Genomic DNA, 56,533 nt, shown 5'->3' with positions numbered 1-56,533 from the left:
GCAGTTCGTGGGTGGGTTGACGTTGGGGTCCACCAAGGGCTGACTTCGGGTTCACGGTTGCGCCCCCTGGCCTTTTGGGTTGGGGGGCGCTGTTTGTGCGGGTCGGCTTGGGGTGCTGTCGCGTCGCCGTCATCCTCACTGCCGTCCTCGCCGTCGCCCTCGTGCTCGCCCCCGCCATCGCCGTCCCATCTGCCGGGCGCATGCCCTACCTTCCCGGGAAACGCCAAAGGGGCGAGGCCGTGTTGGCCTCGCCCCTTTGCTGCGTCTCTGCCTACCGGCCTACTTGCCGCCGGTCTGCGGGTTGTAGTCCGAGATCGAGCCCCACCGGCCCACCGGGATCACGATCACCCGCGCCTTGCCCACCACGTTCGAGATCGGGATCGCGCCGTCCGCCGGAGTCGGGTCGCCGTGCTTGCGCGAGTCCGACGAGTTGTTGCGGTTGTCGCCCATCACCCAGAGCTTGCCCGCGGGGACGGTGACCTTCTCGAAGGAGTCCTGCTGGCGGGGACCGCCGCCGAAGTTCAGGTACGGCTCGTCCAGCGGCTTGCCGTCGACGAGGACGCGGCCCTGGTCGTCGCAGCACTCGACGGTTTGACCGCCTACCGCGATGACGCGCTTGATGAAGTCCGTGCCGCTGGGCTCGGAGAGGTTCACCATCGAGCCGAGGTCCTGCAGCGTGCCCACCATGAAGTTCGGGGGCTCCTTGCCGCCCGTCCAGTTCGGAGGGCCGCGGAAGACGATCACGTCGCCTGGCTGGGGGTCGCGGAACAGGTACGTGATCTTTTCGACCAGCACCTTGTCGTTCACGCAGCCCGTGCAGCCGTGCAGGGTCGTTTCCATCGAGGCCGACGGGATGACGAACACGCGCGCGACGAACGTCTGGATGACCACGGTCAGCAGCAGCGCGACGCTGAAGATGACCAGCAGCTCTTTCCAGAACGGCTGCTTCTTCTTCGCCTTCTTCTTGGAGAACCGCGCCACCGGGTCGTCCTCGCGCGACGACGAGCGCGAGGAGGAGGACGGCTTCGACGTGGAGAAGCGCGTGGTGCGCTCAGGGCCGTCTCCGGTGGGAGGCGTTGTCTCCCAGGTCGACGAAGAATCGTCGTTCACGCGATGACTCACACGCCCCACCTTACGGACGTCCGGGTAGGCGCAACGTGAACAGGGCACCGCCCTCGGGCGCTCTGCCCGCGGTGGCCGTGCCGCCGTGCCGTTGTGCCACCTGCTTCACGATGGCGAGTCCCAGGCCCGAACCCGGGAGGGTCCTCGCCTCGGACGAACGGTAGAACCGCTCGAAAACGTGAGGTAGATCGGCGTCCGCGATGCCTGGGCCCGCGTCCGCCACCTCCACCACGGCGCTGCCGTCGCCCACCTGACGGAGGTTCAGCCGCACCGCAGAGCCCGAAGGGCTGAACTTCACCGCGTTGTCGAGGAGGTTCAGCACCGCGCGCTCGAGAGCACTGGAATCACCCAGAAGTGTCCACGGTTGCAGGTGCACGTCGAACGTGACGTCGTTCGAGGCACGCCGGCGCGCGCGGTCCAAAGACCGTTCTACCACCTCGACCAGGTCGACGGGCTCGTGGATCACCTGAGGAGCGTCCTCACGGGCCAGTTCGACCAGGTCACCGATCAGCGTGGTCAGTTCGTCGAGCTGTGCGCGGACGTCGGACTGGATCTCCCGCTTGTCCTCTTCGGACAACGTGGGCGAATCCGGACGTTCCGATGCCAACAGGAGTTCCAGGTTGGTGCGCATGGAGGTCAGCGGTGTGCGCAGTTCGTGGCCCGCGTCGGCGACCAGGCGGCGTTGTCGTTCCTGCGACTCCGCGACGGCGCCGAGCATCGCGTTGAAGCTGTGGGTCAGCCGCGCCAGCTCGTCGTCGCCCGACACCGGGATCGGTGTCAGGTCACCGGTGTTCGCGACGCGTTCGGTCGCCTCTGTCAGACGTTGAACGGGCCGCAGACCGGTGCGGGCGACCGCCGTGCCCGCGATGGCCGCGAGCAGCACGCCGGCACCGCCGATGAGCAGGAGGACGACGCTGAGCTTGGCCAGCGTCGTGCGTTGCGGCGCGAGCGACTGGGCGATCACGATCGCGGTGTTGTTCTGGTACTGCACGGCGATCGCGCGCGTGTCGCTGCGGTAGTCCGTCCACAGGTAGTCGTCGCGCAGGCCCTGCGCGACCTCGCGCGCCTTCGGGTCGTTCGGCGGCTCCTTGGAGTTCTCCGGGTACCGCAACGACCCGGTGGCGCCGTTGAGCAGGCCCATCCGCACGTCGCCGGCCGCGAGGAAGGCCGCCGGGTAGTTCTGCACCTGGTCCGAGCTGAACTGTGCGCCGTTGACCACCGCGATCGCCCGCTCGCGCAGGCTCTCGTCGAGTGCGTCGTAGACGTTCTTGCGCACGATCATGTACGCGCCGAACGACACCAGCGCGACGGCTCCGGCGACGCAGAACGCCGCGAGCCAGGTGACCCGAGCCCGCAGCGACGCCCTCTGCAGCCGTCCCTGGGGTTCGAAGATCACGGAGGGGTCTCCCGCAGGACGTAGCCCACCCCACGCACCGTGTGGATCAGCCGCGGCTCCCCCTCCGCCTCCGTCTTGCGGCGCAGGTACCCCACGTAGACCTCGAGTGCGTTGCCCGAGGTCGGGAAGTCGTATCCCCACACGTCCTCCAGGATGCGGCTGCGCGTGAGCACCTGGCGCGGGTGCGCCAGCAGGAGCTCGAGCAGCGCGAACTCGGTGCGGGTCAGGCTGATCGGACGGTCGCCGCGGCGGACGTCCCTGGTGGACGGGTCCAGCTCCAGGTCGGCGAACTTGAGCACGGCGGCGGACTGCTGGGTGGCGGCGTCGATGTCCTGGGCGGCACGGCGCAGCAGCGCGCGCAGCCTGGCCAGCAGCTCCTCCAGCGCGAACGGTTTGGGCAGGTAGTCGTCGGCTCCGGCGTCCAGTCCCGACACGCGATCGCTCACGGCGTCACGCGCGGTGAGCACGAGGATCGGCAGGTCGTCTCCGGTGCTGCGCAACCTGCGGCACACCTCGAGACCGTCCAGCCGCGGCATCATCACGTCGAGCACCATGGCGTCCGGCCTGGCGGCGTTCACCGACTCCAGGGCCTGCATGCCGTCTCCGGCAGTCTCGACCTGGTAGCCGTTGAACTGGAGCGAGCGGCGGAGTGACTCCCTGACCGCCCGATCGTCGTCGACAACGAGGATGCGCATGGGGGCAGTCTTGCCGAGGGATCTGAGAGCCGCCTGAGAAGGGCCCTAACTGCGGGTGTGAGTTCGGCGTTAGCCTTCGAGGCCCCGCGCGACGGGTGCGTTCCACTTCCGCCACAGCGCGATCAGCCTGATGGTGATGATCAGCACCGCACCGGTCAGCGCGACCAGGCCTTTCGGGAATTTCGCCCATTCACCCACAGCGACGACGACCGCACCGCACAGCGCCGCCACGGCGTAGATCTCTCTCCTCAGGACCAACGGGATCTCTCGGAGGAGGAGATCACGAAGTGCGCCACCACCGATGCCCGTGGTCATACCGATCAGACACGCCGCGTAGGGAGTCGCGCCGAGAGCGAGCGCGGTGGTGGTGCCGGACGTGACGAACAGACCGAGCCCCACGGCGTCCAGCAGCAGCACGGAACGACGGAGCTTCGCGACCTGCGGGTGGAACCAGAAGACGATCAGGCCGGTGCCACCGGCGACCAGCAGGTACGGCCAGTTCCGCAGACTCGTCGGCGGGTGCACGCCGAGCAGCACGTCGCGGACGATGCCGCCGCCCAGCGCGGTGGTGAGCGCCAGGATGATCACGCCGAACACGTCCAGGCGAGCGCGGACCGCGGCCACCGCACCGGAGGCGGCGAACACGGCGATCCCGATCAGCTCCAGGACGGTGAGCAGCACGAACGGAGAGGGTAGTTGGTCATCGGTGGGACGCGTCCCGGCGGTAACCGGCCTCCAGACGACCGCCCGCGGAGGTCAGGACGTGCTCCACGACCTCGATGAACCACTCCGCACCCTCGCCCCGCACCAGCGCGCGGTAGGCGTCCACGAGCTCTTCCGCCTTGGCGTCGCGGAGCCGCCGCAGCAGCCACTTCCCGTGGCCGAGCCACTTGTTCTGCACGACCAGCGCGAGTTCGCCCGCGCAGGTCAGCAACCGTGCCGCGACGAACAGACGCTCGTCCTCGTCCCGTGCGCCGATCAGGTCCTCGAGCAGGTCCGTGGTCCCGTACCGGCGGTCTTCCAGCTCCAGGGCCGTGGGGATCGGAGGGCCGATGTCCAGCAGAGCGCGCGCCTCGGCTCGTATGCGCTGACCGGTGCCGTCGGCGTCGAGCATGAGGAACCCCTCGGCGCACATGTGCAGCAACGGAGGGCGCCGGTCCTGGATGTCACGTGCGACGAAGTCCTGGAACGACTCGATCGTGTGACAGAACAGCTCGACCGGCCAGCCGCGGTGCTCCAGCGTCTCCCGGAACGCGCAGGGCAGGTCGTCGACGATCACGATCATGTCCAGGTCGGAGTTCGCGGTGTAGTTCCCCGCCGCGACGCTGCCGCCGAGGAACGCCGCCGTCGCCAGCGGATACCGCTCGTCGAGCAGGTCCCGTGCGACCTGCACCGGGTCCTTGTCCCAGTCGAGCGGGTGCCCGGTGACGTAGTAGTCCTGCTCCGGGTCCAGCGGGCCGAGCACCTGCTCCACGCGGGACCGGATCTCGGGGACGACCTCGTTCAGGTCCACGAGCCACGGGTTGTCCTCGGCGTCGAAGAGCGGCCGTATCTCCAGGAACTGTTCACGCGAGATGTCCCGCACGGTCGATGGTGGTCCGCTGTCCCGCTTCGGGTAGCCCTTCAGGCGCCAACCCATGTTGTCGCCGTAGGCGTGCCTTGCGTCGTCCGCCGACATGACGTTCATTGTTACTTGACGAACCCGTTCGGACGAATCAGAAAGGTCATCGGCTCAGAAGAAGTCCGCCAGCCGCGGCACACCGGACGCGCCGGCGAGCTGGTCCAGCACCACGGCGTCGGCGGGGTCGCCCTCCAGCAAACCCGCACGTCGCAGGGCATGCGTGTTCTGCGCACCGGAGAACCACGGCCCGAGCGCCCGAGCGTGCAACCGGACGGCGCCGGTGCCACCGGATTCGACCCGCACCACACCGTCCTCGACGACGATCCGCTGAAGACCCGCGTGCCACGGCGCGTGCTCGTCGACGATCTCCAGGTCCACCGCGGCGTTCGCCAGGCGCGGCCAGCCCCTGGCGGCCACGGCGGCGGGCAGGTCGACGACGCGCAGCATCCACGTCGAGGTCCACACCGAGTACCGCATGGGCGTCGCGCCGAGCAGGTTGAGCGTCGCGGGGTCGGTGATCCGCAGGTCGATCGCGTCGAGCGTGCCCGCCCACGACTTGAGCGACGCGAGCAGGTTCAGCTGGGCCTCGACGTCGACGCCGACGAGGTCGAACACCTTGAGCCGGCCCATGTCACCGCCGCCGGGCTCGCGGTTCGCGGTCAGGTAGCCGCGCAGGCCGTTCGGGCCGGGGAGCACGCTCACCAGGTCCAGCTCGAGCACCTTCGCCACGTCGATCCTCGGCGGACGGCGGTCGGCCATGCCGTCGACCGTCCGCGCCACCTCCAGGTAGCACTCGTGCAGCGCGGGGAGATCGATCTCCTCCGCCGGGCGCGAGGGGATCAGCTCGGTGGGCCGCGGAGCCGTGAGCAGCCTGTCCATCGGCAGTTCGACCCACTCGAAGAGCCCGGCGCGCTCCCACCCCCGGCCCCGGTAGAGGGGCGGCACGGTCGCGTAGAGGACCGAGAGCGACTGGCCGTGGTCGCGCATGGCGGCCAACGCTGCGTCGAGCAACGCGTTCGCCACACCCCTGCCGCGGTAGGCACCGTCAACGGCGACGCCGCCGATCCCGCCCATCGGGACCGCGGCGCCACCGTAGAACTGCGCGTACTCGCCGATGCCGAGCACACCGGCCACCCGGCCGTCGATCTCCGCGACGAGTCCGCGCGTACCCGGCTTCACCAGCCGTTCCGGCCGCTCCGACGCGTTGAACGCGAGCTTGCGGAGCCGGAACACCGCCTCGATGTCGTCGTCGGTGTACTCACGGATGTGCACGATCAACTGTCTACCAGGTGAAGAAGCCCTGGCCCGACTTCTTTCCCAGCTCGCCGCGGGCGACCTTGTCCCGCAACAGTTGCGGAGGATCGAACCTCGGCCCGAGCTGCTTCGCGAGGTGTTCGGCGATGGCCAGCCGGACGTCGAGGCCGACCAGGTCGGTCAGCTCCAGCGGGCCCATCGGCCAGCGGTAGCCGAGCTTCATGCCGGTGTCGATGTCCGCGGCGCTCGCGACACCTTCCTCCAGCATGCGAATCGCTTCCATGCCAACGGCGACGCCGAGCCGTGAGGTCGCGAACCCAGGTGCGTCGCGCACCTCGATCACGGTCTTGCCCCACTGCTCGGCCCAGGCACGTGCCTTCGCCACGTTCGCGGGGTCGACGCCGTCGTGGTGCACGAGCTCGACGAGCTGCTGCACGGGCACGGGGTTGAAGAAGTGCATGCCCAGCACGCGTTCGCCGGGCAAACCCGCGGCGATCTCGGAGATCGACAGCGAGGACGTGTTGGTCGCGAGGACCGCGTTCGGGCACTTCGCCGCCGCGTCGCCGAGCACCTTCTGCTTGAGCGGCACGTTCTCCGGCACGGCCTCGACGACCAGCTCGGCGTCCGCGGGCAGCTCGCCGGTGCTCAGGTTCGCGAACACCGCGTCGGCGTCGGCGAGCTTGCCCTTCTCCTGCGCCTTGTCGAGCGAACGCCTGACCGCTGCCCTGCCCTGCTCGGCGCGGTCGGCGTCGGCCTCCGACAACGTGACCTCGTGGCCGTGCGCGAGCAGCACGTGCACGATGCCCGCGCCCATCGTGCCGCCACCGATGACCACGGCCTTCACGACACGACCTCGGCGCTGAACATCGCCACGAGCTCCATGCCGCCGATCTCGGTCAGGTTCGCGCCCGACGAGGCCCACTCGGGCGTCTTGAAGGCGGCCTTCATCGACTCGGCGGAGTCGAAGTACAGCTCGGCGATCAGGTACGGCTCGGTGTCACCGAGAAAACCGGCCAGGAAGACCCGCTGCACCTTGGCGACCTCGGCGCGCACGAGTCCCGGCACCGAGTCGGCGATCGGCATGTGCGTGCCGAAGTACTTCTCGTCGAAGTCCTCGGGGTTCGCGGGCTTCTTGTACAGCGCGATGTACTTGATCATGTGACGGTTTCCTCCTCGACTCGCCCAGCACTGTAACGCCCGAACAGGGTGCCCAGCTGAGGCACGATGGAGACGTGCGGATCATCCTGTTGCGTCACGGCCAGAGCCTCGGCAACGTCGACGAGCTCGCCTACTGCCGCATCCCCGACCACGCACTGCCGCTCACCGCGACCGGCGAGCAGCAGGCCCGCACCGCCGGTCCGGTGATCAGGGACCTGATCGGCGACGGCCCGGTCGCGGCCTACGTGTCGCCGTACCGGAGGACGAAGCGGACGTTCGAGCTGCTGGGCCTGGACGCCGAGCGGATCGTCACCGAGCCGAGGGTGCGCGAGCAGGACTGGGGCAACCTCCAGGACCCGGTGCAGCAGGAGGTGCTCAAGCACCAGCGGCACGCGTTCGGGCACTTCTTCTTCCGGCTGCCCAACGGCGAGTCCGGCGCGGACGTCGACGACCGGGTCGCGGCGTTCCTCGACGGCCTGACCGTGCGGATGCACGAGGACGAGGCCCACCCGAAGACGGTGCTGGTCGTGTCGCACGGCCTGACGATCAGGTTGTTGTGCCGCAGGCTGTTCGACTGGAGCATCGACCTGTTCGAGTCGCTGTCCAATCCGGACACCTGCGAGAACCGCGTGCTGGACCACGACGGCACGGGGTGGAAGCTGGACCGCCCCTTCGACCAGTGGCGCGACTCACCGGACGGGACGGTCCAGCTCCCTTTCTAGAGGAGGCCGCGCTGGTAAGCGGCGACCAGGCGGCGTGGCACGAGAAGCTCCTTGCCGTCCAACGTCCTGACCTTCACGAGGTCCGGCGCGGTGGCCTTCCACTGCGACCGGCGGTGACGCGTGTTGGACCTGGACGTCTTGCGCTTGGGAACGGCCATCAGCGCACTCGCTTTCCGTAGCGGCGGTTGAACTTCTCGACCCGGCCGGCGGTGTCCACGAGCCGTTGCGTGCCCGTCCAGAACGGGTGCGAGTCGGCGGTGATGTCGACGATGAGCAACGGGTAGGAGTTGCCGTCCTCCCACTCGATCGTGCGCTGCGACGTCGCGGTGGAACGGGTCAGGAACGTCTTGCCGGTGGACGCGTCCTGGAAGACCACCGGGTGGTAGTCGGGGTGGATACCGGGCTTCATATCGCCATCTTTCGGATCGAGTCCACGAAGGACAGTTCGTCGTCGGTCAGCAGCGCGTCGGTGAACGCCGCCGTGATCTGGTCCGGCTCCCCGAGCGTGATCGCCACGATCTGGGTGGTCTTCCCGTCGCGCGGCCCGCCCTCGCCGACGTGCAGGCCGCCGCCCGCGGATTCCAGGTGCAGCGCCACGTCCGGTTCGTCGGCGACCCACAACCGGCCGCGCGACCGCACCACCGTGCCGTCGAGCAGCGAGTCGAGCGCGTCGTGCAGCCGTGCCGGGTGGAACGGCCGGTCAGCCGTGAAAACCGCTGTGGAGACACCGCATTCGGGCGTGAGCGGCACCATGCGAGGCTTCTTGCCCCTGCGCACGACGACCGTCTCCGGCGTGCAGCGGTGTGCGCCGGGAGCCAGCCGGTCGAGCACGGCCAACGTCCGTTCGTCCGCATCGCCTTGCAGCACCAGCACATCCGCGGCTTCGGCCTGAGCGACGACGACCTGCGCCACCGTGCGCTCGTCGCTGACCATCGAGGCGTCGCCCAGCGCGTCCTCCAGCCACGTCCCGGCGTCGAGCACGGTGATCACGCACTCGACGTCGACATCGAGGTTGCGGCGCACCACGTCCGGTTCGAGCAACGGGTCCAGGTGCAGCACGACCGTGTGCCCGCGGAAGGCCCCGAGCAGCTCTCGCAGGTCCTCGCGCACCGTGCAGGAGACGCAGTTGTGCAGGAGCTCCACATCGGTCGCGACGCCGTCGACCCAGCGCCGCACACACGTCTCGGTCGCAACGTGCCTGACCAGCACCGAACCGGGCCGGTCACGCCACACCCGCACGGCGACGCCGTGGTCCACCAGCCCCGCCACCATGACGACAACGGATTCCATGTGAGGTACCGTAGTTGAAAACGAATGTCGTTTCAATCTGTGTTTGACCTCGAGGAGGACCTCACACCATGCGCTGCCAGCTGACCGGCCGCGAGCCGGGCTTCGGCAACCGCGTCTCGCACTCACAACGCAAGACGCGCCGCCGGTGGAACCCGAACGTCCAGCGCAAGCGGTACTGGGTGCCGTCGCTGAACCGGTTCGTGACGATGACGTTGTCCGCCAAGGGCATCAAGACCGTCGACAAGCTCGGCGTCGAGGCCGCCGTGGCCCGCCTTCGCGCGCAGGGGGTGAAGGTCTGATGGCCAGGAGCACGGACGTCCGGCCGATCATCAAGATGAGGTCGACCGCAGGCACCGGGTACACCTACGTGACCCGCAAGAACCGCCGCAACGACCCGGACCGGCTGGTGCTGCGCAAGTACGACCCCGTGGCGCGCAAGCACGTCGACTTCAAAGAGGAGCGCTGACGTGGCGAAGAAGTCGAAGATCGCCGCGGACAAGCGCCGCCGCGAGGTCGTGGCGCGCCACGCGGAACGGCGCGCGGAGCTCAAGGAGATGCTGCGGCACCCCGAGACGCGCGAGGAAGCGTTGCGGGGCCTGCAGAAGCTGCCGCGTGACGCGTCGCCGACGCGGCTGCGCAACCGTGACGTCGTGGACGGACGCCCGCGCGCGTACAACCGCGCGTTCGGACTGTCGCGCATCCGTTTGAGGGAAATGGCCCACAGGGGCGAACTTCCCGGTGTGTCGAAGGCGAGCTGGTGATGCGCGACCGCAAACCGCAGCCCAAGCGCAGGCAGAACCTGCTCACGAAGGAGGGCGTGACCGTCGTCGACTGGAAGGACGTCACGCTCCTGCGCAAGTTCATCTCGGACCGGGGCAAGATCCGGTCCCGCCGGGTGACCGGCCTGACGCCGCAGCAGCAGCGTCAGGTCGCGACGGCCATCAAGAACGCACGGGAGATGGCCCTGCTGCCGTACCCGTCACAAGGGCGATGACCCGCACCGCCGTGCTGGCCAGGAAGGCCAGCACGGCGAGCTGCACCAGCAACGCGAGCGCCCAGGTCGTGTGTTCGTCGACCGTCAGATCGCCACGAACACCGACCAAGAAGGTCGCGTAGAGGCCCCAGCACTGCAGTGCGGCCAACCCCGCGCCGATGATCGTCGTGCGCAGGGACACGATCACGACGACGGCGGCGAGCAGGACGAGGGCGATCAGCGGCCAGGCACCGGTGAACGTGGTGACACCGACTCCGCCGCCGAATCCGAGCGCGGAGCCGTAACCACCTTTCATTCTTCGCATCCGATCGGTCTATCGCCTCAGATGAGATCAGCGCCACCTCTCCAGCGTGAAGTTGGTGCTTTCGAGTGAGGCACGATCGCACGAATGAACCTGTACGAAGTAGTGCACCGGCGCAGGGACACGCGTGCCGAGTTCACCGGCGAGGAAATCGCACCCGAGGTGCTGCGTCGCGTGCTCACCGCAGCTCACGCCGCTCCGAGCGTCGGCCTTTCCCAGCCGTGGGACTTCGTGCTCGTGCGTGATGAATCGATTCGGCGCGCGTTCCGCGATCACGTTCAGGCTGAACGCAGCGTGTTCTCCGCACAGCTCGACGAGGAACGCGCGGAGGTGTTCTCGCGCATCAAGGTCGAGGGCGTCATGGAGTCCTCTCTCGGCATCGTCGTCACCTACGACCCGGACCGCGGCTCGCCGGCGGTGCTCGGCAGGCACGCGATCGCGGACGCGGGTCTGTACTCGGTGTGTCTGGCCATCCAGAACCTGTGGCTGGCGGCGACCGAGGAGGGCCTCGGGGTCGGCTGGGTGAGCTTCTACCGGGAGGACGTGCTGCGCCGCCTGCTGGACATCCCCTCGAAGGTCCGTCCCGTGGCGTGGCTCTGCGTCGGCCCCGTGCGGTCCCTTCCCGACACTCCGGACCTCGAGCGGCACGGGTGGCGCACCCGGCTTCCGCTCGACGACGTCCTGCACCACGACCGCTACCGCCGTCCTGTGTGACCGGACTCGTGCAGCGTTGCGCCAACCGCCTGTTCCGCACGCTCCCCTCCACCCCCTACGGTTGCGCCGACGGGTGGAACCGGGGAGCGAACGAAGATCGTCGAACGTCACGGTTGGCGCAACCTGCTACCCCTTGGTGACGTCCTGCACCACGATCGGCACGGGGCGCGACCGTCCCGGTAGTGTGTGCAGGCCGCTCGGCGAGTCGGAACGGAGTCGATGAACGAGTGGAGCAGCGCGATCCGCTGGTAGCGGGCCAGATTCCGCGGCTGGACCGAGAGGTCCGCGCGTTGCTCAACGCTGGCCGCCTGCCGGAGGCGAACAGTCTCTTCGACGAGGTGGTCACCAAGGTGTCCCCCGGCGCAGACCGCTGGGTTCGTTCGGCGGTGCTGGTGAACCGGGCCGTGATGGCGTGGCGCCTAGGTCGCATTCCCCTCGCCCTGGAATTGGCCGCCGAGGGGTGGACCGATCTCGACGCCGACCGTTCGGACAGTCCTGCCGTGGCCCAGACGATGGGCTCGCTCGGCTATCTCATGGAGGGCATCGGAAACCGCCGTGCCGCACTGGACATGCTGCGACTGTCCGTTCAGGTCGCGCGCCGTGCGGGCAACACGGACACGTTGGCGCACTGCCTGCAGCGCCTCGGCGGTTCGCTGAACTTCCGCGCCTGCTCCGGACCTCCCGCGGCCGCACCGGCGATCTTCGAGGAAGCGCTGGCGTACCTCGACGAGGGTCTGTCGCTCGCCAAGGACGAGGTCATGCGCCGGGCGTTGATGGGCGCGCTCGGCCGTTCCCTCGCCGGTGTCGGGCAGCTCGACAAGGCGGAGGAGCTCGGCGCGGAGACGTTGCGGCTCTCATCGGACGCCACTGACCTCTGGGGCATCTCGGTCGGCAACTGGGTTCTTGCCGTCGTGCGTCGCGAACAGGGTGCTCTGGACGAAGCGCGCACACTCGCGGCGCGCGCGGTGTGCAACGCCGAACGCATCAACGACATCTCTCTGCTGCTGCGGTTCTCCACGGAGCTGGCGGACATCTGCCACGCGCTGGGTGACTCGGTGGGCGAGGCCGAGGCGTTGCGCCGGTCGATGGCCGCCTCGCGCACGGCCACGGAAACGTTGCAGGAAGGCCTCGGCCAGGCGCTGGAGCAGCGCCGGGTGGCCGTGCAGGCGCAACGACTCGCGGTGGCCGCTCAGGAGGCCGCGGCGCGCGACCCGTTGACGGGCCTCGCGAACCGGCTCGGGCTCGAACGCGCGGCTCAGGCGTTGCTGGAGTCGACGGCGGCGCGCGGCAGGGTGCCGTGGCTGGTGCTGGTCGACGTGGACTGGTTCAAGGGCGTGAACGACGACGCCGGGCACGCGGCCGGTGATGCGGCGCTGCGCGAGATCGCGGCGTTGCTGCGGCGCGAGTGCCGGTCGGACGACCTGGTGGCGCGCTGGGCCGGTGACGAGTTCGTGGTGCTGCTCGGTGACACCGGGCCGAACATGGACGTCGGCCCGAACGTGGCCGAGCGGATCCGCGCGGCCGTCGACGGCCACGACTGGACGATGGTGCTCGGCGCGGTCCGCCGCCCGACGGTGAGCATCGGTGTCGCGGCGGGACCGGCCAAACTGGACCAGCTGTTCGCGGCCGCGGACATGGCGCTGTACCGCGCCAAGCGCCACGGCCGCAACCGCGTCGAGGTAGAACCCTCCGCCGAGGAGATCCCGGAGATCGTCTCGGGCAACTAGCTCTCGATGAACGGCGCTTTGGTCCACGTGAGGTGGACGAAAGCGCCGTTCATCGTCAGGCGATCAGGCCGCCGCGGTAGGCCACCAGCGCGGCCTGCACGCGGTTGACCGCGCCGATCTTGCCGAGAACCGACGAGACGTAGCCCTTCACCGTCGCCTCCGACAGGTGCAGGGTGCCGCCGATCTCGGCGTTGGACATGCCCTGGCCGATGAGCACGAGGACCTCGCGCTCCCGTTCGGACAGGCTTTGGAGGAGTCTCCGTGCCGGCTCGGCCATCCGCTCGCCGTCCGCGACGGCGGCGAGAACCCGTGCCGCGACTCCCGGGTCGAGAACCGCACCTCCGCGCGCAAGATCGCGCACGGCCTTGACGAGCTGTTCCGGTTCGGTGTCCTTGAGCAGGAAGCCCGCGGCACCCAGCCGCAGCGCCTCCGAGACGTACTCGTCCACGTCGAACGTGGTCAGGATGCAGACCCTCGGTGGGTCGGGCAGGGTCCGCAGCCTCCGCAGTGCCACGAGCCCGTCCGAGGTGCGCATCCGGATGTCGAGCAGGACCACGTGAGGACGGTGCTGGCGGGCCAGGTCGGCCACCAGGTGCCCGTCGTCGCATTCGGCAACGACCTCGATGTCCCCGACGCTGCTCAGGATCATGCGAAGGCCGGAACGGACGAGGTCCTCGTCGTCGGCCAGCAGAACCTTGATCACGACGCCTCCCGCATTGGCGTTCCGTGCTCCCTCATGTGCGTGATCTTCGCGTACGCACGTCGAAGGTCACGTTAATTCTCAGTTATCTCATCATGTGGTAACGGTTTTTCGAGATCACCGGCAACGTTCACAGTTACCGGAATTGGCCGCCGACTTCGCTGCGTAGGCATGCCACCAGGTCTTAAGGGGCACCATCGGAACACTGAGTGACCAAACACGGAAATCCCACTGACTGGAATGTCGTACCAGAAACACAGATGCGGCCCAGGTAATCCGATTCTCAACTTCTTGGCGGATGTCGTTTTGACCCATATGCCTTCTGGATCGATGCAGCCGCAACGTGACCGTTCCGTAAACGCGAAGGTCTTTCGCAATAGGGCTACCGGAAAGTAACCTGCGTCACAAGCACCCCTGCCCTGCACGGAGAGGAGCTTCGCGCGATGCGGAGAGCCAATCCGGTGACGTCCCTGCTGGCGACTGCCGCCGTCACCGCCTCCCTCATGATCGTCCCGTCGGCGCACGCCGCGGAGCCGGTCCCGGCCGCGTTCGCCGCGGACGACTACTGCCTCGGCCAGTGCGGCGACATCCTGCCGCCCGGCAACAACGGCAACGCGACCCTGGCCGAGATCCTCGGCCACAAGGCGTTCGGCACCAGGCCCGCACACTCGGCCGACCAGCTCGGCAAGTACGACGGCCTGGTCTCGGGCTACAGCGGGCTGACCAACGCCCAGCTGACGAACTTCTTCAACGACGCCTCGTTCGGCGTGCCGTCCGACCAGGTCGAGAGCACGGTGAAGCCGCGCTCGGACGTGACGATCGTGCGCGACAAGAAGATCGGCATGCCCCACATCACCGGCACCACGCGGTCCGGCACGATGTTCGGCGCCGGTTTCGCGGCCGCGCAGGACCGCCTGTGGCTGATGGACCTGTTCCGCCACCTCGGCCGCGGCCAGCTGTCCGGTTTCGCCGGCGGCGCGCCGTCGAACCGGGTGCTGGAGCAGAGCTTCTACAACCAGATCCCGTACACCGAGGCCGACCTGCAGAAGCAGATCGACACCGCGGCCGCGAAGAACGGTGAGCGCGGACGTCAGGCGGTGGCCGACGTCAACGACTACATCTCGGGCATCAACTCGTACATCACGCAGTCGGTGAACGCGCGGAACTTCCCCGGCGAGTACGTGCTGACCGGGCACGCCGACTCGATCACGAACTGGAACGACATCCAGCCGTTCAAGGCGACCGACATGGTCGCGATCGCGTCGGTCGTCGGTGGCCTCTTCGGCGCGGGCGGTGGCGGCGAGGTCCAGTCCGCGCTGGTGAAGCTGGCCGCGCAGAACAAGTACGGTGCCGCCGTCGGTGAGCAGGTGTGGAACGCGTTCCGGGCGCAGAACGACCCGGAGGCCGTGCTCACCCTCCACAACGGACAGTCGTTCCCGTACGGCGCCTCTCCTGCCTCACCCCAGGGCGTGGCCATGCCCGACGCCGGCAGCATCACGCCGGAGCGCATGATCTACGACGAGACGGGCGGCACGGGTGCTGCCGTGTCGGTCGCCACTTCTTCGGACGTGGCGAAGGCTCGCGGGATCTTCGAGGACGGTGTCCTGCCCGCCGACCTGCTGAACAAGAAGCACGGCATGTCGAACGCCTTGGCGGTGTCCGGTGCTTACACGGATTCCGGAAACCCGATCGCCGTGTGGGGCCCGCAGACCGGGTACTTCGCGCCGCAGCTGCTGATGCTGCAGGAGCTCAACGGTCCCGGCGTCCGCTCGCGCGGCGTCTCGTTCGCGGGCGTCTCGATGTACGTGCAGCTCGGCCGCGGCGTCGACTACTCGTGGAGCGCGACCTCGTCGGCGCAGGACATCATCGACACCTACGCCGTGGAACTGTGCAACGCGGACGGTTCGCCTGCCACGAAGGCTTCTACGTCGTACCTGTTCCACGGTTCGTGCCTGCCGATGGAGCGCCTGGAGCGCAAGAACGCCTGGAAGCCCACGGTCGCCGACGGCACGCCGGCGGGCTCGTACACGTTGGTGATGTGGCGGACCAAGTACGGGCTGGTCACCAGTCGTGCTTCGGTTGGCGGCAAGGTCGTGGCGTACACGACGTTGCGTTCGACCTACATGCACGAGGTCGACTCGATCATCGGGTTCCAGGAGCTCAACGACCCGTCCGCGATCCGTTCGGCGTCCGACTTCCAGCGCGCGGCGAACAAGATCGGGTACGCGTTCAACTGGTTCTACGCGGACTCGAAGGACGTCGCGTACTTCAACTCGGGCCTGAACCCGGTGCGCAAGTCCACTGTGGACCCGAACCTGCCGGTGTGGGGCCGCCCCGACTACGAGTGGGTCGGCTGGGACGGCAACGAGAACGTCGCGTCCTACATGCCGTTCGAGGGGCACCCGAACTCGATCAACCAGGACTACTACATCTCCTGGAACAACAAGCAGGCGAAGGACTTCACGTTCGGCGGCTTCGGCCACAGCGCCGTGCACCGCGGCGACCTGCTGGACGTCCGGGTCCGCGCACTGATCTCGTCGGGCCAGAAGGTCACACGGGCATCGCTGACCCGGGCGATGGGCGAGGCGGCGGTCGCGGACCTGCGCGCCGAGCAGGTGCTGCCCGAGCTGCTGCGGGTCGTGGAGTCCGCTCCGGTCGACGCCGCGCTGGCGCCGGTCGTGCAGAAGCTCAAGGACTGGCAGCGCTCGGGTTCGTTGCGCAAGGAGACCGCGAAGGGCAGCAAGACCTACGCCCACGCCGACGCGATTCGGATTCTCGATGCGTGGTGGCCCCTCCTGGTGCAGGCCGAGTTCAAGCCGTCACTGGGTGACGCCCTGTACGACGCCATCGCGAGCGCCCAGCAGGTGGACGAGTCACCGTCCGACGCGCACGGCGCCGCGCCGCACAAGGGTTCCTCGTTCCAGTACGGCTGGTGGGGCTACGTCGACAAGGACCTGCGCAAGGTCCTCGGCGACCCGGTCCAGGGCGCGTTCCCGCAGACCTACTGCGGCGGCGGCACGCTGGCCGGCTGCCGAACCGCCCTGGTGGACTCGCTGAACGCGGCCGTCGCCAAGCCCGCCAACCAGGTCTACCCCGGTGACGCGGACTGCGCGGCAGGTGACCAGTGGTGCGCGGACACGATCGTCCACCGCGCCATGGGCGGCATCACCCAGGACAAGATCCACTGGCAGAACCGCCCGACCTACCAGCAGGTCGTGCAGTTCCCGTCCCGGCGAGGCCAGAACATCGCCAACCTGGCCGTGAAGGCAACGGCGACCGCGTCGTCCCACGAGACGGGATGGAACAACCTCCCGCCGTCGAACGTGCTGGACGGCAACCTGTCGTCGCGCTGGGCCAGCGACTGGAGCGACAACCAGTGGATCCAGGTCGACCTCGGCTCCGTGCAACGGATCGGTCGCGCTGTGTTGCACTGGGAGTCGGCGTTCGGCAGCGGCTACCGCATCGAACTTTCCAATGACGGCACGAACTGGCGGAACGTTTTCTCCACAAGTGCTGGCGATGGCGGCGATGATGTCGTAGCGTTCACGCCACAGGACGCGAGATACCTCCGAATGACGGGTACCCAACGGGCCACTCGTTACGGATACTCCCTGTACGAGCTTGAGGTCTACAGCTTGTAGACCTTCGAGATGAGGACGCCGATCCACCCCCAGGGGTCGGCGTCCTCTACTTTTTCAGGCCCTGAACAGGTAGTTCCTCGTCCGGTCGCCGATGCCGCCCGCCGGCACCCACCCGTTGCCGTCCCACGTGCTCATCCGGTACCCGCGCGTGGTGAGGAAGTCGGCGACGTCGCGGGCCTTGTACCCGAACCGCTCGACGTGCCGTTCCTCGATCTCCAGCAGGAACGCGGGCTTGAAGCGCTCGATGCTCTGCTCGGCCCCTTCGAGCACCCGCAGCTCGGCCCCCTCGACGTCGGCCTTCACGAAATCCAGCCGCGTGATCCCGTTGGCCGTGACGAAGTTGTCCAGCGTGTCGGTCTTGACCAGCACGTCGAGGTGCTCGTCGAACTCCTCGTTGGACCCCAGCCCGTTGGCCCCCGCCGTCAGGAACGACCGCCCGGTGACAGGACTCCCGTGCCGCACCGGCACGCTCATGACCTCGCGCCCCCGCCCGTTCCCGAGCGCCACCGAGTGCCTCTTGATGTTGCGCCCCTCCCGCGGCCGCAACACGTACGACAGCGCGGGATGCGCGAACACCAGCGGCTCGACGCTGTGCACAGTCCCTTGTGGACCGACCAGTCTGGACAGGGTCACCGTGTAGAGCCCCAGCGCAGCCCCGACGTCGACACAGACGTCCCCAGGCTTGACGATCTTGCGGAGCCCGATCAGCTCCGCCTCGGCATAGGGCGTGAGCCGGGCGAGGGCCCGCAGCCCAGCAACCACCGCGGCACTGCGAAGTTCGGTGAACACCCGAACCAGCCTAGACGTGCCCGTTCGTGTGCTGTCCGTTCGAGTGCGGTTCGCCGGCGGGCAACCCGATCTGGTCCGCGAACTCGGCAGCCACCCGCGACCCGCCGTAAACGCTCAACGCCTTGGCCAGGTGCTGCCTGAGGTCGTTGCGGTGCCGGTCCTCGAGTTCCGGCAACGCCCGCTCGACACTGGTGACGAGCGACTCGGCCCAGTGCTGCGAAGGCTCGAGCTGGGCGATCTTGACCAGCTCGGCGAGGTGGCCCGAAAGCTTCACGGCCTCCTCGACCTGATACCCGTTGCGCTGCAACCACCAGATCGTTGCCGTACCCACGTCCGTCAGCACCTCGTCCCGCAGGTACCGGATCTCGGCGCGCTCGACGTCCCGCTCAGCCAGCTTGAACGTGGAGTTCCTCAACAGCTCGATGTGCTTGCGAGCCATCTCGAGATCCTCGTCGTCCACCGAGATCTTGACGAGCTCGGCCCGAGCCCAAACATGCGTCCCAGGCACCTGCCGCTCGGTGGCGAGCTCGTCCCCCAACTGCACCTGCAGGGCCGCGTGGTGCACCAACATGGCCTTGCCGCTGATCTCCTTGGCCCGCTGCAAGACGTGGTGAATGGCCGCACTCTTGGGCGAGTTGTGCCTGAGCCCCGTGGCCAGATCAAGCCGCCAGACCACAGTCAGCTTGAGGTGGAAGTCCAGCCCGTAAACAGCACTGGGCAGGGGCGTCTCGAACTCCTGCTGGTGACTGCTGGCAGGCGGCACGAACGTGAAGTCGTCGGCGCGGCTGGGCACCCGCCGCCGCCACCAAGCCTTGAGGGCACCAAGCGGGCCAGGACGGAAGTCGGGCCAGGGTCTGCTCACGCCCCCTGCGTACCTGACGTTTCTCCACGAAAGAAGGTGGCCTGCCTCACTTCCCTCCAACGGCCGCAGGGATCTCGACTGGCCCCTTACGGTGCGTGAGCATTTGTGCCTGGCTCGCGGTGGGCCGCGAGGTCGTTCGCGGTAGGTGGGGGCGCTGGTCAACTCGATGGACGCACCCCGCTAGACTGCTGTCGCCAGCCCTAGTAGCTCAGGGGATAGAGCATCGGTTTCCTAAACCGTGTGTCGCAGGTTCGAATCCTGCCTGGGGCACCACCTTTCGCCGGGTGAAATCAAGCCTTGACCAGCAGCAATGCGGTCAAGGCTTGATCTTTTCCACCCGTTAAGGCCTCACCTGCGACCGCACCCAGCTGATGTGCGGCTCATAAGCCGATAGATCACGCCCCGGCTCATACGTGCTCAAGTAGTAGTAATCCGCCACGATGTTCGCCTGCTGCTCAGAGTTGAAGTCGGTGAACGCCTTCCCCCGCAGCCCCTCCACACCGCCGTAGTCGTACAGCCCCTTCACGAAGAACCCGGCGATGGCGGTGGGCAGCAGGCTGAGGACGCTGCGCCCGTGCTGGTACTGGAAGGCGTGGGTCAGCTCGTGCACCAGCCAGCGCTCGTAGCGGGCCTGGTTCTGCGGCGTGGTCAGGACGCCCTTCGGGAAGGTGACGAGGCGAGGCAGTGTGCGGGCCACGCCGAAGCTGCCCAGCAGGCCGCCTTCGCCGAGGCGGAGAAAGCTGGTGTCAAGGGCGTCGCCGAACACCTGGCGGGCTATGTCGGCCTCGCGCGGCTCCATGCTGCGGCGAAACACCACGGCTGCCTCCCCTGGTCCACGTACGAGAAGTGTCGCACCGGCAGAAGTACTGGCAGAAGGGGTTGATGTGCCCTATCGATCCGGCTGCACACCGACCATGAAGTGCTACAAGAAAAGCGCGACCTCCAACGACACGAACGTCTCGTGGTCACGCCTGCGCTACGGCATCACGGCCGTCGACATCGCCCGAAGTCGATGAGGATCCGCGTGCTCGACGAGGACGGAGTGCTGGTCGACGAGATCACGCTGCAACGCCCTTGGTGCGGCGGTAGCGGAGTTCCTTCAACTCGGCCGGACCGGCGGTCTGCGTCTTCGTGACCCCGTCGGTCTGGAACCCGATGCGCTCGTAGAAGGCTCGGGCCCGCGGGTTCTCCTCCAGCACCCAGACGACCACGTCGGGCTCGTCGCCGAGCGCGGCCTTCGCCAGCTCGAAACCGAGGCCCGTGCCCCACGCGGAGGACAGCACGTAGATCGCGTAGAGCTCGAACGGCGCGTCGTCGTCGCGGGACGGGCCCGCGGAGGCGAAACCGACGATCTCGTCGTCGGCGAGCGCCACCCACACACCGCCGGACGGGATCGCGCCTTCCCACATCGTCGTGCGTGCCTCGACGGAGAGGTTGTCGAGCACGGAGTTCGGGATCACGCCGCGGTAGGCGACCTGCCACGACCGCACGTGCACCGAGGCGACGGCGGGAGCGTCGGAAACAACGGCGAGACGGACTGTCATGGCATCCCCCAACGGCATCGACGACGCCTTTGTACTACCCGCGCGCGCAGCCCGACACCGAAATACCAGCTGAGGCGCGCTGTGACACAACCATGACGAACCACCGACGGGATCCGGACAAACAGCCGGGACCGTCGAAGACATGAACGTCCACCTGAAACGATGGCTCGCGGTCTCGGGGGCCGCCGTGGTCATCACGGCGGGCGTCGTGGTCGGGGGTTCCTACTGGCGGCTCGAGAGCAATCTCAAGACCGTCGATCTCGCTGAGGAGATCACCCACCCCAGGCCTCCTTCGACGCCTGGCAGGCCCCTCAACATCCTCCTGATCGGCAAGGACGACGGGCGGTCCGACACCGCCATGGTCGTCCAGCTCAACGCCGCCGGCGACCAGGCGCGCGTGGTCAGCATCCCGCGCGACACGATGGTGCCGAGGCCCCGGTGCGGGAACAGCCCGCCCGCCGCCGTCGCCATGTTCAACAGCGCCTTCTCCACGGGCGGCGCCGCGTGCACGGTGGCGACGGTCGAGCAGATGAGCGGCATCCGGATCGACCACTTCGTGCAGATCGACTTCAACGGTTTCCGCGACGTCATCGACCGGCTCGGCGGCATCGACGTGACAATGCCCGAGCCGATCGACGACGAGAAGAGCGGGCTGCACGTGCCGGCCGGACCGGTGAAGCTCGACGGAACGCAGGCGCTCGCATTCGTCCGCACCCGCTACAGCATCGGTGACGGCAGCGACCTCAACCGCATCAAGAACCAGCAGCTCTTCATGCGCGCGTTGAGCGAGAAACTGTCGAACGAGAACTGGCTCGCGAGCCCGCAGAAAACACTCGAACTCGCGGACGTCCTGACGAAGTCGATCGTGACCGACACCGAGATCGGCTCGATTCCGAAATTGGCGGACCTCGCGGGAAAGCTCACCGCGTTGAAACCGGGCAACATCACCTACGTGACGCTGCCGACGGAAACGTACCTGCCCGACCCGAACCGGGTTCAGCCGAAGCAACCGGAGGCGGACGAGCTCTGGAAAGCCGCCTGACCTAGCAGGCAGCACCCTGCCATTCGCTCGGGCGAGGCCACGGCTGAGGAGACCCCCAGCACTCCTCAGCCGTGGAAGTTTTGCCCCAGTCAGCCACTACCACTGTGACGGTCTCCCGGTCTCGTGAAAGGACGTGGGGTCGAGGTTGTCAGACCACCTCGTTAGGGTGGGCTTCTGACGGCCTGTCCGGAGCTTGCGCTGCAGCTCAGACGGGCGGTCCACGTTTTCCGGTCCGGACGAGGTGGAGGCCGCTTGGGACCCCGTGGCGTCTTCGCGGAGCGCTTCGCGCTGCTCTACGCGGAGGCAGGCGACCCACCCCTGAAGCGGGTCACCGAGTCGGTCGCTCGTGCCCGCCGAACGGACGAGCAGGGCCGACCGGTTCGCGTGCCGGCACAGCGCGTCAGCGACTGGCGGCGCGGCCGGAACGTGCCCGCGAAGTTCAGCGGGCTGAGCGCCGTGCTCGAGGTCCTCATCGGCGAGGCGCGCAAGCGCAAGCCGCAGCCCGCGGTCGACGGCCTGTACGACGCCGACGCGTGGCGCGCGCTCTGGGAGGAGGCGCTCGCCAGCCCGGTCGGTGAGGCGGACACACCCCCTCAGGACGGCACCGCAGTCTGCCCGTACATGGGTTTGAGCGCATTCGGCCCGGAGGACGCGAGTTGGTTCTTCGGCAGGGAACGTTCGACGAACGCATTGCTCGCGCGAATCAACGAAAACGGCATCACGATGCTCGTCGGCGCGTCCGGCGCCGGAAAGTCGAGCCTGATGAAAGCAGGCGTTCTCCCGCGCCTGAACAAAGACGCCATCATCATTTCTCCCGGCACCGACCCGTTGAAGGAGTTCGCGCTCCAGGTGCCGGAACTGATTGTCACGCTGGAATCGGCGGCAGGCTCGGAACTGCTGTCCGACTTCGCGCAGGAGGTGCAGCTCGCGGTCGGCGACCGGGTGGTGATCGTCGACCAGTTCGAGGAGGCGTTCACCCTCGGCGGCGACGAGGACCGGCTGCGCGTGTTCGTCCAGGCACTGCACGCGGCGGCGGAGAAGACCGCGGTCGTGCTGGGCGTGCGGGCCGACTTCTACGCCCGCTGCCTGGACTTCCCCGAGCTCTCCGAGGCGCTGCAGAACCGGCAGATGGTGCTCGGCGCGATGTCCGCGGCCGAGGTGCGCGACGCCGTGACGAACCCGGCCAAGGCCGCGGGCCTGCAGCTGGAGGCCGGTCTGGTCGACCTGATGCTCCGTGATCTCGGCGCACACAACCGCCGCGGCAAGGACGCCTACGACGCGGGCGCGCTCCCGCTGCTCAGCCACGCCCTGCTGGTCACCTGGCAGCGACGGCAGGCAGGCCGGCTCACCATCGCGGGCTACCGGGCGGCGGGCGGCATCCAGGGCGCCGTCGCCACCACGGCCGAACGCGCCTGGGCCGATCTCGACGAGCCCGGCAAGGCGGCGGGCAAGCAGCTGCTCCTGCGCCTGGTCCGGGTCGGCGACGACACCCAGGACACCCGCCGCAGGTCGAGCCGCCACGCCCTGCTCGAGGCCAGCACGAACCTCGCCGCCACCGAACGAGCGCTCGAAGTGCTCACCCGTGCCCGCCTGATCACCGTCGACTCCGGCAGCGTGGAGATCACGCACGAGGCGCTGCTGCACGCGTGGCCGCGGCTGCGCAGCTGGATCGACGAGGACCGCGCGGGCAACCTCGCCCGGCAGCGGCTGGAGGAGGACGCGGCGGTGTGGGCCACGAGCGAGCGCGACTCGTCGTTGCTCTACCGCGGCGCACGGCTGGAGGGCGCGCGGCAGCAGCAGGTCACCGCGCAAGCGAGAGAGTTCGTGCAGGCCTCGGAACGCCAGCACCGCAAGAGCGTCTGGCTGCGGCGCAGCGCCGTCTCCCTCGTGGTGGTGTTCGCGCTGATCGCGGCCAGCGCCGCGGTGATCGCAGTGCGGCAGCGCAACGACGCGGTGTTCCGCCAGGTCGTCGCCGAGGCGGACCGGCTCGCCGACACCGACCCGTCGCTGGCCGCCCAGATGCTGCTCGCCGCGCACCGGATGCGGCCGGACGACCAGAACGTGACCTCCAAGCTGCTCGCGGACCAGCAGACACCGCTGGCCGTACCGCTGCACGGCCACACCGGCGCGGTGTACCTGACGTCGTTCACCAGGGACGGCACGGTCCTCGCGACGGCGAGCTACGACCGCACCGCACGCCTGTGGGACGTGCGGGACAAGTCCAACCCGCAGCCGCTCGCGGTGATCACCGGTCACACCGACTGGCTGACGTCCGCGGTGTTCTCCCCGGACGACAAGGTGCTCGCCACCACCGGCAACGACAAGACGATCCGGTTGTGGGACATCACCGACCGGGCGCACCCGCAGCACCTCAAGACCATCGAGACCGGCAACGGCACGAGCTACCTGCTGGAGTTCAGTCCCGACGGCAAGACCCTCGCCGCGGCGAACGAGGACAAGACCGCGCGGTTGTGGAACGTGAGCGACCCGTCGAACCCGGTGCCGCTCGGCGAACCGCTGCGCGGCGCCACCGCCGCGGTCAGGACGCTCGCCTTCAGCCCGGACGGCAGGACGCTCGCGGCCTCCGGCGACGACAGGACGGTCCGGCTCTGGGACGTCGCCTCCCACGCCGTGATCGGCAAACCGATGACCGGCCACACCGACGGCGTGCACTCGGTGGCGTTCAGCCCGGACGGCAAGCTCCTCGCGTCCGGCAGCGACGACAGCACGGTGCGGCTGTGGGACCCCGCGAAACAGGAGCCGATGGGAGACGCGCTGGTCGGCCACACCGCCGGCGTGTGGTCGGTGAAGTTCAGCCCCGACGGCCGAGTGCTCGCCTCGGGTGCGTCGGACGGCACCGCCCGGTTGTGGAACCTCAGCGACCCGGCGGCGGTGAGCCAGATCGGCAAACCGCTCGCGGCGTCCAGCGGTGGCCTGTTCGCGGTCGGCTGGAGCCCGGACGGGCGCACCCTCGCGACCGGTGCCCTGGAGAACTCCGTGCGGCTGTGGTCGTTGCCGCAGAACATGGTGCTGCTCGCGCCCTCCGACGTGACGGGTCCGATCTTCAGCGGTGACGGCAGGCTGCTCGTGTCCGGCTCCGGCCCGAGGACCCTGCGCCTGTGGGACACCACGGACCCGACCGTGCCGAAGCCGGTCGGCTCAGCCCTGGTCGGCGAGGAACGCGGGCTCACCAAGCCGAAGCTCTCGCCGGACGGCAAGGTCCTCGTCACCATCACCAACGCCAGGACGCTGCGCCTGTGGGACAGCAGCGACCCGGCGCACGTCGTGCCGCTCGGGCAGCCGATCCCGCTCGCCACCCGGTTCTCCTACCCGACCGGGTTCACGCCCGACGGGAAGACCCTGGTCATCGGCAACGACGACAAGTCGGTGCAGCTGTGGAACATCAGTGATCCCGCGCAGCCCGTCAAGCTGGGCGACCCGCTGACCGGGCACGACGGGTACGTCAACGACGTGGCGTTCAGCCCGGACGGCAGGACGCTGGTGACCGTGAGCAGCGACCGCACGTTCCGGCTGTGGGACGTGACCGACCCGGCGAAACCGAGGCTGCTCGGCACCCCGGTGACGGACCACCACGAGCCCGTCCAGCGGGTCGTCTTCACCCCGGACGGGCAGACCCTTATTACGGGAGGCGTCGACAAGGCGGTCCGGCTGTTCGACGTGCGGAACCGGGAGAAGCCGGTCGCGATCGGCGTGCTCACCGGCCACACCCAGCAGATCAGCTCGCTGTCGGTGTCGGGAGACGGCAAGATCCTCGCGAGCGCCAGCTCGGACAAGACGTTCCGGTTGTGGGACATCAGCAATCCCGCCCAGGCGGTGCCACTCGGCCAGCAGATGGCGCTCACGTCGGGCGCGGAGATGACCGTCCACTTCAGACCGGGAAGCCAGGTGCTGCTGACCGGTGGCGCTGACGGCGTGATGCGGCTGTGGGACCTCGACGTGACGCACGAGGCCGCCCGCATCTGCGCCTCGACGCGGGGTGCGCTCACCGAGGAGCTCTGGCAGGACCGCCTGCCGCAGGCGGAGTTCCAGGCGCCCTGCTGAGCCCGTCCGGCGGGTGGGAGACAGCACGAACCGGTCTCACGGACCGCGCTCCATCGGTTACTGTCCGCGCCATGCGTCTTCTTGCTCGGGTCGGCAGCTTGCGCGCGGTCGTCGCGGTGACCGTCGGGTTCATCGCGCTCAACATGCTTCTCGTGGTGCTCGGCAACGTCACGGACTACGGCACGAACGAAGCGTTCGTGAAGCACGTCCTCGCCATGGACACCACCTTCGGTCAGGGACTGAAGTGGCGGGCGATCACCAGCCCCGCGGTCGTCACCGTCGTCTACCTCGCGATCATCCTGTGGGAGGCGATCTCGGCGGTCCTGCTGACCGCCGGCACGATCGCCTACATCCGCGACAAGGAGGACAGCGCGCGCAAGTTCGCGTCCGCCGGTCTGCTGATGATCGTGGCGCTGTTCCTCGGCGGGTTCATCACGATCGGCGGTGAGTGGTTCGCGATGTGGCAGTCGAAGGACTGGAACGGCATCACGGCCGCCCTGCGCATGGTGACCATCGCGGGCTTCGCGCTGATCCTCGTGCACCTCAGCCCGCGTCGGGCCACTCCGTAGTCGGTTCGACGCAGAACACCGGCCCGACGCCCGCGTCGGCGCCGAGCTCACCCCACCAGTCCCTCTGCTCAGCGTCCTCGATCGAGTCGATGACCACGAGACCACCGGCCTCGTGCACGAACCCGACGAGGTCGCTGAGCACGTGCGACACCAGCTCGTCGGGCTTCTGACTGCGCCCCTCCACTCGCACGGCCCTCACGCCGAGTGAGCGCACGAGCTCGATCTCCGCGGTGGATCCTTTGAAGTCGCGGGCGCCGATGTGCAGTCCCATGTCGGAGAGCAGGTCGAGGTTGTCGGCGGCCTCGCTGTCCTCGGCCGCGAGCACGTGCACCGGGAACCCCAGCAACAACCGCCCGGCGTGCAACCCGGTGTCCGCGAGCACCCGCCGCACGTCCCGCACCAGGTCAGGGCTGTTGGCCATGCTCTCGGTCAGGCACACCGCGAGCACCTCGTCGTACCGGCACGCCGTCTCAGCGGCCCTGCGTAACATCCACTCACCGAGCGGCAGCATCAACCCGGTGTGCTCGGCCATCGACACGCACTTCTCGTGCCCGATCAGCCCGACGTCCCGGTGCCGCCAGTTCAGCTCGGCCTCGACGCACACCCGTCCGGTCCCGTCGAGCTTCATGACGGGGTTGAACACGACCTCGATCTCGCCGCTCTCCCACGCCCCCGGCATGACCGCGGCGAGCGCGAACTCCTCCTGCTCCCGCTTGTCCTGCGTGGCGTCGTGCAGCCCCCACTGCCGCCGCCCACTGCGCTTGGCCCGCCGCAACGTCATGTCCGACGCCCGCAACACCTCAGCAGGATGATCACCGGGATGCAGCCGCGGCAACACCCCGATCGTCGCCGACACGGCCACCCCGTGATCCCCGAAGTAGACGGGCTCGGCCAGCTCGTGCTCGATCATCCGAATAGTCGTGTCGACGTCCGGCGTCTCCGGCCCGTTCTCCACGAGCACGGCGAACTCGTCCCCTTCGAGCCGCGCGACCATGGCCTTCTCACTGGCGAAAACAGCCGACAACCGCTCCGCCACGAGCTTGAGCACCTTGTCACCGATCTCGCGCCCGAGCCCGTCCGTGATCACGGCGAACGCGTCGAGATCGAGGTGGTACAACGTCACCCCGAACTCGATGTCGCTGTGCAACAACGACTCCAGCCGAGTGGTCAGGTACTGCCGGTTCGGCAACCCGGTCAACGCGTCGTGCAGCGACTGGTACTGCAACCGCCCACCGAGCAACGTGAGCTGGCTGTCGTCGTCGATCATCAGAACGAAGTGCCGAGGATTGTCCTCAGCGTCCTTCTGCACGGTCGCCGCGAGCAACACCCGGAAGTGCTCCCCGTCGCGATCGATCAACCGAGGCCGTTCCTCGACCCGCCGCATCCGCCCGTACTTCAAACTGGCCAACGCGTCGTGAACCAACGGCAGATCAGCCGGCGCGATCAGATCCGACAGCGTCATCCCCGCAACGTCCTCGCGCCGAAGGATGTTGCACAACGCCTCGTTGGCCCGCTCCAGCTCACCGTCCAGACTCACCATGGCAATGCCGGTGGACGAGTGGGCAAAAATGTCCTCGAACCGCTCTTCGCTGGCCTGCAAGTCCAACTGCACGGCCCGGTTCGCCCTCAACAACGCCTGACTGATGCTCTCCTGCTGCTCGAGCACAAAGGCCTGAATGGCCGCGGTGTAAGCAGCAGCCACGGCCCCGACCACCAACGCGGCCCGACGCGGATCAGCCCCCTCAGCCACCACGAACTCGGCGAGAACCTCAACCGAAACCCGCAGACTGTCGGCCCCAACGCAGTGGATCTCCACCAGACGAGTACCGACGGACGCAGCAGCAGCGGGATCCCCAGCCAGCGCCTCAGCCACGACGTTCAACAACTCGTGGAGCTCGTCAGTCAGCTTCGCGGCAGAAAAGGGAATGTAGGCAGTCCGACTGACCTTGATCGCCCAGTCGCGCGCCAGCGAGTCACGCCCCGTCGGGCGCGACGATCTCGCGTCGTCCTGGCTCGGCAAATCGATCCACCTGACCTGCTCGGCGAGCAACCGGTGCAGAAGCCTACAACCAGCAAAGCACAGGTCCCAGCACGCCGGGCCGCATCGCCCCAACGGGCCACAGCGATCCAGCGAGCCAACAACCTTTACTAGCTCGATCGGAGCAACTTTCCCACGAACAGGCGCAATCCAGGGACCCTCGTTCGGGCGACACGCGCCCACCGGCGTGTGGGCAGCGGTGAGTGGGCAACGGTCAGTGGGCAACGGTCAGTGGGCAACGGCGAGTGGGCAACGGCGGGCAGGCAGCACACGCTGACGCAGAGGTCCCCTCGAGTTGAGAGTCCCCCGCAACCCAACGTACCGAGCGGGTCTGACACTCAGCCGATGCCGAAAGCGAGGCAACTCAAGCCGAGGCCGAAGGCGAGGCGACGCGAAGGCGCAGCCGAGCAGTCTTGGCTTGAAACCGCAAGGTTCCGGCGGTGTGGTCCCGTCACGAGTCGTGCCACAGCTCTTGTCGCGCCCGAGGGGAGAGGTCAAGTCGCACGCTCTTCGCGACTTGACCTCTCCCCTCGGGTGTGACCAGCTCCTGGTACGGCTCGTGACGGGACCACACCGCCCGAACCGCACCACCCACGCAACAGCAAGCCGCCGTAAGCACCAGGCGTGCCATCAACCCGCCCACGGCGCTGGCCGGTCTTTGATCAGATTGGCGGGGTAAGGGCAGAGCCCCAATCTTGAAACCGGCACCGAACACGGCGACGCAACCACCGCCGGCCCGAAACAGAAACCCGACACGGCGAGGCGACCACCGCAACCACCGCAACCACCGACGGAACCCGCCACACCCCAACCTACGCCCCAGCCACCCCAACAATGTGCCGCAACTGAGCCAACAAATCGGACCGAGAAGTAGACCCCAGCCTCTGCCTCATCCGAGCCATGTGGTGCTCAACAGTCTTGGCAGAGATGAACAACCGATCCCCAACCTGCTTGTACGTCATCCCTTCCAGAACCAGCTGAGCCACCTCCCGCTCCCGATCACTCAGCTTCCCGGCATCCTCAACCACAGCAGCAACATCAGAATCCGAGCGGCGAGCAGAAACCGGCCGCCCCTGCAACAACCGAGCACAGTCCAGCAACCGAACCATCGCCTGCCGGTCCGAAGTCCGAATGGCCGCCTGCCCAGCCAACCGCGAAGCGTCCCACCACAGCCCAACGGCATGCAGCGAACGAGCGGCAACCTCAACCCGGTCCGGATCGACCTTCCCTGCCACCACGTCCAGCCAACACTCAGCCGCACCGGAAACCACCGAGCAGTACCGGTTCCGCTCCCGCTGCCCAGCCAGCGCCGCAGCGTGCTCCTCAGCAGCAGCGAGGTTCTCGTCGATGATCGCCGCGTGCAACAGACTCCAGTGCAGTTGCGTGGCCCACAACGGCGGATTCCCCAACGCTCGCAACAAACCCGAAGCCTGCGCCAGGTGCGGCGCCAACCGCTCCTGGTCCCGCAACCGAGCGGCGGCAGCAGCGAACTCCCCCAACGGCAGCAGGCTGAAGAGGTCCACCGGGTGCCGTAGCACCGCCTCACACGCCTGCTCCCACGTCCGCCGCAACGTGGCCAGATCGCTGTTCCGCCGAGCCACCCCGACTTCCAGCGCCACGGCGAAGATCCAGTCACGCGGTTCGAACGCACCCCGCACCCCGCGCACGGACATCAACGTCTCGCGCGCCACGGCCAGGTTCCCGCGCAACATGTGCAGCCAGGCCTGCAACAACCGGTGCCGCGCCGACATCAGCACCCCGCCGGTACCGGTCTCCACGGCCCGGTCCAGCACCGACTCAGCCACGTTCGGCTCACCGCAGTGAACGGCGACAAGTGCAGCCAGCGCGGCCGGGCTGTCCGGGAGCAGCACGGCGCCACCGGCGGGTTCCAGCATCGACGACGCACGGACCAAAGTGGACAGAGCTGCCGTCTCCGCGCCGGACACCGACTGCCGGACACCTTGCAGCATCAACGAAGCAGCTCCACCGAGCATGGTCGGCGGCTGCGGCGGCATCTCCTCGAACAGGTGCCCGGTGCCGATCAACCCGATCCCGGCGAAGGCGGCCGCATATGGAGTGGCAGCCCACCGGAACAGCTCGGTGCTCCTGGCCAGCTGACCGCGGTGCGCCAACGCCACGGCCGCGACTTCGGCGGCCGTGCGGCGGTGCGGGGTCTCGGGAGCGCTGATCACCTTGTCGGCGAGCCGCAGCGCGCCGTCCAGGTCGCCGGCCATCGCCGCGGCCGTCGCCCACGAGGCCGCGGTCTCGGCGGACGGTGCGCCACCGCCGGTGGAAGCCTTGAACAACCGGGCGGCGAGGGCGGGATCGGACGGCAGGGCCTCACGGGCGGCGGCGGCGAACACCGGTCCGCCGATGCCCGTGTCCAGCAGAGGCCGCACCAGGTCCAAGACCGGGCCACCGCGGTCGAGCTGGAGCTGGGCGAGCTTCTGGCGGACCGCGATGCGACGCTCGGCGCGGGTCAGCGCACCGACGGCGCGGTGGGCGAGGGGCAGCAACGTGCCGTCCTCGGCCAGCAGACCGGTGGCCCTGGCGGCCTCGATGATGTCGCTGACCTCGTCGAAGTCCTTGTCCAGCAACGCTGACAGCAGATCGAGCCGCTGGGCCGCACCGGCCTCGGCGGCCAGCAGGAACTTCTGCAGATCAGCATCCAGCCAGTCGAGCTCCGAACGAAAAGTCCCGAGCACGTCAGCGGAGACCTCGGAGACAGCACCGAGCCGCTCGACCAGCCCCGGCACACCGCCGGTCTGGGCGAAGACGAAGTCCACCACCGGCTTGGGCGCGTGCAGAACCTCACGCACCTGCTCACGGGTGAACGGCGCCAACGGCACGACCACGGCACCACGGGTCAGCTCGGCCAGCACCGCCCGGCGCGGCCACGGCCGATAAGCCACGACCAGCAGAGGCTCGGCCGCCAGCTCGCGCAGCGACGCGTCGTCCAGCAGGTGCGCGTCGTCCACCACGCGCACCGCGGAGTTGGTGATCTCCGAAAGCAGCGCTGTCTTGCCGTAACCACCAGGCGCCGCAACGACAACGCGCAGGCGTGTGCCCTCGGCGGCGTCGTTGATCCGGTCGAGGACACCTCGCACGGAGGAGTCCAGCACCAACCTGACTCGCATGGTCACGCTCAACGGCCGTCCTCATCATCTCGGGAGCGGGAGCTGGACCTGCGTCCAACGGGGTTCAGCGCGCTGGCCACGCGCTTCACCCGGCGCGGCGGCAGGTCCAGCGGGGACACGTCCACCGGCGGGCGGGGCGGTGGCGCGGTGAACTCTTCGTCGTCAGGGCTCGCGATCTCGCCGACGGGGAACCGCAGCGACGCCTCGCGGGTGTGCACCAGGACCGAGGTCTCGAGCGGCTCCGGCTCGGCCTCCGGTCCCACGACGACCAGCCGGGCGGCGACCGCCAGGCCCTTGGCGACCGAGTGCTCGGGGGCGACCTCGGCCAGCACGCGGCAGTCGACGGCGGCCGACAGCGCGTCGCCGATCGCCGGCATGCGGCAACCACCGCCGACGAGCAGCACCGCGTCGGGCTGCACGGTCCCCAACGCGCGCACGAACGTGCTGACCAGGTGGTCGACCGACGGACGGATCTCCTCGACGAACTCGTCTCGGCCGATCTCGACCCCGCTGATCACCACCGACGGACCGAACGCCCGCTTCGCCGCCTCGCACTCGGCGACCGACACGAACCCGTCGCTGCCGAGCCGGCCGCGCACCAGCGCCGCCAGCAGGTCGTCGAAGTCGGCACCGGTGTGGTGGTCGACGCCGTCGACGTGGTTGACCAGCTCGAACGTCCGGTGCTGCGACCGCTTCACGACCGCCGCGGAGAACGCGTGGCTGCCCAGCGAGAACACCGCCAACGACGAGTCCGGCACCACACGGGAGCGCACGGCGTGGTTCTCGGCGGCCGCCAACGGCTCTGGAACGAGCGTCACGTCGTGCACGCCGACAGCCCGCAACGCCGCGTAGAGCTGCCCCCGGCGATAGGGGCCCCACCCGGCTGGGTGACTCACGGCCACGTGACGAGGCTGTTCACCCTCTCGGGCGACGACCTCACCGATGATCCACATGATCAGCAACGCGGTGAGCTCCTCGGCCGGGCACGTCTCGGGCCCCAGCGAGAACGGCACCGCGTCGCCCACGCGTCTGGCGAAGCCGGTGGCCGTCCAGCCGACCGCGCCGAACTCACCGACCGAGAACGTCCCCGCGTCCGTGAGCTGCAAAGACGACGGCACGACCAGTGCGATCTCGGCATCCCGGGCGCCGTCGAGGCGGCACACGGCAGCAGTCGTGCGGGTGGTCCCGACATCGACTCCGAGTACGTACGGCAAGTCTCTCCCTCACCTGTTCGCAGGAGCGACCAGTACCTACACGGGTGAACGAGAGGCGCTCAAGCAGTGCCCCTAATCCCCTAGGGGGTCAACGAGCGTCACCCCATTGGGGAACGGGGATTCACTGGGAGTGATCCCCGATGTTGGGGGCGGCCCCGCTCTCATAGCTTCTGCGCCACACCCCAATGCCACGTCCCGCAACAGGAGTTCCTTCAGATGATTCAGCCCAGCACGCTCCACGACTTCGTGCTCAACCTGCTCAGCGACCCGTCGCTCAAGGCCGCGTTCGCCGCCGACGCTCAGGGCACGCTGGAGCAGGCTGGCCTGGCAGACATCACGGCCGTGGACGTGCAGGAGGTCATCCCGCTGGTCCTCGACCTGGTCCCCGCCGTCGACGGCCTGCCCGCCGTCAACGACCTCGACCTGTCGCTGCCGACGGACGACCTGCTCGCGGAGGGCCCGCTCGGCGCCATCAGCCAGCTGCAGGCGGTCACGTCGCAGCTGACCTCGTCGGGCCTGAACCTCAGCGAGCTCCACACCTCGTCGGCCGGCGTTCTCGCCGCTGACGAGCACGGACTCAACCTGATCGCGGCGAACAAGACCCTCGGTCAGTTCACCTCGACCAACCTGGGCCTCGGCGGCGACTTCTCCGTCATCGGCGACGTGACGTCGGTCCTCGACCAGACCGCGTCCCCGGTCACCGGCACCGCGCTCGACGTGGCCGACACCGCGACCTCGACCGTCGACTCGACCCTGTCGACCGCCACGAGCGTCGTCCCCGGCACCGACGGCATCCTCGGCCACCTCGGCGGCGTGGGCGACCTGACCCACGACACGCTGGGCGTTCTCGGCGGCACCGACGCCTCCCTGGGCGGCGCTCTCAACGTGAGCGGCCTGACCGACCTCTCCACCGGCAACGTCAACCTGTCGTCGCACGACACCATCGGCCAGGTCACCCACGCCGCCACCGGCGTGGTCGACACCGCCACCGGCGTCACCCACAGCGCGACCAGCGTGGTCGGCGACACCGCCGGCGTCGGCAACGTGGTCGGCAACGTCACCCACGTGGCGAGCGACCTGCCGGTCGTGCACGACCTCGACCTGGGCGGCCTGCTCGGCTGAGCCACCCTCCCGCGGACCGGCCCTGTCGCACCTGACAGGGCCGGTTCGGTGTCTCAACAGGAAAAACGTGAACGCGGTGAGAAACGTCACCGCCCCTCCGAACAGCCCGGTCTCCCCTGAACGGAACCGGTTCTGCGTTCGAGACTTTCACCCAAGGGGGTGAACACGGCACTATGAGTCAGGTGATGGCACCGCCCTGGCTCGACGTGCTCGACGAGACGATCGGGGCCTGCGTCACGCACCGGAGGCCCGATCTGGAGGCCCGGCTGCGCGAAAAGCGGGCACAGCAACTCGACCCCAAGTTGCGCGTACTCGTCGTCGGCGAGTCCAAACAAGGCAAGAGTCAGCTCGTCAACGCGTTGCTCAACGCGCCCGTCTGCGCGGTCGGCGACGACATCACGACGACCGTCCCGACCTTCGTGCAGCACGCCGACACCCCGTCGGCCGCGCTGGTCCGCAACTCGTCCGCACGCGGCTCGATCTTCCACACGCCGACCGAACGCATCGCCGTGCCGATCGACCAGGTCACCAAGCAGGTCTCCACGGCGCACGCGCAGCACGTCGTGCGCGCCGAGATCGGCATCCCCCGCGCGCTGCTCGACAACGGCCTGGTCCTGATCGACACCCCCGGCGTCGGCGACACCCGGTCCGCGCACACCGCCAGCACGTTCGCGACGCTGATGCAGGCCGACGCGGTGCTGATGGTGTCCGACGCGACCGGCGAGCTGACGTCCGCGGAGATGACGCTGCTCAAGAAGGTCATGCAGGCCTGCCCGAACGTCACGGTGGTCGTCACCAAGATCGACCTCGTGCCGAGCTGGCGGGCCGTCGTGGAACGCAACAGGGCGCTGCTCGCCCGCGCCGGCGTTCCGGCCAAGCTCATCCCCGTCTCGTCGGCCCTGCGGCTGCGTGCGGCGAAGACCGGTGACCAGCGGCTCAACACCGAGTCCGGCTTCCCCGAACTGCTGGCGTGCGTGCAGCGCGACATCGTGGCGAGCGCCGACCTGCTGGCCCGCCGCGCCGTCGCCGTCGTCGCGTCCAGCGCGCTCACCCAGCTCGTCACGCCGTTGCGCGAGGAGCTGACGGCCCACGACTCGTCGCGCACGGCCGCCACGATCTCGACGTTGCAGGAGGCCCAGCGGCGCGTCGACGAACTCCGCCGCCGGTCCGCGCGCTGGCAGAACGTGCTCAACGACGAGATGGCCGACCTGATCTCCGACGTCGAGTACGACCTGCGCGACCGCACCCGCAAGATCCTGCGCGAGGTCGACAAGACCTACGACGAGGCCGACCCCGCGATCGGCTGGGACCAGTTCGAGCAATGGCTGGAGGACAACCTCAACGAGGCCGCCACCACGAACTTCGCCTGGCTGATGGAACGTGCGGAGTGGGTCGCGGCGAAGGTCGCGAAGAACTTCCCCGTCTACCGGGAGGACCTCATCCCCGGTTCGGTGCTGCCCGACGACCTGCTGGAGCCCGCGAGCAAGCTGGAGAAGCCGAAGATCGAGCCGTTCTCCGTGCCGCAGAAGCTCTTCACCGGCCTGCGCGGTTCCTACGGCGGCGTGCTGATGTTCGGTCTGGTCACCTCCCTCGCCGGCATGCCGCTGATCAACGTGATCTCGCTCGGCGCCGGCGCGTTGTTCGGCGGCAAGTCGATCCTCGACGAGAGCGACCAGCGGCTCAAGCGCCGCCAGGCCGCCGCGAAGGCCGCCGCGCAACGGCACGTCGACGACTTCTTCATGAAGTTCTCCAAGGACGTCCGCGACGCCGGCCGCCACATCCAGCGCTCCCTGCGCAACCACTTCAGCACGCTCGCGGAAGAGCTGCAGGAGACGTTGCTGGAGTCGGCCCGCAGCGCCAAGCGCGCTGTGCAGGACGACCAGACCGAACGCGAGCGCCGGATGCGGGAAGGCCGCAAGGAACTGGACAAGCTGGTCACGCTCTACAAGCGCGTCCAGGCGCTCGGGGGTCCCGCGATGGAGCTCTCCGCGTGACTTTGGACCGCGTCGTCTGGTCGATGCTGCAGGAGGCGCTCGCCGTCTACCGCGACAGCCCGCGCGCCACGGCCTGGCTGCGTTCGCACGTCGAGCGCTACACCGAGCCCGTGCGCATCGCGGTGGCCGGCCGGTCGCGCATCGGCAAGTCCACTGTGGTCAGTGCGCTCGTCGGTGACGAGTTCACGCCGCAGAGCTCGTTCGTCTGGTACCGCGGCGGAACCGAGCCGCGGGCGCACGTGTTCTCCGGACCCGGCAGGCCGCACGAGGTGACGATCGGCAGGCGCGGCAGCAGGCACCACGTCGAGACCGGTCACGTCGACCGTGCGGACCGCGTCGTCGTCGAGTGGCCCGCACGGACGTTGCGGGACATCGTGCTGATCGACACCCCCGCCGAGGCGACGCCGGAGCAGGTGCTCGGTGAGGCGGACGCCCTGCTCTACCTGATGCGGCACGTCCAGGACGACGACCTGAAGTTCCTCCAGTCCGCCAACGACCACCCGATCGCCCGCGTCGCCGCGGTGCACACGGTCGCGGTGCTCGCCCGTGCCGACGAGATCGGTGCCGGACGGATCGACGCGCTGTCGTCGGCCAAGCAGATCGCGCGCCGCTACCGCCGGGACGTGGCGGTGCAACCGTTGTGCCAGAACGTGGTCTCGGTCGCCGGGCTGCTCGCGGTGGCCGCGAAGACGTTGCGGGAGGACGAGTTCCAGGCGTTGCGGATCCTCGCCTCCCTCGGCCGCGAGGAGCTGGAGGACCACCTGCTGTCGGCGGACAGGTTCGTCGGCGAGCAGTTCCCGGTGCCGATGGAACCGGCGGTGCGGCAGGCGTTGCTCGAACGGTTCGGGATCTTCGGCGTCCGGCTGATCACCGCGTTGATCCGGCAGGGCTTCGACTCCCAGGTGAAGCTCACCGGTCAGCTGGTGCAGCGCAGCGGGCTCGGCGAGCTGCGCGACTCGATCGCGATCCACTTCACCGAGCGCCGCGAGATCCTCAAGGCGCGCTCGGCCCTGCTGGCGCTGGACGTGCTGTTCCGGATGGAGCCGCGGCAGAACGCCCGCAAGCTGATGGCCGACCTCGAACGGGTCGTCGCCTCCGCCCACGACTTCCGCGAGCTGCGGCTCGTCGCCGCGTTGCAGTCCGGACGCACGAAGCTGCCGGCCGAGCTCCAGGCCGAGGCGTTGCGGCTGGTCGGCGCCGAGGGCACGAGTCCGTTGGCGCGCCTGGGTTTCGAGTACGAGGCCGATCACGGCGAGCTGCGGGAGGCGTTGCTCGACGCGCTGCTGCGGTGGCAGGCGCAGGCCGCCGACGTGCACGCGCCGAACGACCACCGCAAGGCCGCCCAGATCGTCGTCCGCACCTGTGAAGGACTTCTCCCCCAGTTCCGCTGAGGCACGATGAGTGTCATGGAGCTGGTGCGGTGGGGAGACGAGCACTTCGAACACTTGCGGCGCTGGGCGACCGACCCGCGGATGACCACGTACGTCGCCGACGGGAAGCCCTGGACGCAGGACTACGTGATCGAACGCCACGAGCAGGCGTTGCGGCACTGAGAGGACCACGGTTTCGGTCTGCACGCGGTCGTCGAGGACGGGGAGGTCGTCGGGATCGGGCAGATGCTGCACGGCGGTCCCGGCGAGATCGAGATCGGCTATTGGGTGGATCCGGACCATTGGGGCCGCGGTGTCGCGACGCGGATCGCCGAGCAGCTGCGGGACAAGGCGCTCACGTTCGCCGACCGGGTCGTCGCCGGCCACCAGGACGGCAACGTCGCTTCCGGCCGCGTGCTGGAGAAGGCCGGGCTGACGTACTTCACCAGCAGGTACGTGGGCGGAAGACTTCAGCACTGCTACGTGTTGCAGCGAAGTATGAGTGGGGTACTGCGCTACAGCGCGTTCACGAAGGATCCGGCAGGCGGCAACCCGGCGGGTGTGGTGCTGGACGCGACCGGCCTGTCCGACGACGAGATGCTCGCGATCGCGGCCGAGGTGAACTACTCCGAGACGGCGTTCGTGCTGCCGGGTTCGGGTGAGCGGGAGTTCGACGTCCGGTACTTCAGTCCCAAGGCGGAAGTGCCGTTCTGCGGCCACGCCACCATCGCCACGGCCGTCGCGCTGGCCGAACGCATCGGCGACGGCCTGCTGACGTTCCACACGCCCGCCGGTGAGATCACCATCGAGACCGCGGCCGGCACCGCGACCCTGACGAGCGTGCCGACCAGCACGTCCGAGGCAGAACCCGAGCTGGTGAAGCAGGCCCTGGAGGCGCTGGGATACGCCGAGATCGGCGACGCGCCGGTGCACGTCGGCTTCGGCGGCGCCCGCCACCTGCTCATCCCGCTGAAGGACCGCGAGCAACTGCGCACGCTCGACTACGACTTCGACGCGTTGCGCGACCTGATGCTGGCGCACGACCTGACGACCGTGCACCTGTGGTGGCGCGACGACGCGGGCCTGGTGCACGCCCGCGACCCGTTCCCGGTCGGCGGCGTGGTGGAGGACGCGGCGACGGGGGCTGCCGCCGCGGCGTTCGGCGGGTACCTGCGTGACCTCGAAGGGCCGCAACGGTTCGTCATCAGCCAGGGCGAGGACATGGGGAGGCCGTCACGGCTGGAGGTCGACGCGACCCGTGAAGATCGTCGGGTCAGCGTCACCGGGGCCGCGGTGGTCATCGGTGTTTGATTGCCGCTGCTCCGCAGACGGCGGCGAGTTCGCCTTTCAGTCGGCCGCCCGGCCGACTCGCCCGCACCGAAATGGGCTCCGCCGATTTCGGCACGAGCGGGTGACCGGGCGACCGACGCGAACTCGCTGAAACCGGCCACAGCCGGTCCCGCGCGCCCGGGACCGGCTGTGAGTGGGAGCGCACCGGTCCTCGGTACCTCGACCACCCAAGGTCCGCCGTGAGGTTGACCAGGCCGGGTGCGCTGCGGCGATGCCATGGGTTCGACGCCGCCGCCGCGGAGCGCAGGGTGCGCGGCGGCGGCGTCGAACCGCGGGGGTGCACCCTCCCGCACCGGACCCGAGTAACGCTGCCGCAAGCGCCGGGCCGGAAGATCTTGCCCCTCACTATGGCCCGATCGAAGGGTGGCGGTGCATTCAGAACGGGGATACAAGGTCTTTATGCCCGAGCTGGAGCTCCGCCACCTCCGTGCGGTTCGCACCATCGCCGAGGAAGGCAGCGTGACGAGAGCCGCGACGCGGCTCGGACTGACCCAACCCGCGCTGTCGGCGCAGCTGCGCACGGTCGAGAGACTGGTCGGCGGGCAGCTGTTCGACCGCACGCGCAACGGTTGCGTGCCAACGGACCTGGGCCGGCGCGTGCTCGGCACGGCGAGACTCGTGCTCGACGAGATGGCCCAGCTGATGAGCACGACCAAGGAGACGGACCGGCGCGGGCCGCTGTTCTTCGGCTGCATCCCGATCCTGTACTTCGCGAAGCTCGTGGAGGGGCTGCGCGAACTCAACCACGACGTGCGCGCGGAGGTGCGGCCGTCGTCGGCGGAGATCGTGGACATGCTGGAGGCCGGGCAGGTGCACGTGGCGCTGTTCGAGTTCTTCGACGGCATGCACGCGCGTGACCTGGCGGGCATCGAGCTGCGCAAGCTCGTCACCGAACCGGCGTTCGTCGCGCTGCCGGAGACCGACCCGCTCGTCGAGCAGGACGAGGTCGACCTGGCCCAGCTCTCCGACCGTGACTGGGTGACCCCGCCCAAGCAGCACATCGGCAGCCGGACGCAGATGTTCCAGGCCTGTGCCGACGCGGGGTTCGTGCCGCGGCTGACGCATCACACGGGCGAGGCGAGCATGGCCCGCGGACTGGTGGCGGGCGGCTGCGTGTCGTTCGCCGCGGCACCGTCGCGCACGGGCGAGGGCATCGTGATCAGGCGGTTGCGCGGGATGCCGCTGATGACCGACATCTTCGTGGCCACGCGCCGGGACTCCCCGGTGGCGGGGCGGGCGCACGAGGTGTTCGCGTGCGCCGCCGACGCCTACCGGTCGGTGCTCGACCGCAACCCGGAGTACCGCAAGTGGTGGGACGCGCACCCGGAGGCGCATCCCGAGTTCACCTAGACCGCGATGGGGCGGGTCGGGCGGCCGATCAGCTTCTCCAGGTCCGGGCGCACCTCGGCGTACACGCCGTCGCGGATCTCCTTGAAGAAGCCGACGACGAACGGCGGCAGGCCGGCCGCGATCAGGTCCTCGTCGCTGACGTCCTGGAACCGGTCGCCGGCGACCTCCGGGAACGACCAGGACGTCGAGCCGGTGAGCTCGTAGGTCTGGTTCTCGTGGCCTTCGGTGGTCAGCGCGACGGCCGCGCCGAGGGCGTAGTCGTCACGGGCGGCGCTCGCGACGCGGCCGTCCTTGGTGGAGACCGCGACCACGTCGCCGGCCAGCGCACCCAGGTAGTTCTCGTGGTACATGCTGTTGCGCAGGAACGTGAACGTGACGCCGGTGGCGCGGATGGCCTCTTCGGTGGCCTTGTGCACGACCGCGACGCCCGCGGGCGAGGTGTCCGCGTCGACGAGGCTCGTGTAGAAGATGTGGCCCACGCCGTGCTCCACCGCCTTGGCGATGGCGTTCTTGTGCTGCTGGATGCGGACGGCGGGATCGTGCGCGTCGGCGGACACGATCAGCAGCTTGTCCGCGCCGCGGAAGTCGAGGGTCTCGGGCTTGTCGAAGTCGCCCTGACGGACCTCGACGCCGTCCACGTCGAACTTCTCCGGGCTGCGCACGGACACGATGACTTGCTCGTCCGTGCGGTCGAGGACGTAGCGGACGACTGCGTTGCCGAACTGGCCGGTTGCTCCGGTGATGAGGATCGTCATAGCCACGAAACTAGGGTTAGCGCTAACCTGTGGAAAGTACCCACTTTGAAGTTTGGTACTTACGTGGAGGTGAGCATGCAGGTCACGATGTGTCCGGAGCGGGCGATCATGGAGCACGTCACAAGCCGGTGGGCAGTTCTGGTGCTCCAACTGCTGTCGAACGGCGAGGCGTGGCGGTTCAGCGAGCTGCGCCGCGAGCTGGAGATCGTCAGCGAGAAGATGCTCACCCAGACGTTGCGGACGCTGGAGCGCGACGGGTTCGTGCACCGCGAGGTGAGGCCGGTCATCCCGCCGCACGTCGAGTACACGCTGACGCCCCTCGGCAAGGGTGCGGCGAACCACCTCGTGGCGCTCGCGCACTGGATCAAGGCGAACCACCCGGAGGTCGCTCAGGCGCAACGGAGCTATGACGCCCCCTGAGTCACGCCGGAGTGTCGACACATAGACATCGGGTTACTCACTCGAATGCGCAGTGAAGGTTCTCACTAAACCGTGCGATCTTGGGATTTAACATCGGATGGGTCACGATTAGGGGGCGCGATCTGGCCCCTTGCCCTGGCACAATGGACCAATGGCCCAACCGTTTACCGACGAAAGCCATCCGGCGGAGCCCTATCCGGGCACACGTCCAGACCACTGTTTCGTTCACGTGGACGAAACAGGCTGGCCAGTGCGACCGGACCTCACGATGGAGTCGGGATGGCGAGTTGAGCCGGAGAACATCGATCTAGACCAATGGCTCGCAAACCACGGCGAGCCCCCGTTGGCGGCCCGAATGCCGGTGCTCGGCTACGGCTCCAACGCCAATCCCAGCAAGGTCACCTGGCTCCGCGAGGAGCTCGGCCTCGAAGGCCCCGCGGTCGTGCTGCGTGCACGGTGCGAGGGCCTTTCCGCTGTGTGGGCAGCGGGAATGCGCGCCCGCGACGGCCAGCGCCCCGCGACGTTGGCGGCAGCCCCCGGCCACGTCGAGGAGCACTCCGTCTGGTTCGCCACGCCCGAACAACTGCGCGTGCTGGACCGCTGCGAGGGCCGCGGACTGCGCTATCGCCTCGTACGCCTGCACACGGGCCGTGTGGTGCTCTACAACGGTGGCGTCATCGACAGCGTGCTGGCCTACACGGCCGGTTCCAAGAAGCGGATGCCCGTGCTCTTCAACGGCCGTATGGTCCGTTGCGAGGACGTCTCGCAGCGACGCGCCCTCGTCCTCGGCGAAAGGGCCGCCATGACCGACGGACTGGACGTGACCGAGGTGCACGGCGAGCCGTCCGCCGACGACTGGCCGGAGCTGCTGTTCGTCTACGGCACGCTCCAGCCGAACGCAAGCGCTTGGCACCTGATGGAACCGCACGTCGTCGAGGCGGAGGAGACCCACCTGCCCGGCACGTTGTTCGACACGGGCCTCGGCTACCCCGCACTGCGCCCCGGCGCCGGCCTCGGCGTGCCCGGCTTCGTGCTGCGCCTGCGATCGCCGGAGGACGCGTTGCCGATGCTCGACGAGTACGAGGGCGAGGACTACCGCCGCGTGCGCGTGGTGCTGCCGGACGGGCGGATCGCCTGGACGTACATCTGGACGGCGGCGGTGCAGGGCATGTCGGAACTGCCTGACGGGTGGGACGTCCACCAGATCCGGTCAACTACTCAACCCTGAAGAGCCAGAGCTCCCGGCTCGGCTCCTCGGGTGTTGTTCGCGTTCCTCGTCCGCCACTGGCTGTGGCGTCCGGGCCGCATCTACCCGCAGCTGCTCAGGCGGCTGCGGGTAAGGGCACGTTGACAAGTACCCACGCGCGCCGTGCCCGGTCACGGATGTTCACGGCGGCGACGACGTCGGCGGGTCCAGCGAGACCGCACCGGCGACACGAGAACGAGTCCCTGGTGGGACGGTTGGAGCGGGACGTGTGCTTGCACCTCGGGCATGTCTGCGAGGTGTAGCGGGCGTCCACCAGCAGCACGGGCACGCCAGCGCGGCGGGCCTTGTAGGTGATGTGGCGTTCGAGCTGGTGGAACGGCCACGAGGATTGCGTGGCCCGCTGGTACCGGTGGAGCCGTACCCGGTCGCGGATGCCGTGGAGTTCCTCCAAGGCGACACCACGGCCGGTGCGTTCGGCAACAGCCACGATCTCCTTGCTGATCTTGTGGTTGACGTGGGTGGCATGCCGCTGCTCACGACGTGCCCGGCGCTTCGCCCTGCGCGTCGCGGACTTGGTGCGCTTCGCTTGTAACTCGGCGCGCTTCCGTGCGTGCCAGCGGCGATACCGTTGCAGGCGGCGGCCCTGGAAGTTGGCGAGGTCCGACGTGGTGGCCAGGTTGGTGATCCCCCGATCGACACCGATCCAGTCGATCGGCTCGAACTGCGGCTTCTCCGGGATCTCGCAAGTAGCGACCAGGAACCACTTGCCGTCCCGCGACACCAGATCCGACTCGCCCCGACGATGAGCACGCAACATCACGAGCTGTTCGGGCGAGCCGGCGAACGGGACGTTCTTCAGTCGGCCCGCCGTGGTCCAGATGCTGACCGTGCGCGCGTCGAGCCCCCACGACAGGCAGCAGTCGTCAAACGGTTGTGCAGCCCACTGGCGGAACGCGATCGGCTTCGACTCGGCGTTGATCCGGCGCCGGGATCTCACACCGCCGAGGTTGCCGACGCGGATGTTCGCGCGCAAGGCGGTGTAGGCGTCGACGACCTTCTTGACCACGCGCACCGCAGGCTGAGCCGACAGTCCGAACTCGCACTTGACCGCCTGGTAGCAGAGCTTCTGCAATTCGTTGCGAGACTTCACGTTCCGCTCGAACGCCACCCGTGAAACAAAGTCGGCGGCCTCGTTGCAGGCGTGCAGGGTCGCTGCCAACGCCGACGCCTGTCCTGGCGTCGGCAGCAGCTTCACCTGGACCACCGTCTTCATGTGTCGGACCGTACCGAACACATGTTCGTGCGCAATCGGGGGACGCACCGGATCCGGTGAATTCCCGGCACGTTGTGTGGGCGTCTTGAGATTTGGGCACATCCTTCGGTGGTAGGAGGTGCACCCATGACTCGACGGTTGATCGCTTCCGGACTGGTGCTCACAGCGCTCGTTTCCGTGACGGCCTGCGGGACCAGAACCCCGGACAACGCGTCGCAAACGCTGCCGACCTCGACGCCGTCGTCCTCCGCTTCGTCCACCGCCACCGCGGTCGACACGGGCGCGGCGGCCCCGGCCGCGAAGCGGTGCGACTCGTCCGCGTTGAAGGGACAGGTCGACCCGACCGACGCCGGCGCGGGCAACCGGTACGGCAAGTTCGTCGTCACCAACGCGAGCACCGCGCCGTGCACGTTGAACGGGTACAGCGGTTTCCAGTTGGAGAACGCCTCCGGGGCGGTGCCGACCAAGCTCGAGCGCAAGGCCGATCCCGGTCCCGCCGCGCTGACGCTGGCGCCGGGCGGGAAGGCTTCGGCGAACCTGCACTGGGGTGTCGTGCCTTCGGGCAACGAGCCCGTCGAGGGGCCGTGCCAGCCCGAGCCGTCGAAGGCCGCGGCCATCCCGCCTGACGAGACGGTGCCGCTCAGCGTGCCGTGGACGCTCGGGCCCGTGTGTTCCGGTGGCCGGATCGAGATCAGCGCGTTCTACGCTTCCTGAATGGACGTACCAGGATGGCTCGCCGTGTTGCCGCACGGCGAGCGCATCGCCTTCTCGCTGCGCTCCGCCGGTGTGCCGGTCGTGGTGAGCGAGGACGTCGAGGCGGCGGTGAAGGCCGCCGACCGGCCGGTCGTCCTCATTGGACAGTTCACCGGTGCGCCCGCCGCTGTTCGTTACGCGCAAACGCATTCCGGGCTCGCGGCGTTGATCCTCGTGTCGCCGGTGCTCGGCATGTGGGACGGGGCGTCCGACGAGCTGGCCGACCTGATGGACGAGGTCAACTTCGGGCCGGCGCTCGGTGACCTGCCGACGTTGTGGTTGCACGGGTCCGACGACGAGATCGTGCCCATCTCGGACACGCGGGCGGGCACCGACCGGATCCGCGGGGTCGCGTTCGAGGAGCACATCGCCGACGGGCTGCTGACCGACGGGGAGGCTGTCACTCGGGTGCTGGAGTTCGCCCATCGGGTCGTCTGACACCATTTCGGATGTCATGGACGAAGACGACCTCGTGCTGCTGATCACCGTCGTGGTCGAGGCAGCGGACGAGCACCAGGCGCGTACCGCGTGCGACGCGCTCATCAGCCGTGCCGGCGCCCAGGTCGTGGACGCCCGTGACTGCTCCGACGAGGAGCCGGGCTGCTGGGCCGTGGTCATCACGCGGCCGAGCACGGAGAAGGCGACTCACAACGTCTCGGCGGCGCTGGCGCGGGCCGTTCGCACCTTCGTGCGCGGGCTGGGTGACGACTTCCCGACCCCGCGCGTGGCCTGCGAGCCGCCGACGGCGTGGACGGTGCTGGACGAGCCGGAGCTGATCAGCGGACTCGTGCCCGGCGCCGAGCGGGTGCTGGTGGAGGCGTGGGCTGGAGATGACCCGTTCGGTGCAGGCACTTTGCGTGACAATTCGCCCATCAGGCCGTCTTGATTCACCCGGCCGGTCTGCGATCAACACAACAGGCAGTAGGCGGCATTGTGAGAGTTGCGACACCTCTCCGCAAGGGGCCAGCGGCGCGCTCAACTGATCATTAAATCAAGGCCCGTTCGAGTGGATTCAGGCATCCACCCGGTTAGCCGATCTTCGCTCTCAACTGTGAAAATCTGGGCACAATCTCTACTGAGGGTGGTTGTACGACCGCCCTGTTCCGGGAGGGTTCGGGAGCCGACATGGCCAGCATCGAAGAGGTCCGTGCCGCAATTGCCCAGGCGATCGACAAGGCGAGTCAAAGCCAGTCGGCCCTCCAACAGGCGGCTGAGCTCGCCGAGGACGCGCAGCAGTTGCTGACATCGGTCACGCAGGGCTCCGTGCAGGCGGACGTCGAGACGACGAACGCCCAGTTCGCCCAGGTCGTGTCCGGCGTGAGCGAGCTGCAGAACTACCTCGGCGCGGGCATTTCCGGGGCCGAGGGCATCAACAGCAGGCTTTGATGGCATCCATCGCCGAGGTTCGCGCCGCGCTCGAGCAGGCGAGCGAGATCCTGCGCGAGTCGTACCGGAGTGTGCGGTCAGCGCAGGAAGGCCTCGACGAGGCGGTCGCGATCCTCGCCGAGTCCAGCGAGAACCACCACGAGTCCCTGCTTCCACCGGAGTTCGTGCGCGCGAAGGAAAGATTTCCCGATCAGCTGGAACTGATGGTGGGAACCCTAGAGCGCATCCAACGACTCACCGTGGAGCTGTGATGAGCAGGCGCGACGACCGGCGGCGGAGGATCGAGGAAGCCTTCACGGAGTTCCAGCGCGCCGTCTCGGCCGCGCTGGGCTCCGTGGCGCGTGAGCACCGGGCGCTCGCCACGGAACACGCCAAGGACATGTTCGAGTTCACCGTGCGCGGCATGGGCGTCGACCGGGCGTTGAAGGACGTGGCGCTCGCCGACGTGACCTCGTTCCTCACGGTCGACGAGAAGCGCACGGGGAACCCGCGTCAGGCGCCGCTGTCGATGCCGGAGTTCCGCGAGCGGCTCGACCAGATCAAGCACGACTGGGAGCAGTCGTACCACGAGTGGACCGCGACGGGTCCCAAGCAGCTGACGGCGCTGGTGAACTCCGTCGCGGCCGGGCCGGCGTCGTGGCCGCACGAGTCGTGGCTCGGCACGCCGGGCACGCACGACGGCAGCGAGGGCGTGCCGGAGCTGTGGCGGATCGGCACGGGCGTCGTGACATCCGCGCCCCAGGCCCAGTCGTTCCCGGTCGCCGTGCCGCTGCTGGACCAGGCCCACCTGCACATCTCGTCCACTCCGGACAGCCGCCAGCTCGCGGACACGCTGGTGGAGAACCTGTTGCTGCGAGTGCTGTCGCACTTCCAGCCGGGGCTCGTCCACGTGCACGTGTGGGACATCGGCCAGCTGACCGGGTCGTTGCCCGGGCTCTACCCGCTGACCCGCGCGAACCTGCTGACGGTGCACGACCCGGCGCGGCTGCACGAGCTGCTGGACGAGCTGTCCGAGCACATCCGCCAGGTGCACACGAAGGTCCTGGTCGACGGGCACCTGACCGTGCGTTCGGTGAGCGGCGAGGGCAGGCGCACCGAACCGTGGCGGATCGCGGTGCTGTTCGGCAACCGCAAGGCATTGAAGGAAGAACACCAGCAGCAGCTGCAACGCGTGGCGCGCAACGGTTTGGCGTGCGGTGTGCAGCTGTTCATCGTGGACATCCCGATCACGATCAACTCGCCGGTGGAGACGGTGTCGTTGCGCGGCGACGGCACGGCTTTCTGCACGATGACCGGCAAGCACGTGACGGTGACGCTGGACCGGGGTCTTCCTTCGACCCTCGTGTCGCGCGCCTGTGCCGCCATCGCGGACAAGCGTGAGGAGCGGCGGTCGCGGCTGGGCTCGTTCGGCGACCTGCTGCCCGAACGCCCGTGGACGGAGAGCTCGGCGGCCGGAGTCGTTGCGCCCGTCGGGTTCGACGACGGTGAACAGGTCTGCGTGCAGCTCGGCGACACCTCGCCGCACGCGTTGATCGGTGGTCCTTCCGGCTCCGGCAAGACGAACTTCCTGTACGCGATGCTCGGTTCGTTGTGCGCGCGCTACTCGCCGGACGAGCTGGAGCTGTACCTGCTGGACTTCAAGGAAGGCGTGTCGTTCGCGCAGTTCGCGCCGGGCCGCAAGGACCCGTCGTGGCTGCCGCACGCGCGCCTGGTCGGCGTGAACGTCAACACCGACCGCGAGTTCGGCGTGGCGTTGCTGCGCTTCCTGTCCGACGAGATGCGCAGGCGCGCGGACGCCGCCAAGCAGCACGAGGTCACCAAGCTCGAACACCTGCGCGCGGAGGATCCCGGCGGTCGCTGGCCGCGGATCGTCGCGGTGATCGACGAGTTCCAGTACCTCTTCGGCGAACGGGACCAGGTCACCGCCGCCGCGACGCAGCTGCTGGAGGACGTGGCGCGGCGCGGTCGTTCGCAGGGCATCCACCTGGTGCTGTCGTCGCAGGACGTCTCCGGCATCGAGGGGTTCTGGGGCAAGTCGGCGATCTTCGAGCAGTTCACCGTCCGCATCGCGCTGCCCAAGGCGCGCAGGGTGCTGGCGGAGCCGCAGAACGACGCCGCGGTGGAGCTGCCGCGCTGGCACGCGGTGATCAACCACGAGTCGGGCGTGAAGCCGGGCAACGAGATCTGCCGCATCCCGGACTCGACGTCCAAGGGCACCATGGACTTCCTGCAGAACGAGCTGTGGCGCCGTGAGCCGGGCGAGGCTCCTGGCCTCTTCGACGGAAGCAAGATCCCCTTCCTCGACGCGCTGCCGGACTTCCTCGAACTGCGGCCGGGCGACGCTTCACCTACCGTGTTGCTGGGACAGGTGATCGACGTCGCGGGCAGCGCGGCTCGGGTGAGGTTCGCCCGCACGCCGGGCCGCAACATCGCCGTGATCGGTTCCGTGGTCCAGGACGCGGCCGCCGTGCTCGGCGGAGCGGCCGCGTCACTGGGCAGGCAGCACGAGCCGCACGAGGCGGCGTTCACGCTGGCCTGCCTGGTGGACGAGGCGATGCCGTCCGCGTTGCACCTGGCGAAACGCCTGAGCTCGGACGGGCACGACGCGTCGGTGATCGGCATCGACGGCATCCGCGAGCTGCTGGACCGCACGGCAGCCCGGTTGCAGTCGCTGAACACCGGGACGTCCGACACGCCGCCGTCACCGCACTACCTGGTGCTGTACGGCGTGGACGCCGCACAAACGTTGCTGGAGCAGAAGGATCCGACGACGCGGATGTCCGGTGTGGACAGTCTGCGCACGGTGCTCAAGCACGGCCCGGAGAACCGCACGCACGTGCTGGGTTGGTGGCGCGGCGTGCAGAGGCTGAAGGCGTGCCTCCCGCCGGGCGTCTACGACGACATCGGCGCCTGGGTGGCGTTCGACGTTCAGGGCAAGGAACTGCTGTCGCTCGGGCCCGAACAGGTGATGGCGTGGTCGCCTCGACCACGGCGCGGCCTGTTCTTCGACCGGTTCGAGCACTCGCGGCCGCAAGTGATCATCCCGTTCGACACTGGAGAAGCGTCATGAACCCGATGATGACGACGATGTTCGAGTCGGTCCCGTCGCAGCGTCAGAGCGAGGAGGTGATCGAGGTGCCGGCGTTGTCCGCCGTTGAGCGTTACAAGGAGATCATCGCGATCGCCACCGACGCGGCTGCTCGCCAGCGCAAGCTGGACGAGGTGCGGTGCGCCGAGCTCGCCGAGCGGCTCGCGTCCACCCAGGAGCAGATCGCCGAGGTGCGCGACCGCGAACGGGTCGTGCGGATGGGCGCCGCGCTGCACTGGGAGGCGGCCGTCGAGCAGCTGTGGAACGAGCGCTGGCTGCAGATGGTGACCTTCCCGCACCCGAACGAGTCCGTCCCGCCGCGGCCCCAGGGCGAGTACAACCGAGCGATGGACCTCGCGTACCAGGCGCTGGAGGACTCGCTGGCCAAGCGAACCCTGTTGCGCCGCAAGCAGAAGGACTGAGTGCGCCGGTTACGCACCACCGCCGACGTCCGGGACGCCAGCGACGACACCCTCGTCCGCTGGGCGGCCCAGGCCTTGTCGTCCGGTGGTGCGGCCTGGGAACACCGGGGCGCGGTGGCCGTCCACGCCCCGTGCCTGACACGGCGCAGACGCCTGGTCCTGTCCGGCCCGGCAGAGGGCGTCGCCTCACTCCTCGCCGCTCACGGCCGGGGCGTGGAGCTGCGCCCGCTGTTGTCGCGTGAACTGGCCCTCGAAGTAGCGGACCTCATGCCCACGCCGTGGGTCGAGGACAAACCGTTCGGCTGGATGGACCGTTCGGGCACGCTGGATCTGCCCGACGAAGCCTGCTGGCTGTCCACGACGGACGACGTAGAACCGCTCCTGCGCGAGGCCAACCCGGACTCCTGGGCCTGGCCGGGCGAGAAGGGCGTCCGCCGCTGGGCAGGCGTCCACGAGGGCGACCGGCTGGTGGCCACGGCAGCGGAAGCGTGGTCGTCAGCAGACGTCGGCTTCATGATGGGCGTGGCCGTGCACCCTTCGCACAAGGGCAGGGGTCTGGGCCGGCGCGTCTGCCAGTTCGTGGCATCGTCCCTGCTCAACCTCTACGGCACGTGCGCGCTGTTCGTCGAGAACTACAACGCCCCGGCCATCGCCCTGTACCGCAAACTCGGCTTCGCGCACCGAGACGTCACCACTCTTCTCCCTGCGGTCTAGCTCACAGTCCGGAACAGTCTCCAGAGGCCGGTGGTTGAAACGGATAACTGATCCGCAACTGACTTGGATGGAGATGGTTCGACCATGACCAGCACCGCACTCGAGGTCCGGCTCGCGTCCCGCCCCCAGGGCTGGCCGACCGACGAGAACTTCGAGATCGCCGAGGTCGACATCCCAACCCCGGGCGAAGGCCAGATCCTCGTCCGCAACGTCTTCATGAGCGTCGACCCGTACATGCGCAGCCGCATGAACGACGTGAAGTCCTACGTCCCGCCGTTCCAGGTGGGCGCCCCTCTCGAGGGCGGAGCAGTCGGTGAGGTCGTGGCCGTCGGTTCCGGCGTGGACACCATCGCAGTCGGTGACAACGTCCTGCACGGACTCGGCTGGCGCGAGTACGCCGTCGTTCCCGCGGCCCACACGGTGAAGGTCGACCCGTCCGTCGCTCCCCTCTCCGCCTACCTGGGCGTGCTGGGCATGCCGGGCCTGACGGCCTACGCGGGCCTGCTGGCCACCGCGGAGTTCAAGGAAGGCGACGTCGTCTTCGTCTCCGGCGCGGCAGGCGCCGTCGGCCAGCTGGTCGGCCAGATCGCCCGGCTGAAGGGCGCCTCCCGCGTGATCGGCTCCGCGGGTTCCCCGGAGAAGGTCAAGTACCTCGTCGAGGAACTGGGCTTCGACGCCGCCTTCAACTACAAGGACGGCCCGGTGGCCGAGCAGCTGGCCGCCGCCGCCCCCAACGGCATCGACGTGTACTTCGACAACGTGGGCGGCGAGCACCTCGAAGCCGCCATCTCGTCCCTGAACGTCCACGGCCGGGTCGCCGTCTGCGGCGCGATCGCCCAGTACAACGACACCACCCCTCCCGCGGCCCCGCGCAACCTGGCCCAGGTCATCGCCAAGCGCCTGACCCTGCGCGGCCTCCTGGTGGGCGACCACAAGGCCCTCCAGCCGCAGTTCATCGCCGAGGTCGGCAAGTGGATCGCCTCCGGTGAGCTCAAGTACTCGGAGACCGTCATCGAGGGCGGCGTCCGCCGGGCCCCGGAGGCTTTCCTCGGCATGCTGCGCGGCGACAACACGGGCAAGATGCTCGTCAAGTTCTGAGCTCGAGTGCACGCGGGGAGCTTTCGTTCGCTCAGGCGACACGAGAGGGCCCCGCGTGCGCTCAAAGCAGCTTGCCCGGGTTGAGGATGCCGGTGGGATCCAGTTGGGACTTCACCGCGCGCAGCACGTCCACGCCGATCGAACCGATCTCGTTCTCGAGCCACGGCTGGTGGTCACGGCCAACGGCGTGGTGGTGCGTGATCGTGCCGAGTCGTGAGATGACGTCCGAGGCGGCGATCTTGGCCCGCTCCCACTGCTTCACCGGATCGTCGAGGTCCCGCGGCACCAACACGGTGAAGTACAACGAAGCCCCCGTCTCGTAAGCGTGCGAGACGTGGCACATCACCACCGGGTTCCCGAGCTCCGCGGTCAACGCCTTGCGCACCTCGTCCCGCAGCTCCGACACCTTGGACCAGTGCGTGGCGGTCTCCAGCGTCTCGACGCACACCCCGGCGTCCAGCAGAGCATCCCGCTGCCGCGGCCCGTTGAACCGCCCGTGCACCCAGGCAGCCCCCATGGCCCGTCCCAGCCGCACGGTCTTCAACCCGCTCAACGCGCTCATGGTCGCGGACCGGGATCGGCACTCCCACCCGAGGACCACCAGACAGGGTTGCGCGATCCGCCGGAACCGCAGGTACTTCTTCACCGCGGCGGCCCGGGACCCCGCGAGCTCCAGCGCGACCTCGGTCTCGTCCACATCGGACAGACGGGTGACGTCCGCCAGAGCCCCGTTCTGCGCGAGGGTCCGCACGAGCTCGACACCGGCTTCCCACCCGTCGACGACGAACCCCTCGTACCGAGGCGCGCGCGGCTCGGGCCGCACCCGGACCGACACCTCGGTGATCACCCCGAACAGCCCCTCGCTGCCCAGCACGAGCTGCTTCAGGTCCGGCCCGGCAGCAGAAGCCGGCGCGCCGCCGACGACCCATTCGCCCACGGGAGTGGCCACCCGCACGGACTCGACCATGTCCTCGAACCTGCCGTAACCGGAGGAAGCCTGGCCGGCGGACCGAGTCGCGGCGAACCCGCCGATCGTCGCCCGCTCGAACGACTGCGGCACGTGCCCGAGCGTGAACCCGTGCTTCCCCAACAGCTTCTCGGCCTCAGGCCCGGTGATCCCGGCCTGCAACACCGCGACCCGGGACACCGGATCGACGGACACCAGCGACCCGAGCCCGGCAAGATCCAGCGCCACGACCGCGGACTTCGATCCGCGCAGCGCCTCCACACCACCCACCACAGACGTGCCCCCACCGAACGGCACCACGGCGATGTCGTGCTCCACGCACACCTGCAGAACCTCGAGAACCTCGGCAGGCGACGCGGGCTGCACCACCGCGTCCGGCACCGCCGGCGTCCCGTATCCGCGATGACGCAACAGGTCCAGGTACGACAGCCCGCCAGAACGCCCCAGCCGGTCGGAGTCCTCGACCGACACGAAGCTCACCGCCTCCAGCGCCTCGAAGGCGTCCGCGGACAGCGCCGACGGAGGTGCTGTCAGGGGAACCTCGGGAAGCGGCTCTCCCAGGCCTACGCGCCGGCTCAGCCACTCCAGCGCGTGCGGCGGCAGCGGTGTGGTTTCGGTGGTCCATCTCGCCCTGGTCACTGCTACAGTGTTACACATGACGTCTCAACGTCACACTCACGACGCACTGCTCGACGCCACCCGTGAGTGTGTTCTCGAGGTGGGAGTGCGCCGGACGACCCTCACCGACGTGGCGAAACGCGCCGGCGTCAGCCGCATGACGCTCTACCGGCGTTATCCGGACGTCGACCACCTCGTGCGGGCGTTGATGACCCGCGAGTTCGCCGCTCTGCTGGAGCAGGTCGAGCGCGCCAGCAGGCAGGGCGACGCGCGGGAGCAGCTCGTCAAGCGGTCCGTGGACGCCATCCGGCTGTTGTCGGCGAACCCGCTCATGCAGCGGGTCCTCCAGCTCGACGCCGACCTGATGCTGCCGTACCTCACCGACCGGCTCGGGAGCACGCAGCGGCTGGTGGAACAGTTCCTCGTCGGGCAGATCGAGGCCGGGCACCTCGACGGGTCGATCCGGTTCGGGGACGCCAAGACGCAGGCGCGCGTGGTGCTGCTGACCACGCAGTCGATGGTGCTCTCCACCAGGCCCGCCACGTCCGGGCTCGACTTCGGCTCCCTGCTGGACGAGCTCGCCAAGCAGCTGGACGGAGCTCTGAAACCGTGAACACCTCCCTGAACGCCGCAAGGCGCCGCGACGACCTCGAAGCGGCCCAGCAGGAGGTCGCGGACGTGCTCGTGATCGGCGGCGGGGTCACCGGCGCCGGTGTCGCGCTCGACGCGGCCTCGCGAGGTCTCAGGACCGTGTTGCTGGAGGCGCACGACCTGGCGTTCGGGACGTCGCGGTGGTCCAGCAAGCTCGTCCACGGCGGGCTGCGCTACCTCGCGAAGGGCGACGTGAAGCTCGCCCACGAGAGCGCCGTCGAACGCGGCATCCTGATGACCAGGACCGCGCCGCACCTCACCCGCACGTTGCCGATGCTGTTCCCCTTGCACGCCAACGCGAACCACTTCGTGATGGCCGGACTCAAGGCGGGCAACGCCCTGCGCATCGCCGCGGGCACGCCGTCCAGTGTCCTGCCCAGGCCGCGGCGGGTGACCAGGCACGAGGCGCTGGCGCTGGTTCCCGGCCTGAACGCCGACAACCTCACCGGCGGGCTCCTCAACTACGACGGGCAGCTCGTCGACGACGCCAGGCTCGTCGTCGCCCTCGCCCGCACCGCCGCGGGGTACGGCGCGAGAATCATCACGCGCGCCAAAGTCCGGACGCTGCAAGGCGATGGCGCCGAGGCCGTGGACACGCTCACCGGCAGCACGTTCACCGTCCGGGCCAAAGCGGTGATCAACGCGACCGGTGTCTGGGCGGGCACGCTGGCGCCGGTGCACCTGCGTCCGTCCCGCGGCTCGCACCTGGTCGTCGACGCGAAAGCCGTCGGCCTCAGCGGAACCGCCTTGACGATTCCCGTTCCCGGTGAGCGCAACCGCTACGCACTCCTGCTGCCCCAGGCGAACGGCCGCGCATACCTCGGTCTCACCGACGAGCCCGTTGACGAGATCCCGGACGTTCCAACGGTTCCCGAGTCCGATGTGGACTTCCTGCTCGCGACGGCTTCCGCTGTCCTGCAACGAGAACTCACCAGGGACGACGTCATCGGCAGCTACGCGGGCCTGCGTCCGCTGCTCGAAGCCGAAGGCACGACCGCGGACCTGTCCCGCCACCACGCCGTGCTGAAGGCGCCCAACGGCGTGATCACGATCGTCGGCGGCAAGCTCACCACCTACCGCAAGATGGCGGCGGACGCGGTGAACGCGACGGAACTGACCCGAATCCCTTGCCGCACCAAGGACATCCGCCTGGTCGACGACAGGCCGCGGCCGACCACGCCGATCGCACCCGGCGTCACGGAGGCCGACGTCGTCCACGCGATCGAGCACGAGGGCGCGCTGGACGCCGACGACGTCCTCGACCGGCGCACGCGGATCGGCCTGGTTCCGGAGGACCGCGAGAAGGCCGCACCGGAGATCACGAAGCTGTTCACCGCCGTGTGAGAACGGGGCGCCCGCACCGAAGTGCGGGCGCCCCGGACAGCGCAAGAACTCGTGATCACTCGCCGATGACGGGCTTCGCGGCCTTGGGCGGGTCGACCAGGGCCTCGCCCTCGATCCGCACCTTCCGCTTGTGCTCGCCGTTGCCGCCGCCCTGCTGGCCGGCACCACCCATCGGAGCGCCACCGCCCATCATGCCGCCGGCACCACCACCGGTACCGCCACCACCGGGTCCGTGCGGCGCGCCACCACCGGCGGCAGCCGCACCACCGGCGCCACCGGCCGCCATGACGCCGGCCGCGCCACCGAACTGGGTCGCCGCGGTACCACCGGCGCCACCGCCACCGGCAGGACCACCGCCGAGGCCAGGCGGCATGCCGCCCCCGCCTCCGCCGCCCATGCCCTTGGGGATGCCGCCGCCTCCACCGCCACCGCCGCCACCACCGGCCGAGGCCGTGGTCGCGCTGTGGTCAGTGGTCGTCGGGCGGTACCAGTCGGCGTTCCCCGTGGTCGGCGTGGGGCCGAACGACGGGGGTTTGGTCACGCCACCGCCACCGCCGGCACCACCACCGGACGCCGTGGTCGTGTCGGCGGGCTCCCAGTGGCCAGGAACCCAGCGACCCTGACCGGTGCCCGTGCCGGTACCCGGACCGGAACCCGAACCCGGCGGCGTGTAGCCGGGGCTGACGTGCCCACCGGAACCACCACCGGGCGGACGGCCACCGGGGGTGCCGCCCGGCGTACCGGGCGGGGTGTAGATCGGCGCCACGTGGCCGCCTGCGCCACCACCCGCACCGCCGCCGACCGGGTACCCGCCGGACGTGCCGGCGCCGGGAGGCGTGTAGACGGGCGCGACGTGGCCGCCACCGGGGCCGCTGCCGTGACCCCCGCCGGGGCCGCCGGTGACACCGCTGGTGAACGTGCCACCCGCGCCGCTGTGGGCCTGGTTCTGCTCGGCGGACCCGAGGCCGCCGAAGCCGCCGGAGGTGGGCCGGTTGACGCCGCCACCGCCGCCACCGGCGCCCTTGTGCGCCATCGACGAGATCGCGTCGATGATCTGCTCGGCGACCTTGGCGATCTGGGAGACCTGCTTGACCAGGTCGATCAGCTTCTTCACCGAGCCGAGCAGCTTCTGCAGGAAGTCCGCCAGCTTCTTCGCGTACCTGACCGCGGTGGACACGATGTCCGCGATCGCACCCGCGATGGCCGCGCCGAAGGTGAGAACGGACGCCGCCAGCCACTGGATGATCTTCATGACCATGTCGGCGACGGCCTGGCTGATCATGTCCATGATCTGCTTGCGGACCTCGGCGACGAGCTTGCCGGCGCCCTCGACCGCGGCCGCGATGCCGTGGGTCGCCTTGGACAGCGACTCCATGCCGTCGGCGTGCTTCTTGGCCGCCGCGCGGTAGGCGTCGGCCGCCCGGCCCTGCCACTCACGGGTCTGCGAGACGCAGATGCGTTCGTACTCGGTCGCGATGCCCTGCACCTGCTGGCCCGCGGACCGGTAGGTCTGCGCCATCTTCGAGATGGACTCCGGGCTGCCGAGCAGCACGTCGAACGGCTCGCGCAGGAAGTCGACGTGCTGGATCGCCCAGCTGAAGCCGGCGGCGAGGAAGCCGCTCAACGGGTTCGCGGACATGCCGACGATGCCCATGGCCGTGTTGGCCATGCCCAGGCCGGCGTTGACCCAGTCGCCGCGTTCGATGGCGGAGTAGGTGTTCGAGATGTTGCTGATCAGCTGCTGTGTGTCGGCGCTGCTCTTGGCCTGCGACGCGGGGGTGCTCATCCCCGGCCTCCCTTGAAGCCGAACATGTTGTCGAGGTCGACCTGCTCGTACTGCTCGACCGTCTCCTTGAGCCCGGTCGCCATGTCCATCAGCGAGTTGGTGGCCTTGCCGAGCACGTCCTGCCCGAGGCCCGCCTTCTCGAGGATGAGCTGGGCGAGGAAACCGCAGAAGACGCCGAAGGCCTCGGTGGTGAGCGAACCCGGATCGCACGTCTCGGTGGCCTTGCGCAACCGCTCGGTGAGCCGGTCCACGCTCGCGGCGTGGGCTCTCAGC

56 protein-coding genes, 1 tRNA gene and 1 pseudogene (2 of these 58 cut by a window edge) are annotated in these 56,533 nt (G+C 68.8%); 33 read left to right on the top strand and 25 right to left on the bottom strand.

Annotated features, from left to right (window positions below):
• Window positions 1-43, top strand: partial view of a carbohydrate ABC transporter permease gene (locus AOM45_RS26085; RefSeq protein ID WP_051783357.1) — the 3' end only. 863 nt of this gene lie to the left of the window's left edge; only the last 43 of its 906 coding nucleotides appear in the window; its start codon lies beyond the left edge, outside the window; its stop codon occupies window positions 41-43.
• 236 nt (window positions 44-279) lie between these two features.
• On the opposite strand, the gene lepB is transcribed toward AOM45_RS26085, so the two are convergent.
• The 8 genes from lepB to AOM45_RS26045 all read right to left on the bottom strand — a co-directional run bounded on the left by lepB (window position 280) and on the right by AOM45_RS26045 (window position 7,246).
• Entirely contained in the window at window positions 280-1,122 is an 843-nt protein-coding gene (gene lepB, locus AOM45_RS26080; protein ID WP_236703829.1) for a signal peptidase I, read from the bottom strand.
• A gap of 10 nt (window positions 1,123-1,132) precedes the next feature.
• A complete protein-coding gene (locus AOM45_RS26075; protein ID WP_156093831.1) occupies window positions 1,133-2,515 on the bottom strand; it encodes a sensor histidine kinase in 1,383 nt (460 codons plus the stop codon).
• Window positions 2,515-3,213: a response regulator transcription factor gene (locus AOM45_RS26070; RefSeq protein ID WP_030467673.1), complete on the bottom strand. Its 699-nt coding sequence runs from the start codon at window positions 3,211-3,213 to the stop codon at window positions 2,515-2,517. The genes AOM45_RS26075 and AOM45_RS26070 overlap by 1 nt, the downstream gene beginning before the upstream one ends.
• Before the next feature lie 69 nt (window positions 3,214-3,282).
• Complete coding sequence (locus AOM45_RS26065; protein WP_030467674.1) at window positions 3,283-3,894, bottom strand: trimeric intracellular cation channel family protein; 612 nt, start codon at window positions 3,892-3,894, stop codon at window positions 3,283-3,285.
• Window positions 3,895-3,913: 19 nt separating this feature from the next.
• On the bottom strand, window positions 3,914-4,891 hold the full coding sequence (locus AOM45_RS26060; RefSeq protein WP_236703828.1) for a nucleotidyltransferase domain-containing protein: 978 nt from the start codon (window positions 4,889-4,891) through the stop codon (window positions 3,914-3,916).
• 54 nt (window positions 4,892-4,945) lie between these two features.
• The gene (locus AOM45_RS26055; RefSeq protein ID WP_030467676.1) at window positions 4,946-6,106 is read right to left on the bottom strand and encodes a GNAT family N-acetyltransferase; all 1,161 of its coding nucleotides are present in this window, start codon (window positions 6,104-6,106) and stop codon (window positions 4,946-4,948) included.
• Window positions 6,107-6,116: 10 nt separating this feature from the next.
• Window positions 6,117-6,932: a 3-hydroxyacyl-CoA dehydrogenase family protein gene (locus tag AOM45_RS26050; RefSeq protein ID WP_030467677.1), complete on the bottom strand. Its 816-nt coding sequence runs from the start codon at window positions 6,930-6,932 to the stop codon at window positions 6,117-6,119.
• Window positions 6,929-7,246, bottom strand: a complete 318-nt coding sequence (locus AOM45_RS26045) for an EthD family reductase (protein WP_030467678.1) — start codon at window positions 7,244-7,246, stop codon at window positions 6,929-6,931. Before AOM45_RS26045 ends, AOM45_RS26050 begins: the two co-directional genes overlap by 4 nt.
• 74 nt (window positions 7,247-7,320) lie before the next feature.
• Here AOM45_RS26045 and AOM45_RS26040 point away from each other — a divergent pair, with 74 nt between their 5' ends.
• A complete protein-coding gene (locus AOM45_RS26040) occupies window positions 7,321-7,968 on the top strand; it encodes a histidine phosphatase family protein (RefSeq protein WP_030467679.1) in 648 nt (215 codons plus the stop codon).
• Here AOM45_RS26040 and rpmF read toward each other — a convergent pair.
• Genes rpmF through AOM45_RS26025 form a run of 3 tightly spaced genes read right to left on the bottom strand, consistent with a single transcriptional unit; the run spans window position 7,965 to window position 9,258 of the window.
• Window positions 7,965-8,126: a 50S ribosomal protein L32 gene (gene rpmF, locus AOM45_RS26035; protein WP_030467680.1), complete on the bottom strand. Its 162-nt coding sequence runs from the start codon at window positions 8,124-8,126 to the stop codon at window positions 7,965-7,967. The genes AOM45_RS26040 and rpmF overlap by 4 nt on opposite strands.
• Window positions 8,126-8,377, bottom strand: coding sequence for a type B 50S ribosomal protein L31 (locus AOM45_RS26030; RefSeq protein WP_030467681.1), 252 nt, complete (start codon window positions 8,375-8,377; stop codon window positions 8,126-8,128). Before AOM45_RS26030 ends, rpmF begins: the two co-directional genes overlap by 1 nt.
• Window positions 8,374-9,258, bottom strand: a complete 885-nt coding sequence (locus AOM45_RS26025) for a GTP-binding protein (protein WP_051783360.1) — start codon at window positions 9,256-9,258, stop codon at window positions 8,374-8,376. The genes AOM45_RS26030 and AOM45_RS26025 overlap by 4 nt, the downstream gene beginning before the upstream one ends.
• A gap of 68 nt (window positions 9,259-9,326) precedes the next feature.
• On the opposite strand from AOM45_RS26025, the gene rpmB reads away from it, so the two are divergent.
• The 4 genes from rpmB to rpsR are packed head-to-tail and all read left to right on the top strand — an operon-like array spanning window position 9,327 to window position 10,252.
• Window positions 9,327-9,557 carry a 50S ribosomal protein L28 gene (gene rpmB / locus AOM45_RS26020; RefSeq protein ID WP_030467683.1) on the top strand — a complete coding sequence of 77 codons (231 nt, stop codon included), beginning with the start codon at window positions 9,327-9,329 and terminating at the stop codon, window positions 9,555-9,557.
• Window positions 9,557-9,724, top strand: a complete 168-nt coding sequence (rpmG, locus tag AOM45_RS26015) for a 50S ribosomal protein L33 (protein ID WP_030467684.1) — start codon at window positions 9,557-9,559, stop codon at window positions 9,722-9,724. Before rpmB ends, rpmG begins: the two co-directional genes overlap by 1 nt.
• A 1-nt stretch (window position 9,725) precedes the next feature.
• Complete coding sequence (gene rpsN, locus AOM45_RS26010) at window positions 9,726-10,019, top strand: 30S ribosomal protein S14 (protein ID WP_030467685.1); 294 nt, start codon at window positions 9,726-9,728, stop codon at window positions 10,017-10,019.
• A complete protein-coding gene (rpsR, locus tag AOM45_RS26005) occupies window positions 10,019-10,252 on the top strand; it encodes a 30S ribosomal protein S18 (RefSeq protein ID WP_030467686.1) in 234 nt (77 codons plus the stop codon). The genes rpsN and rpsR overlap by 1 nt, the downstream gene beginning before the upstream one ends.
• Here the strand turns inward: rpsR and AOM45_RS26000 are convergent.
• A complete protein-coding gene (locus AOM45_RS26000; protein WP_156093820.1) occupies window positions 10,200-10,556 on the bottom strand; it encodes a hypothetical protein in 357 nt (118 codons plus the stop codon). The two genes, rpsR and AOM45_RS26000, sit on opposite strands and share 53 nt — an antisense overlap.
• Window positions 10,557-10,640: 84 nt before the next feature.
• Between AOM45_RS26000 and bluB the strand changes: the two genes are divergently transcribed.
• Window positions 10,641-11,267, top strand: a complete 627-nt coding sequence (gene bluB, locus AOM45_RS25995; protein WP_051783362.1) for a 5,6-dimethylbenzimidazole synthase — start codon at window positions 10,641-10,643, stop codon at window positions 11,265-11,267.
• A gap of 227 nt (window positions 11,268-11,494) precedes the next feature.
• Complete coding sequence (locus AOM45_RS25990) at window positions 11,495-12,994, top strand: tetratricopeptide repeat-containing diguanylate cyclase (RefSeq protein ID WP_035910247.1); 1,500 nt, start codon at window positions 11,495-11,497, stop codon at window positions 12,992-12,994.
• 55 nt (window positions 12,995-13,049) lie between these two features.
• Here the strand turns inward: AOM45_RS25990 and AOM45_RS25985 are convergent, their stop codons facing one another.
• Entirely contained in the window at window positions 13,050-13,697 is a 648-nt protein-coding gene (locus AOM45_RS25985; protein ID WP_030467690.1) for a response regulator, read from the bottom strand.
• Between the two features lie 440 nt (window positions 13,698-14,137).
• On the opposite strand from AOM45_RS25985, the gene AOM45_RS25980 reads away from it, so the two are divergent.
• A complete protein-coding gene (locus AOM45_RS25980) occupies window positions 14,138-17,335 on the top strand; it encodes a penicillin acylase family protein (protein ID WP_030467691.1) in 3,198 nt (1,065 codons plus the stop codon).
• Window positions 17,336-17,389: 54 nt separating this feature from the next.
• On the opposite strand, the gene AOM45_RS25975 is transcribed toward AOM45_RS25980, so the two are convergent.
• The gene (locus tag AOM45_RS25975; protein ID WP_162185659.1) at window positions 17,390-18,124 is read right to left on the bottom strand and encodes an FkbM family methyltransferase; all 735 of its coding nucleotides are present in this window, start codon (window positions 18,122-18,124) and stop codon (window positions 17,390-17,392) included.
• A gap of 10 nt (window positions 18,125-18,134) precedes the next feature.
• Complete coding sequence (locus AOM45_RS25970; RefSeq protein WP_051783365.1) at window positions 18,135-18,986, bottom strand: hypothetical protein; 852 nt, start codon at window positions 18,984-18,986, stop codon at window positions 18,135-18,137.
• A 197-nt stretch (window positions 18,987-19,183) separates the two neighbouring features.
• Here AOM45_RS25970 and AOM45_RS25965 point away from each other — a divergent pair.
• Window positions 19,184-19,259: transfer RNA gene (locus AOM45_RS25965), tRNA-Arg, on the top strand.
• A gap of 67 nt (window positions 19,260-19,326) precedes the next feature.
• Here the strand turns inward: AOM45_RS25965 and AOM45_RS25960 are convergent.
• Entirely contained in the window at window positions 19,327-19,803 is a 477-nt protein-coding gene (locus AOM45_RS25960) for a hypothetical protein (RefSeq protein ID WP_030467694.1), read from the bottom strand.
• A 241-nt stretch (window positions 19,804-20,044) separates the two neighbouring features.
• Window positions 20,045-20,530, bottom strand: coding sequence for a GNAT family N-acetyltransferase (locus AOM45_RS25955; RefSeq protein WP_051783368.1), 486 nt, complete (start codon window positions 20,528-20,530; stop codon window positions 20,045-20,047).
• Between the two features lie 142 nt (window positions 20,531-20,672).
• Between AOM45_RS25955 and AOM45_RS25950 the strand changes: the two genes are divergently transcribed.
• The 3 genes from AOM45_RS25950 to AOM45_RS25940 all read left to right on the top strand — a co-directional run bounded on the left by AOM45_RS25950 (window position 20,673) and on the right by AOM45_RS25940 (window position 26,203).
• Window positions 20,673-21,572 (top strand): LCP family protein, encoded by a 900-nt coding sequence (locus AOM45_RS25950; RefSeq protein WP_051783369.1) that lies wholly within the window; start codon window positions 20,673-20,675, stop codon window positions 21,570-21,572.
• Window positions 21,573-21,824: 252 nt separating this feature from the next.
• Complete coding sequence (locus tag AOM45_RS25945; protein ID WP_030467697.1) at window positions 21,825-25,634, top strand: nSTAND1 domain-containing NTPase; 3,810 nt, start codon at window positions 21,825-21,827, stop codon at window positions 25,632-25,634.
• Window positions 25,635-25,705: 71 nt separating this feature from the next.
• Window positions 25,706-26,203, top strand: a complete 498-nt coding sequence (locus AOM45_RS25940) for a DUF2165 domain-containing protein (protein ID WP_030467698.1) — start codon at window positions 25,706-25,708, stop codon at window positions 26,201-26,203.
• Here the strand turns inward: AOM45_RS25940 and AOM45_RS25935 are convergent.
• From AOM45_RS25935 to AOM45_RS25925, 3 genes are all read right to left on the bottom strand, one after another.
• Window positions 26,178-28,076, bottom strand: a complete 1,899-nt coding sequence (locus AOM45_RS25935; protein WP_156093821.1) for a GGDEF domain-containing protein — start codon at window positions 28,074-28,076, stop codon at window positions 26,178-26,180. The genes AOM45_RS25940 and AOM45_RS25935 overlap by 26 nt on opposite strands.
• A gap of 977 nt (window positions 28,077-29,053) precedes the next feature.
• Window positions 29,054-31,378, bottom strand: a complete 2,325-nt coding sequence (locus AOM45_RS25930; RefSeq protein WP_035910295.1) for a helix-turn-helix transcriptional regulator — start codon at window positions 31,376-31,378, stop codon at window positions 29,054-29,056.
• Window positions 31,379-31,386: 8 nt separating this feature from the next.
• Entirely contained in the window at window positions 31,387-32,592 is a 1,206-nt protein-coding gene (locus AOM45_RS25925; protein WP_030467701.1) for an Hsp70 family protein, read from the bottom strand.
• 216 nt (window positions 32,593-32,808) lie between these two features.
• Here AOM45_RS25925 and AOM45_RS25920 point away from each other — a divergent pair, with 216 nt between their 5' ends.
• From AOM45_RS25920 to AOM45_RS25900, 7 genes and pseudogenes are all read left to right on the top strand, one after another.
• Complete coding sequence (locus AOM45_RS25920; protein ID WP_030467702.1) at window positions 32,809-33,714, top strand: IniB N-terminal domain-containing protein; 906 nt, start codon at window positions 32,809-32,811, stop codon at window positions 33,712-33,714.
• A 173-nt stretch (window positions 33,715-33,887) separates the two neighbouring features.
• Window positions 33,888-35,708: a dynamin family protein gene (locus tag AOM45_RS25915; RefSeq protein WP_236703827.1), complete on the top strand. Its 1,821-nt coding sequence runs from the start codon at window positions 33,888-33,890 to the stop codon at window positions 35,706-35,708.
• The gene (locus AOM45_RS25910; protein WP_051783377.1) at window positions 35,705-37,099 is read left to right on the top strand and encodes a P-loop NTPase family protein; all 1,395 of its coding nucleotides are present in this window, start codon (window positions 35,705-35,707) and stop codon (window positions 37,097-37,099) included. The genes AOM45_RS25915 and AOM45_RS25910 overlap by 4 nt, the downstream gene beginning before the upstream one ends.
• A gap of 15 nt (window positions 37,100-37,114) precedes the next feature.
• Complete coding sequence (locus tag AOM45_RS51105; protein ID WP_156093822.1) at window positions 37,115-37,261, top strand: hypothetical protein; 147 nt, start codon at window positions 37,115-37,117, stop codon at window positions 37,259-37,261.
• A gap of 15 nt (window positions 37,262-37,276) precedes the next feature.
• Window positions 37,277-37,501, top strand: a pseudogene (locus AOM45_RS53545) (GNAT family N-acetyltransferase); the annotation flags it as partial.
• Window positions 37,502-37,576: 75 nt separating this feature from the next.
• A complete protein-coding gene (locus AOM45_RS25905) occupies window positions 37,577-38,389 on the top strand; it encodes a PhzF family phenazine biosynthesis protein (RefSeq protein WP_030467704.1) in 813 nt (270 codons plus the stop codon).
• A gap of 438 nt (window positions 38,390-38,827) precedes the next feature.
• Window positions 38,828-39,778, top strand: a complete 951-nt coding sequence (locus AOM45_RS25900; protein ID WP_030467705.1) for a LysR family transcriptional regulator — start codon at window positions 38,828-38,830, stop codon at window positions 39,776-39,778.
• Here the strand turns inward: AOM45_RS25900 and AOM45_RS25895 are convergent.
• Complete coding sequence (locus AOM45_RS25895) at window positions 39,775-40,533, bottom strand: SDR family oxidoreductase (RefSeq protein ID WP_030467706.1); 759 nt, start codon at window positions 40,531-40,533, stop codon at window positions 39,775-39,777. The genes AOM45_RS25900 and AOM45_RS25895 overlap by 4 nt on opposite strands.
• 75 nt (window positions 40,534-40,608) lie before the next feature.
• On the opposite strand from AOM45_RS25895, the gene AOM45_RS25890 reads away from it, so the two are divergent.
• Together AOM45_RS25890 and AOM45_RS25885 are read left to right on the top strand one after the other, a co-directional pair.
• Complete coding sequence (locus AOM45_RS25890) at window positions 40,609-40,953, top strand: winged helix-turn-helix transcriptional regulator (protein ID WP_035910299.1); 345 nt, start codon at window positions 40,609-40,611, stop codon at window positions 40,951-40,953.
• Window positions 40,954-41,296: 343 nt separating this feature from the next.
• Window positions 41,297-42,181: a gamma-glutamylcyclotransferase family protein gene (locus AOM45_RS25885; RefSeq protein WP_236703826.1), complete on the top strand. Its 885-nt coding sequence runs from the start codon at window positions 41,297-41,299 to the stop codon at window positions 42,179-42,181.
• 94 nt (window positions 42,182-42,275) lie between these two features.
• Here AOM45_RS25885 and AOM45_RS25880 read toward each other — a convergent pair whose 3' ends face one another.
• Window positions 42,276-43,433, bottom strand: a complete 1,158-nt coding sequence (locus AOM45_RS25880; protein WP_030467709.1) for an RNA-guided endonuclease InsQ/TnpB family protein — start codon at window positions 43,431-43,433, stop codon at window positions 42,276-42,278.
• Between the two features lie 126 nt (window positions 43,434-43,559).
• Here AOM45_RS25880 and AOM45_RS25875 point away from each other — a divergent pair, with 126 nt between their 5' ends.
• The 9 genes from AOM45_RS25875 (at window position 43,560) to AOM45_RS25835 (ending at window position 50,894) form a co-directional block, all read left to right on the top strand.
• On the top strand, window positions 43,560-44,147 hold the full coding sequence (locus tag AOM45_RS25875) for a DUF4232 domain-containing protein (protein ID WP_030467710.1): 588 nt from the start codon (window positions 43,560-43,562) through the stop codon (window positions 44,145-44,147).
• Window positions 44,148-44,624 carry an alpha/beta hydrolase gene (locus AOM45_RS25870; protein ID WP_051783379.1) on the top strand — a complete coding sequence of 159 codons (477 nt, stop codon included), beginning with the start codon at window positions 44,148-44,150 and terminating at the stop codon, window positions 44,622-44,624.
• Window positions 44,625-44,640: 16 nt separating this feature from the next.
• Entirely contained in the window at window positions 44,641-45,072 is a 432-nt protein-coding gene (locus AOM45_RS25865) for a hypothetical protein (protein ID WP_030467712.1), read from the top strand.
• A gap of 239 nt (window positions 45,073-45,311) precedes the next feature.
• Window positions 45,312-45,572 (top strand): hypothetical protein, encoded by a 261-nt coding sequence (locus AOM45_RS25860; RefSeq protein WP_030467713.1) that lies wholly within the window; start codon window positions 45,312-45,314, stop codon window positions 45,570-45,572.
• Window positions 45,572-45,823 (top strand): hypothetical protein, encoded by a 252-nt coding sequence (locus AOM45_RS25855; RefSeq protein WP_030467714.1) that lies wholly within the window; start codon window positions 45,572-45,574, stop codon window positions 45,821-45,823. Before AOM45_RS25860 ends, AOM45_RS25855 begins: the two co-directional genes overlap by 1 nt.
• Window positions 45,823-48,642 carry an FtsK/SpoIIIE domain-containing protein gene (locus AOM45_RS25850; RefSeq protein WP_030467715.1) on the top strand — a complete coding sequence of 940 codons (2,820 nt, stop codon included), beginning with the start codon at window positions 45,823-45,825 and terminating at the stop codon, window positions 48,640-48,642. The genes AOM45_RS25855 and AOM45_RS25850 overlap by 1 nt, the downstream gene beginning before the upstream one ends.
• Window positions 48,639-49,082, top strand: coding sequence for a hypothetical protein (locus tag AOM45_RS25845; protein WP_051783380.1), 444 nt, complete (start codon window positions 48,639-48,641; stop codon window positions 49,080-49,082). Before AOM45_RS25850 ends, AOM45_RS25845 begins: the two co-directional genes overlap by 4 nt.
• Window positions 49,083-49,796, top strand: coding sequence for a GNAT family N-acetyltransferase (locus AOM45_RS25840; protein WP_030467717.1), 714 nt, complete (start codon window positions 49,083-49,085; stop codon window positions 49,794-49,796). It begins immediately after the preceding gene.
• An 84-nt stretch (window positions 49,797-49,880) separates the two neighbouring features.
• Window positions 49,881-50,894 (top strand): NADP-dependent oxidoreductase, encoded by a 1,014-nt coding sequence (locus tag AOM45_RS25835; protein WP_030467718.1) that lies wholly within the window; start codon window positions 49,881-49,883, stop codon window positions 50,892-50,894.
• A 61-nt stretch (window positions 50,895-50,955) separates the two neighbouring features.
• Here the strand turns inward: AOM45_RS25835 and AOM45_RS25830 are convergent, their stop codons facing one another.
• On the bottom strand, window positions 50,956-52,518 hold the full coding sequence (locus AOM45_RS25830) for an FAD-binding oxidoreductase (protein WP_030467719.1): 1,563 nt from the start codon (window positions 52,516-52,518) through the stop codon (window positions 50,956-50,958).
• On the opposite strand from AOM45_RS25830, the gene AOM45_RS25825 reads away from it, so the two are divergent.
• On the top strand, window positions 52,517-53,092 hold the full coding sequence (locus AOM45_RS25825; RefSeq protein WP_030467720.1) for a TetR/AcrR family transcriptional regulator: 576 nt from the start codon (window positions 52,517-52,519) through the stop codon (window positions 53,090-53,092). The two genes, AOM45_RS25830 and AOM45_RS25825, sit on opposite strands and share 2 nt — an antisense overlap.
• Window positions 53,089-54,474 carry a glycerol-3-phosphate dehydrogenase/oxidase gene (locus AOM45_RS25820; RefSeq protein WP_030467721.1) on the top strand — a complete coding sequence of 462 codons (1,386 nt, stop codon included), beginning with the start codon at window positions 53,089-53,091 and terminating at the stop codon, window positions 54,472-54,474. Before AOM45_RS25825 ends, AOM45_RS25820 begins: the two co-directional genes overlap by 4 nt.
• Window positions 54,475-54,529: 55 nt before the next feature.
• On the opposite strand, the gene AOM45_RS53010 is transcribed toward AOM45_RS25820, so the two are convergent.
• Window positions 54,530-56,260, bottom strand: coding sequence for a WXG100 family type VII secretion target (locus AOM45_RS53010; RefSeq protein WP_030467722.1), 1,731 nt, complete (start codon window positions 56,258-56,260; stop codon window positions 54,530-54,532).
• A protein-coding gene (locus tag AOM45_RS25810) for a type VII secretion target (protein WP_030467723.1) crosses the window boundary here: on the bottom strand, window positions 56,257-56,533 show its 3' portion. The gene runs 32 nt beyond the window's last position; only the last 277 of its 309 coding nucleotides appear in the window; its start codon lies beyond the right edge, outside the window; the stop codon is at window positions 56,257-56,259. Before AOM45_RS25810 ends, AOM45_RS53010 begins: the two co-directional genes overlap by 4 nt.

Origin of the sequence: Lentzea aerocolonigenes, from assembly GCF_000974445.1 — a bacterium.
GTDB lineage: Bacteria > Actinomycetota > Actinomycetes > Mycobacteriales > Pseudonocardiaceae > Lentzea > Lentzea aerocolonigenes.
Note: the sequence above shows the minus strand (reverse complement) of the source record. Positions and strands in the feature narration are given on the sequence as shown.

Excerpts from the sequence above, each read along its gene's own strand:
- AOM45_RS25920 (WP_030467702.1), top strand. The coding sequence starts at position 32,809 with ATGATTCAGCCCAGCACGCTCCACGACTTCGTGCTCAACCTGCTCAGC.
- AOM45_RS26025 (WP_051783360.1), bottom strand. The coding sequence starts at position 9,258 with ATGGAATCCGTTGTCGTCATGGTGGCGGGGCTGGTGGACCACGGCGTC.
- AOM45_RS26045 (WP_030467678.1), bottom strand. The coding sequence starts at position 7,246 with ATGATCAAGTACATCGCGCTGTACAAGAAGCCCGCGAACCCCGAGGAC.
- rpmB (WP_030467683.1), top strand. The coding sequence starts at position 9,327 with ATGCGCTGCCAGCTGACCGGCCGCGAGCCGGGCTTCGGCAACCGCGTC.
- AOM45_RS25865 (WP_030467712.1), top strand. The coding sequence starts at position 44,641 with ATGGACGAAGACGACCTCGTGCTGCTGATCACCGTCGTGGTCGAGGCA.
- AOM45_RS26060 (WP_236703828.1), bottom strand. The coding sequence starts at position 4,891 with ATGTCGGCGGACGACGCAAGGCACGCCTACGGCGACAACATGGGTTGG.
- rpsR (WP_030467686.1), top strand. The coding sequence starts at position 10,019 with ATGCGCGACCGCAAACCGCAGCCCAAGCGCAGGCAGAACCTGCTCACG.
- AOM45_RS26000 (WP_156093820.1), bottom strand. The coding sequence starts at position 10,556 with ATGCGAAGAATGAAAGGTGGTTACGGCTCCGCGCTCGGATTCGGCGGC.
- AOM45_RS25825 (WP_030467720.1), top strand. The coding sequence starts at position 52,517 with ATGACGTCTCAACGTCACACTCACGACGCACTGCTCGACGCCACCCGT.
- AOM45_RS25845 (WP_051783380.1), top strand. The coding sequence starts at position 48,639 with ATGAACCCGATGATGACGACGATGTTCGAGTCGGTCCCGTCGCAGCGT.
- AOM45_RS51105 (WP_156093822.1), top strand. The coding sequence starts at position 37,115 with ATGGAGCTGGTGCGGTGGGGAGACGAGCACTTCGAACACTTGCGGCGC.
- bluB (WP_051783362.1), top strand. The coding sequence starts at position 10,641 with ATGAACCTGTACGAAGTAGTGCACCGGCGCAGGGACACGCGTGCCGAG.
- AOM45_RS25930 (WP_035910295.1), bottom strand. The coding sequence starts at position 31,378 with ATGCGAGTCAGGTTGGTGCTGGACTCCTCCGTGCGAGGTGTCCTCGAC.
- AOM45_RS25870 (WP_051783379.1), top strand. The coding sequence starts at position 44,148 with ATGGACGTACCAGGATGGCTCGCCGTGTTGCCGCACGGCGAGCGCATC.
- AOM45_RS25905 (WP_030467704.1), top strand. The coding sequence starts at position 37,577 with ATGAGTGGGGTACTGCGCTACAGCGCGTTCACGAAGGATCCGGCAGGC.
- AOM45_RS26030 (WP_030467681.1), bottom strand. The coding sequence starts at position 8,377 with ATGAAGCCCGGTATCCACCCCGACTACCACCCGGTGGTCTTCCAGGAC.
- AOM45_RS25830 (WP_030467719.1), bottom strand. The coding sequence starts at position 52,518 with ATGTGTAACACTGTAGCAGTGACCAGGGCGAGATGGACCACCGAAACC.
- AOM45_RS25890 (WP_035910299.1), top strand. The coding sequence starts at position 40,609 with ATGCAGGTCACGATGTGTCCGGAGCGGGCGATCATGGAGCACGTCACA.
- AOM45_RS25855 (WP_030467714.1), top strand. The coding sequence starts at position 45,572 with ATGGCATCCATCGCCGAGGTTCGCGCCGCGCTCGAGCAGGCGAGCGAG.
- rpmF (WP_030467680.1), bottom strand. The coding sequence starts at position 8,126 with ATGGCCGTTCCCAAGCGCAAGACGTCCAGGTCCAACACGCGTCACCGC.
- AOM45_RS25950 (WP_051783369.1), top strand. The coding sequence starts at position 20,673 with ATGAACGTCCACCTGAAACGATGGCTCGCGGTCTCGGGGGCCGCCGTG.
- AOM45_RS25875 (WP_030467710.1), top strand. The coding sequence starts at position 43,560 with ATGACTCGACGGTTGATCGCTTCCGGACTGGTGCTCACAGCGCTCGTT.
- AOM45_RS53010 (WP_030467722.1), bottom strand. The coding sequence starts at position 56,260 with ATGAGCACCCCCGCGTCGCAGGCCAAGAGCAGCGCCGACACACAGCAG.
- AOM45_RS25955 (WP_051783368.1), bottom strand. The coding sequence starts at position 20,530 with ATGACAGTCCGTCTCGCCGTTGTTTCCGACGCTCCCGCCGTCGCCTCG.
- AOM45_RS25850 (WP_030467715.1), top strand. The coding sequence starts at position 45,823 with ATGAGCAGGCGCGACGACCGGCGGCGGAGGATCGAGGAAGCCTTCACG.
- rpmG (WP_030467684.1), top strand. The coding sequence starts at position 9,557 with ATGGCCAGGAGCACGGACGTCCGGCCGATCATCAAGATGAGGTCGACC.
- AOM45_RS25915 (WP_236703827.1), top strand. The coding sequence starts at position 33,888 with ATGAGTCAGGTGATGGCACCGCCCTGGCTCGACGTGCTCGACGAGACG.
- AOM45_RS25860 (WP_030467713.1), top strand. The coding sequence starts at position 45,312 with ATGGCCAGCATCGAAGAGGTCCGTGCCGCAATTGCCCAGGCGATCGAC.
- AOM45_RS25835 (WP_030467718.1), top strand. The coding sequence starts at position 49,881 with ATGACCAGCACCGCACTCGAGGTCCGGCTCGCGTCCCGCCCCCAGGGC.
- AOM45_RS25900 (WP_030467705.1), top strand. The coding sequence starts at position 38,828 with ATGCCCGAGCTGGAGCTCCGCCACCTCCGTGCGGTTCGCACCATCGCC.
- AOM45_RS26070 (WP_030467673.1), bottom strand. The coding sequence starts at position 3,213 with ATGCGCATCCTCGTTGTCGACGACGATCGGGCGGTCAGGGAGTCACTC.
- AOM45_RS25980 (WP_030467691.1), top strand. The coding sequence starts at position 14,138 with ATGCGGAGAGCCAATCCGGTGACGTCCCTGCTGGCGACTGCCGCCGTC.
- AOM45_RS25940 (WP_030467698.1), top strand. The coding sequence starts at position 25,706 with ATGCGTCTTCTTGCTCGGGTCGGCAGCTTGCGCGCGGTCGTCGCGGTG.
- AOM45_RS25880 (WP_030467709.1), bottom strand. The coding sequence starts at position 43,433 with ATGAAGACGGTGGTCCAGGTGAAGCTGCTGCCGACGCCAGGACAGGCG.
- AOM45_RS25895 (WP_030467706.1), bottom strand. The coding sequence starts at position 40,533 with ATGACGATCCTCATCACCGGAGCAACCGGCCAGTTCGGCAACGCAGTC.